The organism is Acinetobacter sp. S4397-1 (genome assembly GCF_024129285.1).
Taxonomy (GTDB): domain Bacteria; phylum Pseudomonadota; class Gammaproteobacteria; order Pseudomonadales; family Moraxellaceae; genus Acinetobacter; species Acinetobacter lwoffii_C.
The window spans coordinates 1-57,671 of sequence record NZ_JAMXXZ010000010.1 but is presented as its reverse complement, the minus strand read 5'-3'; the positions used below and the strand labels follow the sequence as shown (position 1 = coordinate 57,671).

The 57,671-nt window shown below is 43.0% G+C and carries 56 protein-coding genes and 3 pseudogenes (1 of these 59 running past the window's edge); 31 read left to right on the top strand and 28 right to left on the bottom strand.

The features are described 5' to 3' along the window. The 6 genes from NI467_RS07495 to NI467_RS07470 form a co-directional block, all read left to right on the top strand. On the top strand, window positions 1-954 hold the 3' portion of the coding sequence (locus tag NI467_RS07495; protein WP_151207171.1) for an efflux RND transporter permease subunit. It extends 2,184 nt beyond the left edge of the window; the window shows 954 of its 3,138 coding nt (coding positions 2,185-3,138); its start codon lies beyond the left edge, outside the window; it ends in the stop codon at window positions 952-954. Between the two features lie 130 nt (window positions 955-1,084). Further along, complete coding sequence (locus NI467_RS07490; RefSeq protein WP_151207173.1) at window positions 1,085-1,462, top strand: hypothetical protein; 378 nt, start codon at window positions 1,085-1,087, stop codon at window positions 1,460-1,462. A 102-nt stretch (window positions 1,463-1,564) separates the two neighbouring features. Continuing rightward, the gene (dnaJ, locus tag NI467_RS07485) at window positions 1,565-2,680 is read left to right on the top strand and encodes a molecular chaperone DnaJ (RefSeq protein ID WP_151207175.1); all 1,116 of its coding nucleotides are present in this window, start codon (window positions 1,565-1,567) and stop codon (window positions 2,678-2,680) included. Between the two features lie 456 nt (window positions 2,681-3,136). Then, a complete protein-coding gene (locus NI467_RS07480) occupies window positions 3,137-3,352 on the top strand; it encodes a cold-shock protein (RefSeq protein ID WP_151205465.1) in 216 nt (71 codons plus the stop codon). Between the two features lie 108 nt (window positions 3,353-3,460). Continuing rightward, window positions 3,461-3,694, top strand: a complete 234-nt coding sequence (locus tag NI467_RS07475) for a hypothetical protein (RefSeq protein ID WP_151205464.1) — start codon at window positions 3,461-3,463, stop codon at window positions 3,692-3,694. Between the two features lie 62 nt (window positions 3,695-3,756). After that, on the top strand, window positions 3,757-3,957 hold the full coding sequence (locus NI467_RS07470; protein ID WP_151207177.1) for a hypothetical protein: 201 nt from the start codon (window positions 3,757-3,759) through the stop codon (window positions 3,955-3,957). Between the two features lie 130 nt (window positions 3,958-4,087). On the opposite strand, the gene NI467_RS07465 is transcribed toward NI467_RS07470, so the two are convergent. The 3 genes from NI467_RS07465 to argS form a co-directional block, all read right to left on the bottom strand. After that, window positions 4,088-4,399 (bottom strand): IS30 family transposase, encoded by a 312-nt coding sequence (locus NI467_RS07465; protein WP_151207179.1) that lies wholly within the window; start codon window positions 4,397-4,399, stop codon window positions 4,088-4,090. A gap of 233 nt (window positions 4,400-4,632) precedes the next feature. Continuing rightward, the gene (locus tag NI467_RS07460; RefSeq protein ID WP_151207181.1) at window positions 4,633-5,247 is read right to left on the bottom strand and encodes an SPOR domain-containing protein; all 615 of its coding nucleotides are present in this window, start codon (window positions 5,245-5,247) and stop codon (window positions 4,633-4,635) included. A 311-nt stretch (window positions 5,248-5,558) separates the two neighbouring features. Further along, window positions 5,559-7,349 (bottom strand): arginine--tRNA ligase, encoded by a 1,791-nt coding sequence (gene argS, locus NI467_RS07455; protein ID WP_151207183.1) that lies wholly within the window; start codon window positions 7,347-7,349, stop codon window positions 5,559-5,561. Window positions 7,350-7,619: 270 nt separating this feature from the next. Between argS and NI467_RS07450 the strand changes: the two genes are divergently transcribed. After that, window positions 7,620-7,907, top strand: coding sequence for a DUF2798 domain-containing protein (locus tag NI467_RS07450; RefSeq protein ID WP_151205460.1), 288 nt, complete (start codon window positions 7,620-7,622; stop codon window positions 7,905-7,907). Window positions 7,908-8,003: 96 nt separating this feature from the next. Here the strand turns inward: NI467_RS07450 and NI467_RS07445 are convergent, their stop codons facing one another. From NI467_RS07445 to NI467_RS07435, 3 genes are read right to left on the bottom strand one after another with little or no spacing between them, the layout of a single operon-like run. Next, window positions 8,004-9,305, bottom strand: coding sequence for a DUF445 domain-containing protein (locus tag NI467_RS07445; protein WP_253152102.1), 1,302 nt, complete (start codon window positions 9,303-9,305; stop codon window positions 8,004-8,006). 11 nt (window positions 9,306-9,316) lie between these two features. Continuing rightward, the gene (locus NI467_RS07440) at window positions 9,317-9,868 is read right to left on the bottom strand and encodes a hypothetical protein (RefSeq protein ID WP_253152101.1); all 552 of its coding nucleotides are present in this window, start codon (window positions 9,866-9,868) and stop codon (window positions 9,317-9,319) included. 51 nt (window positions 9,869-9,919) lie between these two features. Continuing rightward, window positions 9,920-10,459 (bottom strand): DUF924 family protein, encoded by a 540-nt coding sequence (locus NI467_RS07435; RefSeq protein WP_151205615.1) that lies wholly within the window; start codon window positions 10,457-10,459, stop codon window positions 9,920-9,922. Window positions 10,460-10,672: 213 nt separating this feature from the next. Here NI467_RS07435 and gshA point away from each other — a divergent pair, with 213 nt between their 5' ends. Further along, window positions 10,673-12,250 carry a glutamate--cysteine ligase gene (gene gshA, locus NI467_RS07430; RefSeq protein WP_253152100.1) on the top strand — a complete coding sequence of 526 codons (1,578 nt, stop codon included), beginning with the start codon at window positions 10,673-10,675 and terminating at the stop codon, window positions 12,248-12,250. 21 nt (window positions 12,251-12,271) lie between these two features. Continuing rightward, window positions 12,272-12,799, top strand: a complete 528-nt coding sequence (locus NI467_RS07425) for a disulfide bond formation protein B (RefSeq protein WP_253152099.1) — start codon at window positions 12,272-12,274, stop codon at window positions 12,797-12,799. 33 nt (window positions 12,800-12,832) lie between these two features. On the opposite strand, the gene NI467_RS07420 is transcribed toward NI467_RS07425, so the two are convergent. Continuing rightward, window positions 12,833-14,164: an alpha/beta hydrolase gene (locus NI467_RS07420; RefSeq protein WP_253152098.1), complete on the bottom strand. Its 1,332-nt coding sequence runs from the start codon at window positions 14,162-14,164 to the stop codon at window positions 12,833-12,835. 239 nt (window positions 14,165-14,403) lie between these two features. Here NI467_RS07420 and NI467_RS07415 point away from each other — a divergent pair, with 239 nt between their 5' ends. Both NI467_RS07415 and parE read left to right on the top strand, forming a co-directional pair. Next, window positions 14,404-14,997, top strand: coding sequence for a YqiA/YcfP family alpha/beta fold hydrolase (locus NI467_RS07415; RefSeq protein WP_253152097.1), 594 nt, complete (start codon window positions 14,404-14,406; stop codon window positions 14,995-14,997). Window position 14,998: 1 nt separating this feature from the next. Further along, window positions 14,999-16,879 carry a DNA topoisomerase IV subunit B gene (parE, locus tag NI467_RS07410; protein ID WP_253152096.1) on the top strand — a complete coding sequence of 627 codons (1,881 nt, stop codon included), beginning with the start codon at window positions 14,999-15,001 and terminating at the stop codon, window positions 16,877-16,879. 119 nt (window positions 16,880-16,998) lie between these two features. Here parE and NI467_RS07405 read toward each other — a convergent pair whose 3' ends face one another. The 3 genes from NI467_RS07405 to NI467_RS07395 form a co-directional block, all read right to left on the bottom strand. Beyond that, complete coding sequence (locus NI467_RS07405; RefSeq protein WP_151207199.1) at window positions 16,999-17,709, bottom strand: phospholipase D family protein; 711 nt, start codon at window positions 17,707-17,709, stop codon at window positions 16,999-17,001. Between the two features lie 61 nt (window positions 17,710-17,770). Next, the gene (locus NI467_RS07400; protein ID WP_253152095.1) at window positions 17,771-18,496 is read right to left on the bottom strand and encodes a hypothetical protein; all 726 of its coding nucleotides are present in this window, start codon (window positions 18,494-18,496) and stop codon (window positions 17,771-17,773) included. 327 nt (window positions 18,497-18,823) lie between these two features. Next, window positions 18,824-19,549 carry an outer membrane protein OmpK gene (locus tag NI467_RS07395; protein ID WP_253152094.1) on the bottom strand — a complete coding sequence of 242 codons (726 nt, stop codon included), beginning with the start codon at window positions 19,547-19,549 and terminating at the stop codon, window positions 18,824-18,826. Window positions 19,550-20,660: 1,111 nt separating this feature from the next. Here NI467_RS07395 and NI467_RS07390 point away from each other — a divergent pair. The 4 genes from NI467_RS07390 to dsbD all read left to right on the top strand — a co-directional run bounded on the left by NI467_RS07390 (window position 20,661) and on the right by dsbD (window position 24,325). Continuing rightward, window positions 20,661-21,017 (top strand): HPF/RaiA family ribosome-associated protein, encoded by a 357-nt coding sequence (locus NI467_RS07390; protein ID WP_151204680.1) that lies wholly within the window; start codon window positions 20,661-20,663, stop codon window positions 21,015-21,017. Window positions 21,018-21,143: 126 nt separating this feature from the next. After that, a complete protein-coding gene (locus NI467_RS07385) occupies window positions 21,144-21,686 on the top strand; it encodes an ankyrin repeat domain-containing protein (RefSeq protein ID WP_174659082.1) in 543 nt (180 codons plus the stop codon). Window positions 21,687-21,709: 23 nt separating this feature from the next. Continuing rightward, the gene (locus tag NI467_RS07380) at window positions 21,710-22,477 is read left to right on the top strand and encodes a transporter (protein ID WP_253152093.1); all 768 of its coding nucleotides are present in this window, start codon (window positions 21,710-21,712) and stop codon (window positions 22,475-22,477) included. 18 nt (window positions 22,478-22,495) lie between these two features. Further along, window positions 22,496-24,325 carry a protein-disulfide reductase DsbD gene (gene dsbD, locus NI467_RS07375; protein ID WP_253152104.1) on the top strand — a complete coding sequence of 610 codons (1,830 nt, stop codon included), beginning with the start codon at window positions 22,496-22,498 and terminating at the stop codon, window positions 24,323-24,325. Window positions 24,326-24,342: 17 nt separating this feature from the next. Here the strand turns inward: dsbD and NI467_RS07370 are convergent, their stop codons facing one another. Then, on the bottom strand, window positions 24,343-25,542 hold the full coding sequence (locus NI467_RS07370; RefSeq protein WP_253152092.1) for a GGDEF domain-containing protein: 1,200 nt from the start codon (window positions 25,540-25,542) through the stop codon (window positions 24,343-24,345). A gap of 263 nt (window positions 25,543-25,805) precedes the next feature. Here NI467_RS07370 and NI467_RS07365 point away from each other — a divergent pair, with 263 nt between their 5' ends. Further along, complete coding sequence (locus tag NI467_RS07365; protein ID WP_253152091.1) at window positions 25,806-26,375, top strand: FMN-dependent NADH-azoreductase; 570 nt, start codon at window positions 25,806-25,808, stop codon at window positions 26,373-26,375. 58 nt (window positions 26,376-26,433) lie between these two features. On the opposite strand, the gene NI467_RS07360 is transcribed toward NI467_RS07365, so the two are convergent. Further along, window positions 26,434-27,345, bottom strand: a complete 912-nt coding sequence (locus NI467_RS07360; RefSeq protein ID WP_253152090.1) for an alpha/beta hydrolase — start codon at window positions 27,343-27,345, stop codon at window positions 26,434-26,436. Window positions 27,346-27,500: 155 nt separating this feature from the next. Here NI467_RS07360 and NI467_RS07355 point away from each other — a divergent pair, with 155 nt between their 5' ends. Further along, window positions 27,501-27,938: a DUF2147 domain-containing protein gene (locus tag NI467_RS07355; protein WP_151204686.1), complete on the top strand. Its 438-nt coding sequence runs from the start codon at window positions 27,501-27,503 to the stop codon at window positions 27,936-27,938. Window positions 27,939-27,994: 56 nt separating this feature from the next. Here NI467_RS07355 and NI467_RS07350 read toward each other — a convergent pair whose 3' ends face one another. Continuing rightward, window positions 27,995-28,357: a Spx/MgsR family RNA polymerase-binding regulatory protein gene (locus NI467_RS07350; protein WP_151207259.1), complete on the bottom strand. Its 363-nt coding sequence runs from the start codon at window positions 28,355-28,357 to the stop codon at window positions 27,995-27,997. A gap of 515 nt (window positions 28,358-28,872) precedes the next feature. After that, a complete protein-coding gene (locus NI467_RS07345; RefSeq protein ID WP_253152089.1) occupies window positions 28,873-29,691 on the bottom strand; it encodes an exodeoxyribonuclease III in 819 nt (272 codons plus the stop codon). Between the two features lie 40 nt (window positions 29,692-29,731). Here NI467_RS07345 and pyrE point away from each other — a divergent pair, with 40 nt between their 5' ends. After that, window positions 29,732-30,382, top strand: a complete 651-nt coding sequence (pyrE, locus tag NI467_RS07340; protein WP_151204688.1) for an orotate phosphoribosyltransferase — start codon at window positions 29,732-29,734, stop codon at window positions 30,380-30,382. 287 nt (window positions 30,383-30,669) lie between these two features. On the opposite strand, the pseudogene NI467_RS14910 reads toward pyrE, so the two are convergent. From NI467_RS14910 to NI467_RS07285, 11 genes and pseudogenes are all read right to left on the bottom strand, one after another. Continuing rightward, window positions 30,670-30,789 (bottom strand): annotated as a pseudogene (locus NI467_RS14910) (IS5/IS1182 family transposase); the annotation flags it as partial. A gap of 53 nt (window positions 30,790-30,842) precedes the next feature. Continuing rightward, window positions 30,843-31,055 (bottom strand): annotated as a pseudogene (locus NI467_RS14905) (heteromeric transposase endonuclease subunit TnsA); the annotation flags it as partial. Between the two features lie 132 nt (window positions 31,056-31,187). Next, a complete protein-coding gene (gene glmS, locus NI467_RS07325; RefSeq protein ID WP_253152088.1) occupies window positions 31,188-33,026 on the bottom strand; it encodes a glutamine--fructose-6-phosphate transaminase (isomerizing) in 1,839 nt (612 codons plus the stop codon). Between the two features lie 11 nt (window positions 33,027-33,037). Continuing rightward, window positions 33,038-34,402 (bottom strand): bifunctional UDP-N-acetylglucosamine diphosphorylase/glucosamine-1-phosphate N-acetyltransferase GlmU, encoded by a 1,365-nt coding sequence (glmU, locus tag NI467_RS07320; RefSeq protein WP_253152087.1) that lies wholly within the window; start codon window positions 34,400-34,402, stop codon window positions 33,038-33,040. Window positions 34,403-34,421: 19 nt separating this feature from the next. Further along, window positions 34,422-34,943 (bottom strand): phosphatidylglycerophosphatase A, encoded by a 522-nt coding sequence (locus NI467_RS07315; protein WP_253152086.1) that lies wholly within the window; start codon window positions 34,941-34,943, stop codon window positions 34,422-34,424. Beyond that, window positions 34,921-35,838, bottom strand: a complete 918-nt coding sequence (gene thiL, locus NI467_RS07310) for a thiamine-phosphate kinase (protein ID WP_253152085.1) — start codon at window positions 35,836-35,838, stop codon at window positions 34,921-34,923. The genes NI467_RS07315 and thiL overlap by 23 nt, the downstream gene beginning before the upstream one ends. A gap of 18 nt (window positions 35,839-35,856) precedes the next feature. Continuing rightward, window positions 35,857-36,306 (bottom strand): transcription antitermination factor NusB, encoded by a 450-nt coding sequence (gene nusB / locus NI467_RS07305; RefSeq protein ID WP_151205652.1) that lies wholly within the window; start codon window positions 36,304-36,306, stop codon window positions 35,857-35,859. 4 nt (window positions 36,307-36,310) lie between these two features. Continuing rightward, a complete protein-coding gene (gene ribE, locus NI467_RS07300) occupies window positions 36,311-36,781 on the bottom strand; it encodes a 6,7-dimethyl-8-ribityllumazine synthase (RefSeq protein WP_151205653.1) in 471 nt (156 codons plus the stop codon). An 18-nt stretch (window positions 36,782-36,799) separates the two neighbouring features. Further along, window positions 36,800-37,915 carry a bifunctional 3,4-dihydroxy-2-butanone-4-phosphate synthase/GTP cyclohydrolase II gene (gene ribBA / locus NI467_RS07295; protein WP_151207226.1) on the bottom strand — a complete coding sequence of 372 codons (1,116 nt, stop codon included), beginning with the start codon at window positions 37,913-37,915 and terminating at the stop codon, window positions 36,800-36,802. A gap of 367 nt (window positions 37,916-38,282) precedes the next feature. After that, the gene (locus NI467_RS07290) at window positions 38,283-39,257 is read right to left on the bottom strand and encodes an alpha/beta hydrolase (protein WP_253152084.1); all 975 of its coding nucleotides are present in this window, start codon (window positions 39,255-39,257) and stop codon (window positions 38,283-38,285) included. Between the two features lie 1,236 nt (window positions 39,258-40,493). Then, window positions 40,494-41,441 (bottom strand): IS30 family transposase, encoded by a 948-nt coding sequence (locus tag NI467_RS07285; RefSeq protein WP_253152083.1) that lies wholly within the window; start codon window positions 41,439-41,441, stop codon window positions 40,494-40,496. Between the two features lie 337 nt (window positions 41,442-41,778). Here NI467_RS07285 and iolG point away from each other — a divergent pair, with 337 nt between their 5' ends. The 5 genes from iolG to NI467_RS07260 all read left to right on the top strand — a co-directional run bounded on the left by iolG (window position 41,779) and on the right by NI467_RS07260 (window position 47,312). Beyond that, window positions 41,779-42,804 carry an inositol 2-dehydrogenase gene (gene iolG, locus NI467_RS07280; protein WP_253152082.1) on the top strand — a complete coding sequence of 342 codons (1,026 nt, stop codon included), beginning with the start codon at window positions 41,779-41,781 and terminating at the stop codon, window positions 42,802-42,804. 113 nt (window positions 42,805-42,917) lie between these two features. Continuing rightward, window positions 42,918-44,195: an MFS transporter gene (locus NI467_RS07275; RefSeq protein ID WP_253152081.1), complete on the top strand. Its 1,278-nt coding sequence runs from the start codon at window positions 42,918-42,920 to the stop codon at window positions 44,193-44,195. A gap of 21 nt (window positions 44,196-44,216) precedes the next feature. Then, window positions 44,217-45,080, top strand: a complete 864-nt coding sequence (locus NI467_RS07270; protein WP_253152080.1) for a sugar phosphate isomerase/epimerase — start codon at window positions 44,217-44,219, stop codon at window positions 45,078-45,080. A gap of 175 nt (window positions 45,081-45,255) precedes the next feature. Further along, a complete protein-coding gene (locus NI467_RS07265) occupies window positions 45,256-46,032 on the top strand; it encodes an SDR family NAD(P)-dependent oxidoreductase (RefSeq protein WP_253152079.1) in 777 nt (258 codons plus the stop codon). Between the two features lie 89 nt (window positions 46,033-46,121). Continuing rightward, on the top strand, window positions 46,122-47,312 hold the full coding sequence (locus NI467_RS07260; RefSeq protein ID WP_253152078.1) for an MFS transporter: 1,191 nt from the start codon (window positions 46,122-46,124) through the stop codon (window positions 47,310-47,312). A 60-nt stretch (window positions 47,313-47,372) separates the two neighbouring features. Here NI467_RS07260 and NI467_RS07255 read toward each other — a convergent pair whose 3' ends face one another. The 3 genes from NI467_RS07255 to NI467_RS07245 form a co-directional block, all read right to left on the bottom strand. Continuing rightward, the gene (locus NI467_RS07255; RefSeq protein WP_253152077.1) at window positions 47,373-48,446 is read right to left on the bottom strand and encodes a Gfo/Idh/MocA family protein; all 1,074 of its coding nucleotides are present in this window, start codon (window positions 48,444-48,446) and stop codon (window positions 47,373-47,375) included. A gap of 142 nt (window positions 48,447-48,588) precedes the next feature. Then, on the bottom strand, window positions 48,589-49,143 hold the full coding sequence (locus NI467_RS07250; protein ID WP_253152076.1) for a cytochrome b: 555 nt from the start codon (window positions 49,141-49,143) through the stop codon (window positions 48,589-48,591). Window positions 49,144-49,323: 180 nt separating this feature from the next. Beyond that, window positions 49,324-50,253: a LysR family transcriptional regulator gene (locus NI467_RS07245; protein ID WP_253152075.1), complete on the bottom strand. Its 930-nt coding sequence runs from the start codon at window positions 50,251-50,253 to the stop codon at window positions 49,324-49,326. Window positions 50,254-50,372: 119 nt separating this feature from the next. Here NI467_RS07245 and NI467_RS07240 point away from each other — a divergent pair, with 119 nt between their 5' ends. The 8 genes and pseudogenes from NI467_RS07240 to NI467_RS07205 form a co-directional block, all read left to right on the top strand. Then, entirely contained in the window at window positions 50,373-51,248 is an 876-nt protein-coding gene (locus NI467_RS07240) for an intradiol ring-cleavage dioxygenase (RefSeq protein WP_253152074.1), read from the top strand. Next, complete coding sequence (locus tag NI467_RS07235; protein WP_253152073.1) at window positions 51,248-51,928, top strand: 3-oxoacid CoA-transferase subunit A; 681 nt, start codon at window positions 51,248-51,250, stop codon at window positions 51,926-51,928. Before NI467_RS07240 ends, NI467_RS07235 begins: the two co-directional genes overlap by 1 nt. 13 nt (window positions 51,929-51,941) lie before the next feature. Beyond that, window positions 51,942-52,595, top strand: a complete 654-nt coding sequence (locus tag NI467_RS07230) for a 3-oxoacid CoA-transferase subunit B (protein WP_253152072.1) — start codon at window positions 51,942-51,944, stop codon at window positions 52,593-52,595. A gap of 89 nt (window positions 52,596-52,684) precedes the next feature. Continuing rightward, window positions 52,685-53,899 carry a 3-oxoadipyl-CoA thiolase gene (pcaF, locus tag NI467_RS07225; RefSeq protein WP_253152071.1) on the top strand — a complete coding sequence of 405 codons (1,215 nt, stop codon included), beginning with the start codon at window positions 52,685-52,687 and terminating at the stop codon, window positions 53,897-53,899. Between the two features lie 245 nt (window positions 53,900-54,144). Further along, a complete protein-coding gene (locus NI467_RS07220) occupies window positions 54,145-54,510 on the top strand; it encodes a nuclear transport factor 2 family protein (protein WP_253152070.1) in 366 nt (121 codons plus the stop codon). Between the two features lie 9 nt (window positions 54,511-54,519). Then, window positions 54,520-55,587 (top strand): maleylacetate reductase, encoded by a 1,068-nt coding sequence (locus tag NI467_RS07215; RefSeq protein ID WP_253152069.1) that lies wholly within the window; start codon window positions 54,520-54,522, stop codon window positions 55,585-55,587. 90 nt (window positions 55,588-55,677) lie between these two features. Beyond that, window positions 55,678-56,859, top strand: a complete 1,182-nt coding sequence (locus NI467_RS07210; RefSeq protein ID WP_253152068.1) for a carbohydrate porin — start codon at window positions 55,678-55,680, stop codon at window positions 56,857-56,859. Between the two features lie 161 nt (window positions 56,860-57,020). Next, window positions 57,021-57,592, top strand: a pseudogene (locus tag NI467_RS07205) (transposase); the annotation flags it as partial. Window positions 57,593-57,671 lie beyond the last annotated feature (79 nt).

Sequence of the window (57,671 nt, the reverse complement as noted above, 5' to 3'; positions counted from 1 at the left end):
GGTGAGCCGAGCAAAATGATTCAGCTGGAGATCGATCAGGACCGTGCCCGTCAGCTCGGAGTCAGCAGTACGGACCTGGCCAATTTCCTGAACAGCTCGATTTCAGGGGCAGTAATAGATCAGTTCCGGGAAAAACGCGAGCTGATTGAAATCCGGTTGCGGGGGGATGAAGCTGAACGGGTCGATGTCGGTTCACTCAGCAGTCTGGCGGTGCCGACTGCAACAGGTCATGCGGTGCCTCTGGCGCAAATTGCCAAGATTGAATATCGCTTTGAAGAAGGCCTGATCTGGCATCGTAACCGCTTGCCCACCATTACCGTACGTGCCGATATTCGCAGCCAGTTGCAACCTGCAACGGTGGTCAAGCAGCTGCAAGATGAGCTGGACCAAATCCGTACTGAGCTGCCGAGTGGTTATCTGCTGGAGGTAGGGGGGACTGTGGAAGAGTCTGCTCGTGGCCAGCGTTCGGTCAATGCCGGTATGCCATTATTTTTAGCTGTGGTTATGACCCTGCTGATGATTCAGCTCAAGAGTATTTCCCGGGCTGTGATTGTGTTTTTAACCGCACCACTGGGGCTGATTGGTGTGGTCCTATTCCTGTTAATTTTCAATAAACCTTTCGGCTTTGTTGCCATGCTCGGCACGATTGCGCTGTCGGGCATGATCATGCGGAACTCACTCATCCTGATTGACCAGATTGAACAGGATATTCGGGCCGGGGAATCGCAGTGGGATGCCATTATCAATGCCACGGTGCGCCGTTGCCGGCCTATTGTGCTGACTGCTTTGGCGGCAGTTCTCGCCATGATTCCCTTATCCCGGAGTATCTTTTTTGGACCGATGGCCGTTGCCATCATGGGAGGATTGATTGTAGCGACTTTATTGACGCTATTTTTCCTGCCTGCCTTATATGCGCAGTGGTTTAAAGTAAGAAAAAGTGTAGATTCTGTTTAAATTTGTCATAATTTTAGGTGCGAAATATTGAAAATTTCAATATAGTAGGGCCTGCTATTTTAATAATTCGAACAAGATACGCTGCTGTAAATTTGGCGCTGTGCTGAACAGCACACTAAGGTTGAAAAACATGAATTCAGACACTCTTACCAAGATGCGACGTTCCCTGGGGATAGCTTATGTGTTCATGTTTTTGGCCTTGTTTACGGTGGTCAGTGGTTTATTGGCCTACTGGCTGGCACGTAAAGTCAGCCAGCTGGATTATGCCGAAGTTTGGTTACAGGCACAGGCCTTGTGGATCATGCGCAATATCGTGATTTATATCGTTCTGGCAGCCTTTGCAGCACTGTGGTTTATTCCTCTGTTTTTCTTTGCCTGGGACAGTCAGCTTTGGGTAAAAGCTTGTACGGTAACTGGTGTCATCTTCAGCTTTATTGCCTTTATTTTCCTGATCAATGCTTGGTTTAAAGGCATTCATAAATTTACGCAAAGCAAAGCTGTTTTCTAAAATCTACATTTTTTTCAGTATTCCCCTTGTAAAACTTGGTTTGACCCCAATTTCAGACCACAGTTGAGTATGAAATAAATTCCGTGAGGAGCATCGCCAGACATGGCTAAACGTGATTATTATGAGGTTTTGGGTATCGCTAAAACCGCTAGTGATGATGAAATTAAAAAAGCCTACCGTAAGTTGGCGATGAAATATCATCCAGACCGTAACCCGGACAACCCTGAAGCTGAAGAGAAGTTTAAAGAAGCTGCGGAAGCCTATGAAGTGCTATCCGACAGTGAAAAACGCAGCATGTATGACCGTATGGGCCATCAGGCCTTTGAAGGTGGTATGGGGGGCGGCGCAGGCGGCTTTGGCGGATTCAGCGCAGAAGATATTTTCAGCCAGTTTGGTGATATTTTCGGGGGAGCGTTTGGCGGAGGTGGCCGTGGCCAGCAACGCCAGCGCCGTGGTTCAGACCTGCGCTATGTGATGGAGCTGACGCTGGAAGAAGCGGTCAAGGGCGTCAAAAAAACCATTACTTTTACTGCACCGGCACCTTGTGAGGCTTGTGATGGTAAAGGTTCTAAAAACCCACATGATGTAGAAACCTGTCCGACCTGTCATGGTGCCGGTCAGGTGCGTATGCAGCAAGGCTTCTTCTCGGTACAGCAAACCTGTAGCACCTGTCGTGGTCAGGGCAAGATCATCAAGAATCCATGTAATAAATGTCATGGCTCGGGTGTATCTGAACGTCAGCAAACGCTGGAAGTGACTATTCCTGCGGGCGTGGACAATGGCGACCGTGTACGTCTGACCGGTAAAGGTGAAGCGATCCGTGATGGTCAGTCAGGCGATCTATACGTTGAAGTAGTGGTGCGTGAGCATGAAATCTTCCAGCGTGATGGTGCCGACCTGTATATGGATGTGCCTGTTTCAATTGCGGATGCAGCTTTGGGTAAAGAAGTGCAGATTCCAACTCTGGATGGGCGTGTCAGTCTGAAAATTCCTGAAGGCACTCAAACCGGTAAACTGTTCCGTTTACGGGGTAAGGGCGTGAAGCCGGTACGTTCGACCATGCAAGGTGATTTGCTCTGTCGTATCGTGGTGGAAACACCTGTCAATCTGTCCGCACGTCAACGTGAATTATTGAAAGAATTGCAAGCGACTATGGAAGGTGAGGGAAGCAAGACCTCTCCAAAGAAAAAATCATTCTTTGACCGCTTATTTGACTGATCCAGCTTTCAGAGTTCTAAAAAGGACGCTTAGGCGTCCTTTTTATGGGCTATAAGAAATTTTCACCTTAGATAGGCTTCTATTTTAATTCTCAATCCTGCTTAGGCTCAGGTTTTATACACTTGAATAGTTGGCTTGTTTTTATAATCTCTCTGAGAGGCGTATCCAGTCGTGTAAATGTCTGCTTCAAGAAGCTGGATGACTTTATTCTTTTGCGTAGTGGCCTTTTTATAAAATAAATAAATATGTATATAAGAAAACTTGATTATTTTTATTTTTAGTGTATAGTGGGTTTAACTAGAAAAAAGTCTTGTTTCGGTAAATCTTCTTTAAGTATCGCAGTTTTATTTATAATCCTTCGTTTTTTCAGATTTTAAGTCTCATTCTTTATTATTTCAAAGTTATACTCAGTCAATAGCTTGGCTAAAAATTATTAAAAATTAATAGGATATATATATGTCAAACTCTAATGTCGTTAAAGGTACGGTAAAGTGGTTTAATGAAACTAAAGGTTTTGGTTTTATTCAACAAGAAGCTGGTCCAGACGTTTTTGCTCATTTTAGTGAAATTGCGAACTCAGGTTTTAAAACTTTATTTGAAGGCCAACAAGTTGAATTCAGCGTAGCACAAGGACAAAAAGGCCCGAATGCTGTAAATATTGTTGCTATCTAAGTAATTGTAAGTAGTACTATAAAAAAGCACTTATGAGTGCTTTTTTTATGATTTTTAAATTTAATAAGAGCTTTCCACATTGGGAAAATCTAACAACTAGGATATAAATTGTTAAAAAATAATAATTTAATTGCAAAATCTCAAAATGGTACTGAAATTTTAGTATCGTTAACCCCGTTAAATAAAATGCAAAATACACGTCAAGGTTTAAAAACAGTGGAAGTCGGTAAAAGAGTTCTTCTAGAGTCAGGTATTGAAGTTGACTTAAATCTAGATGGGCGTAGTTTTTATACTTCTTCAAATAATTTATTTAAGCTCAATCATAGAGTTTCTAAAATTTAAAATCCTTTAGTATTAAAACCTTAGATTGATATTTCCTTATTATAATATTTCCAGAGAAAAAAATGCTTAAACAAAATATCTGTGTTAAAGATCAGTTTGGGGTTAAATACTCCATACAAGCTACCTTTAATGATCATGCTTCTAATTTTCATTCTAATATAAAACATATCACGGTAGAGGGTGAAAATATCCGCCCCAGTCTTGAAATGCTGTTTAAAAGTGGGTTAAGTGGGAAAATTTTCAAAATTTTATCCTTAACTTAAATTTGCATGTGAAGTGTAATACCATGTTGTTGCCATCCTGCCTGACTCGAACTGTTAAAGCCGCGTCTTTTTCTTGAGCGATGATTCAAACGTAGCATGATTTTTGAGAGCTATTCATCTATACCGTTATTCAAATCGCTAACTTTGCTAATAATCTTCTGATTAAGCCATTGGTATATTCTTTCGAGTCTTGTTGCCAAGCGCTATAGACATCAGCAAAAGATTCATTTATCTCTCTTCCTTCAGCAGCAGGCTCATGCAGGCTGAACTCCTTACCATTGTCTGCGGTAATGGTTTTTAGCAGATCTTGGATAGGTTGGAACAGACGGATTGTGGTTCGGCAGATTTCCTCTGCCTGAGGTGAGCGGTACTTTTTCAACCAGAGATAGCCTGTCTGCCGATCTTCAATCGAAACCAGTGCTTGCGAATGGTTCTTGCCCACCCTCTACCTATTTCCAGATCAGCAAAGCCAGTGCACTGCTCAATTTTAATAAGCCCATCCTGAATACTTTTACGCTTACTGAACGGGTGACGGGTTCCAGAAAAGCCCTCCATCGGATAGGGCATAAATCTGATATTTTTCTTCCTTTCCCTATTTTAAGCTCTGTTGCATTGTATTTGAAAATGCAAGCAATAAAAAAAGCACCATTTGGCGCTTTTTTAAAGATCAAAATTTTAGCGTTTGACCACGATGGAATCGATACCACTATTTTGCAAGGTTTGCTGGGCAATAATGGCGGCGTCGGCTGAATCATAAGGGCCGGAAACAACACGGTACCAGATCTTGCCATTTTCCACACTACGTACCACATCTGCCGAGAGGCCATTTAAAATAATTTCAGCACGACGTGCATCTGCCTGATCCGGATCATCAAAACTGCGGACCTGCAGAATATAACTGGCGGGTGCGGGTTGTGGTGCTTCCGTCATTTCCTGACCGGGTTCTAGCGTGCTTTCAGGTTCAGTCACTTCAGGCTTAGGAGCTTCCACAATCACAATGGTATCTTGGGATTTGGCTTCAGGAACGGCCTGCTCTGGAATCGGAGTAACTTGTTGCTGTGGCAACAGGTCATAAAAACGGTAATCCTCATTGGTCTCTTCTTCCTGATAATGCTGGGAAGTGACCTGATTTTTAGGTTTGACGGGCTCCCAAGGTTTCCACAACAGGAGAGCCATTAAAAAACTTAACACGATTAAAATGATCACGAGTGTGCCAAGCCAAGCTGGAATCAGTGGCTTTTTAGGCTTATTCGGTCTTTGAGATACACCGCGCTGCGTTTTTCCAAACACTGGGGATTTCCTCTTCTTTATATTTTGATAGGAAAGGCATAACAGCAGTTATGCCCTTACTATAGCGCAATCCTGAGGCATCAGGATCTAAATATTCTTATTTAGATTGCAAACTTTCAAGATTTTATAATTTACTTGAACTTTCAAATAGATATAAAAGTCAGGAAAACCATGAGCAAGGCAGAGCAATGGCAAAAGGTCGCCTGCTGGCTCTGCACAGCTTTCATCTTCTGAGCATGCAAAGTAGTGCTTTGCTATATAGACTTATTTTGTGCCAAGCTCTCGTCTTGCGTCAATGTAAAAGCAGTGCTTTACATTGACTCGGGTGCAGAGACGCCCAGAAGTTCCAGACCATTACGCAGAACCTGACGTACGTTGACCGATAACAGCAAACGTGCCTGGGTTAATTCTGCATCATTACCCAATACCTTGTTTTCGTTATACCAGCCATGGAACAGGGCAGCCAGTTCTTTCAGGTAGTTCCCAATCTGATGCGGTTCATAGCTGTTGGCAGCGCGCAATACAATTTCAGGATAGGCAGCCAGTTTGGCCAGAATTTCAGTTTCGGCCTCCAGTTCCAGTTTTGCAGCCAGAGCCCGTGCACTCGCTGCATCAAAGTTCACCCCGGTAGTCACAGCTTTTTCTAACATACGGCAGATACGGGCATGTGCGTACTGGATGTAGTACACCGCATTGTCCTTGCTTTGCGATACTGCCAGATCCAGGTCAAAGTCGATGTGCTGTTCAGATTTACGCATGACATAATAGAAGCGGGCCGCATCGTTACCGACCTCTTTACGCAGGTCACGCAAGGTCACGAACTGGCCTGAACGGGATGACATTTGCACCATCTCGCCACCACGCCATAAGCTGACGAACTGTACCAAAAGTACGGTCAGTTTCTTTGAGTCATAACCCAGCGCATCAATGGCTGCTTTCACACGTGCAATATAGCCATGGTGGTCTGAACCCCAGATATCAATAATATCGGTATAGCCACGTTGTAATTTGTTCAGGTGGTAGGCGATGTCAGAAGCGAAATAAGTGGTCTGTCCGTTACGGCGTTTGACCACACGGTCTTTTTCATCGCCAAATTCAGTTGACTTGAACCAGATATTGCCTTCAGCTTCATACAGGAAACCACGCTGATCCAGCGTCTGTAATGCTTCTTCAATTTTTTCAGTCAAAGAGGCTTCACTGAACCATTGGTTAAAAGTAACTCCAAACTCGCCCAGGTCATCTTTAATGTCATCCAGAATGGCTTTGAGCGCAGCCTGATGGAAGACACGGTAGCCTTTACCGAGCAGGGTTTGTGAGTTAAAAATCAGGCCATCAATATGTTTTTCTTTATCGCCTGACATAACCACTTTATTGCCTTCAGCATCTAATTCAGCGGCGTATTGCACATCTTCAGGCACGTCTTTATACACGTCAGCCACAGGGCGTACATGTGCATCGCCCTCTTGGTCGATAATGCTTTGTGCGATTTCTTTAACGTAATTGCCTTGGTATGCATTTTTCGGGAACACCAGTTCCTGACCGTTTAATTGCAGATAACGTAAATAGGTTGACGTTGCCAGAATATCCATCTGACGGCCGGCATCATTGACATAGTATTCGCGGTCTACTTTGGCACCGGTGGCCTCAAGCAGATTGGCCACAGTCATGCCATAAGCTGCCCCACGGCCATGACCTACATGCAGGCTAGACGTCGGGTTAGCCGAAACAAATTCGACCTGAATGCGTTTTTCCGCATTGGCCTGAGTACGGCCATAAGTCGCTTGTTGGGCCTGAATCTGATCCAGTACGGCAAAGCGCTGATTGGCATTCAGAAAGAAGTTGATAAAGCCCGGTCCTGCAATTTCGGCCTTGCTGATATCTGCCACTTCAGGTAACGCAGTCAGGATTTTTTCTGCTAAATCACGTGGCTTCATACCGGCAGCTTTAGACGCGATCATGGCAATATTTGAGGCAAAGTCACCATGGCTTCGGTCCTTGGTACGCGTCAAACTACTTGTGTTGTTCCAGTCAGATGGGAGTACGCCTTGTGCCTGTAAAGTTTGCACTGCATGATCGAGAGCTGCTTGTATTGCCGTATTCATAATCAGTCGAAAATAGATATCGCAGAAAAACAGCAAATATAGCAAATTTCATGCTCTTTAGGTAAAACCATTTGGACGAAATACAATTTATGACAATGCAGAAAAAATCACTCATCCAGAAATTTTTTTATTTAAACTTGAAAAAATCAAAATAGGTATCATGTGAAAATCATGATAATTTCGAATGCTCTACTTTAAGGCCCAAACACTGCTTTCAAAGGAATGAATTTGGCTTAATATGAGTATTTTGCACACAGTCTAAGAGTCAGTATGAATTCGCAACAACGCCCGGTCCTGATCGGCAATATTCCTAAACTTCCGGCGAAATGGGCCTTAATTATAGTGCCTTTTATTTTATCCTGCCTGATGAGCGGCATTATTTCCATGATCAACATGCTGCGCAATTTAGGCTGGATCGAAGGCTTTATGGCACTCTGGTTTCACAACTGGATGATTTCCTGGGCCATTGCCTTTCCTATTGTGGTAACGCTATTGCCTTTTGTACGTAAATTCACAGGTTTATTTGTGGATATGTCGGGCAATCCACCCTCCAAATAAACATTGATCCGGCAACCCTCCTGCTACTGAATCCTGCTCAATAAAAAATAAGGTCAGGCTGTTTTAGGGCAGAGGCGTGTAGGAGGCGGAGTCAAGCTAAATCAGGTGCTCAACTACAGCACGGATAATGCCCAGCACTAAACCGATACAGGCACCTACCACAACGCCATTAACCCGGATCATATGCAGGTCGCCACCCACTTCATTTTCAATCTTGTCGATCATCTCGGTTGAATCCCATTCGTGAATGCGTTCGCTGATAAAACGAATCACTTTTTCACTATACTGGTCACTGAGCTCAACCGCGAGGCTACTCAGGCGTTGGTTGAGCAGCTCCCGTACAGCCGTATTGGAAACGATATTTTCCCCGACCTGCTGTATGGCCACCCGCAGGTTCTCTGCAATCCCCGAGTCCGGTTTTTGTAGATCGTCCTTGATCGCATCGCATAAAATCACCACCGCACCACTGATAAAGTTCAGTACCTGCGGACTGTCAAGCAGGGCATTTTTAGTGTCATTCAAACGCTGGCTGGCCAGACTGTCATGATCCGCCAGTTGCAGCATCAGCTCCTGAGCTGCGGCCTCAATGTGAAGGCGCCAAGGATGAGCCGGATCTGCCAGCATGGCCTCCACCCGCTGGATGACGGAGTCTATACTGCGCTGCTGCACATCAATACCGATCCAGCTGGCACCTTTGGCCAGTCGCCAGACTCCCATTTCCTTAAACAGGGTACGGGTCAGTTCGCGGGTCTGTTCCGGATGCGAGGTCATCCAGGCATGTACCACATCCAGGCCGCGTTGTAATACATCCTGATGGAAATCATTTTCTAAAACGGCACGCAGCATTTCACTGGCCAGGGTATTGATCTGGGTGTTTCTGACCCATTGCACACTGTTGCTGTGGACAAATCCGGCAATTTGCTGCTGTCCGACAAATTCAAACACTTTAGGAACGGTCTGCTGAATGACCTGGGTGACCTGAGTGCTGTTATGCGGGTTGGCCAGCCAGCGTCCCGCCGCTAGACTCAAATCGGTATCGGCTAGGCTGCGCTCGACAATTTGGGGTGAGAGAAAATTTTCTTGAACAAAGCGTCCCATCGACTCGGCAATCCGGGCCTTGTTGCGCGGAATAATTTCGGTATGATCCCGCAGGAATTTTGGAATGGGCAGCTGGCCAAAAGGATTGCGAAACAGCACCGTAATGGCATACCAGTCAGCCAGTCCACCCACCACGCCCGCTTCGGCTGAAAGCATCAAGATATGAATCAGCCAGACATATTCAGGCAGCAGCTTGGCAGCAACCATCAGGGCCAACCAGGCCAGTACCGCCACCACCAGAGCGATCGTGGCAAAACGTTTACTGCGTTGTAAGCTCGGTGATGGTTGTTCTTTCTGCATACATGATCCTGTTATTGAGGAGTTGCCGACTGGGGTTGCAGGACTGTACCGGATGGACCCACTCCATATTTAGCGCCAAGTGACTGTAAAATCAAGCGCGCATCAAAGGCATCCTGAGGTGCCTGGCCGGCCCGGAAGCACTCAATGGTATAGGCCACCTGGGCCGGGTCCAGAGTCACGGTATAAGGGCGGTCATAAAATGGATCTGGCCAGAACCCTGGATAACGGCGGTAGTAAGCAGAGGGATAGAAGCTCGGTGCAGGATAGACAATCGCCTGACGGGGAGGCTGCTGAGTCCGGTTGCTTGGATCATCCAGAACGCGAAAAAACTGGAAGCCATTCTGTACCGTTGTTTGGGCGGCTTTCAGCAGGGTAATTTCTTCTGCCGTAGCAAAACTCATATTGGGACGGGCCTGAAAGCTGATCCGGTAAGTCGTGGCATTTAAAGGCGTCGTGTTATAGCGCCCTAACTGATCAAAGGTCAAAGGTTTGGAGGGTGTGGTTGCGCAGCCACTCAGGCCAAGTGCAACAACCAGACCAAGTCCTAATAGGGTGTTTTTCATCTCCAATCTCCTGATAGATGATCCAGCAGTCGCAGAGCTTGAAAGGGAGAGTCAAAAACTGCTGTCTGGCTGGGTCAGGAAAGTTAACTCTTCAGCGGTCGATGGGCGACCTAAAATCCGGTTACGGTGAGGATAACGCCCAAAGCGGTCAATAATCACCTTATGCTTTTTTTCAAACTCCAGATTAACCGGATTGCCCAGATGCTGGAACAGCTCCAAGGCATATTCATGAATCAGTCTGGATTCGCTATGCATGAACGGCATGTACAGGAAACTGCATTGTTCCGGGCTGAGCTGTTTGTCCAGATCCAGGCTAATTGTCTCCTGAGCCAGAGCCAGAGCCAAGGGGTCCTGGGCAAAGGCTTGAGGAGAGTCACGAAACAGATTGCGGGAAAACTGATCCAACACAATAATTTCAGCCAGTCGGCCTGCTATGCTTTTGCGCCAGCACCAGAGTTCGCCACGAGCTGCCTGTTGATGGATACTCATGAATTGTTGTGCAATATGCTGATCAAATTCCAGACTTTTGCTAAACCAGAAGGGCTGATGGTCGGCGTGGAACCAAAAGTCTAAAACATCTTGATAATTCATAATATTTACAATTCTTTAGTCTGTATTGGTTAATAAATCACAAATTTCACATGTCTTATAGAGGAACTTTGTGTTAAAAAATTGCCCAGTTAAAAATCAATAGTTTGCCTGAAAACCCGGCAGGATGTAATGTGCCGACCAGAAATCACGTTATACTGCTATAAATTGATGATTCTACTTTATTAATAGTTACCCCCATGAAGCGAGATTGTAATGAGTCAACCTGAATCGACCGCCCACGATGTATTACCTGACTGGGTGGATTCATCACTCATCCAAGGAATGCTGCGCGGTATCGAGCGCGAAAGCTTGCGTATGCAAAGCAACGGTTTCTTGTCCCAAGCGCCGCATCCTCGTGCCCTAGGTTCAGCCCTGACTCATCCACATATCACCACTGATTATTCTGAAGCCTTAATGGAGTTTATCACTCCACCGCAAAGTAGCATTCAAAAAGCCTTGGACTATCTGACCGATATTCATGCCGTCGCGCATCGCCAGCTGGAGAATGATGAAAAGCTCTGGCCGCTGTCGATGCCGTGCATGCTGGACCACAGTGATGAAAATATTCCGCTGGCCCAATATGGGACGTCTAATATCGGGCTGTTTAAAACCCTGTACCGTCATGGCTTGGGGGCGCGTTATGGCCGCCGTATGCAGACCATTTCCGGGGTACATTATAATCTGTCTTTCCCGGATCATTTCTTTGAAGCCCTGCAACAGCAAGAAAGCGATGAAAATTTACGGGCACTCAGCTTGCAGGACTATCGCAGTCACCGTTATATGGGGCTGATCCGTAACTTTATCCGCCTGACGCCACTGGTGATTTTTCTGGTCGGGGCCAGCCCGGCGGTCTGCCAGTGCTTTATGAGTGGCCGAGATCATCATTTACTGCCGCTGGTTAAAGGCACCCTGTATACCCCGTATGCGACTGCTTTGCGCATGGGACGTTTTGGCTATCAGAACTCTGCACAGAAGCAACTGGGCATTCACTACAATGACCTGCAAGGCTATCTGGAAGGGCTGCAAAAAGCCGTCAAAACCCCTTATAAGCCCTTTAGTCGTCTGGGCCTGAATGACCCGCAGGGACAGCCAATCCAGATCAATGATCATGTACTGCAAATTGAAAATGAATATTACAGTCTGGTGCGTCCCAAACAGGTCCCCGAAGCTGGTGAGACCCCGTCACAGGCCTTGCAAAACCGCGGGATTGGCTATGTCGAGCTACGGGCGGTAGACGTCAACCCGTATAGCCCGATTGGTATTAATGAAGATACTGCCGGTTTCTTGGAAGTGGTGGCATTGTACTGTCTGCTGCAAGACAGCCCGGCGTTGTTGGCTGCAGAGCAGGAAATTATTGAACGAAATCAGACTGAAGTGGTCAATCGTGGCCGTGCCTTCAATGCCGCTATTGTCGAAGATGGCCAGCATTATCCGATTGAAGACTGGTGTGCCCGGCTGCTGACACGTATGAAGCCCTTGGCTGAGCTGCTTGACCAGACTTATGACACAGGACTTTATCAGCATGCCATGCAGATCATGCAAGGTCGGGTCGATGAAGTCGATGCCACTTTATCTGCCTTAATTGTCGGAGATATCCGTGCTGCAAGCAGCATGTGGCATTTTGGACAGCATCTGGCCCAGCAGCATAGTCAAGTCTATGAATCGCATCCGCTCAGTGCCGAAACAGCAGCTTATTTTGATGAAATATCACAAAGCTCATTGCAACAACAACAGCAGCTCGAGCAAGCGTGCAGTATCAACTTCAGTGATTATTTAGCGCAATATCGATAAAACAAGAAAAGAGGATTGACCATGCAATGGAGTTATCGCGGGGTAAGCGGCATGCTGTTTTTGGCTGCCGTGGTCGGGATGGTATTTGCACTTTATCTTGAACATGTCCAGGGACTGGCCCCTTGTCCGCTCTGCGTGTTTCAACGCATCGGGCTTATTGGCTTGGGACTCATCTCCCTGATCGCTTTTTTGCACAATCCAGCCTCCAGTCTGGGCAAGCGTCTGTATGCCTTGTTAGGTGCTTTGAGCATGTTATGGTCAGCCGGGGTGGCTGCACGGCATGTCTGGCTACAGAGTCTGCCACCGGATAAGCTGCCGAGCTGTGGTCCCGGTCTGGAGTACTGGCTGGATACCCTGCCGATGAAGGCAGTATTGCAGCAGGTACTGAATGGTTCAGGGGAGTGTGCAGTGGTTGACTGGAGCTTTCTGGGGCAGTCCTTGCCGGTATGGTCACTGGTATTTTTCAGTGTATTATTACTGATTAGCCTGTGGCAGCTCTTGCGTAAATATCCGGCCAAGCCGCTAAAACGCCTGCGAGATCAATACTAAGCAATCTAAAAAGCTCTCATCAGAGGGCTTTTTTCAGGTTAAGGCAATGCCTTCAATACTGTTCAGGTCGACCAGGTGCTGATAAATCTGGGTGCAATTCTCATCTTCCACACTTGGGTAAAACCAGCGTGCAATCTGTTCAGCCACCAAGGGATGGTATTGAATTTCAAAATGGTTCAGGCCATAGAAAATTGCCTTATGGGCATCTGGCACTTTCAGATCGTAGCGTGGATTTGGATGTTCTCCCAGCGCACTTTTGACGCTGACCAGATAGTCTCCAATCACATTACGGGTCTTGTTCTTGCGCTTTTCCAGTTCGATCGTTCCGGCCACCAGATAGGCATCGATATGTGAAGGAATCGGTGCCGGTTTGCGGTTGTCATCCATAAAGCCAATCCGTACCGGATTATGCTCCCAGTCATCATCGCGTACGCTGCCATAGCGCAAGTCCAGAATACCGTTGCTGCGAATATTGACGAGATGCCCGACAATTTTCACCAAAGGAAAATGTCCGAGTTTGTCTTGGAGGTTAAAACCGAAACGTTCTAGTACGGCCCCATGATGAGGTGAACCCAGACAGACCAGATTCTCGACCATGGGAATCCAGTCATGAACATTCTGCTTGCCATAAAACAGGGCACTTCGGGAGACCAGTCCCCCCATACTGTGGCCGATCAGGTCAATGCTGGTAATCCCCGGATTACACTGGACAAGTTCCTGCAAGGTGTTGGCCAGACTGTGACCATTGGCAGAAATCCGTCGTCCGGTATTGTAGTGCAGATAGAGCATGGTATTGCGGTCACGTTGCGCCAGCAGTTTTTCACCAATTCCTTCATATTTGTGGTTGGACCAGTCCAGATGATTCATACAGAGTCCATGCACAAACAGGCTAATCCGTCCAGTCAGCTCACCTTGCTGTAAAGAACCATAATGATCATAAATGAGCATTGGCAGGGCCAGCGGATTCTGATGTTTTATCAAATAGTCACCGATAATGCCGTTCAAGGCACTGACTAAAAAATGCAGGGTCGGAGTTAAAGGCCTATGATGCAATTTGGGAAAGTGTTCAATAATTTGACGCAAACCGGGTGCAATCAGAGTATTGCCATAATGAAAAATCATGTCATACGACGACTGGTACAGTCGGGCAATATAAGGGATATTTTGCAGGCTTTTGGCGTTCTGGTCACTAAGGCCAAACATGCTGAGTAAAATTTCACGCTGAATAGTTTTAATCAGTTCCTGGGCCACATCGTTCAGGCGCATGGTCACCAGCTGGGCCAGACCTTCCAGTACATCTGCCTGGCTGGGTGGCGTTCGATCCCATCGGCAGTAAGTTTCATGCAATGGTGTTAAACTTGGCATTTGCTTCTGTCCTTTTAATCAACCGTGTAGAGATCTCTTTCTTTTTAAAGTACTTCACGGTATAAATTCTTTTTCTGTAAAGAGTCTGAATCCTTTGCAATACTTTTAACATAGCGAGAATTACACAACATTCAGGGCTTTTTTGTCTGACAATTTAAGCAATTTCAGCTGAGAAAAATGCGAGGTATTTCACATTTTCCAGAGAAATTTCAATCATTGATCAATATGAATAAATACTGATGAATATTATTTATTTACATGGATTTCAGAGTGGAAGCCATTCCATTAAAGGACAGTTATTACTGCAATTTTGTAAAAAATATCCTGAAATCACCATACATTTACCAGATTTAAATATGCCGCCTCAGGCTGCAGTTGAAAAGGTTTCGGAACTGATCCGCAGTTTGCCTCAGGTGGCACTGGTCGGCAGCAGTCTGGGCGGATTCTATGCGACATATCTAGTCGCAAAACATGCGGTTCCGGCTGTACTGATTAACCCGGCAATGCGACCATGGCAGCTGTTTCGTGAACTGTTTCAGGCGGAGTTGCCCTATCCTGTGCATCCGAATTGGAGTCTGGATGTGGCAGATCTGGCACAGCTGGAGCAACTGGCGCTAAATCCTGCTCAAGATGCAGACAAAATACTGGTGCTGCTGCAACAAGGCGATGAAGTTTTGGATTATCGTGAAGCACATCGTTATTATAGTGCTGCCCGTCCTCCGGCCATGTTAATGACAGAAGCCCATGGCAATCACGGGATGGATGATTTTGCGGAGAAAATTCCGCTGCTTTTACAGTTTTTATCCGACTGCGTCAAAAAGGAAACCGAATAACGTGTCTCAATATACGGCTCAATCTCTTGAAGTTTTATCTGGTCTGGATCCGGTGCGCCGTCGCCCGGGCATGTATACCGATACCTCGCGTCCGAACCATCTGGCGCAGGAAGTGATTGACAATGCGGTAGATGAGGCATTGGCCGGATATGCCAACAAGGTCACGGTGACGGTATATAAGGATGGCTCGCTGTCTGTAGAAGATAATGGTCGCGGCATGCCCGTGGATATTCATCCGGAATATGGCCAAAGCGGGATTGAAATCATTATGACCAAACTGCATGCCGGCGGTAAATTCAGCACCGATAATTATCAGTTCTCTGGCGGCCTGCATGGCGTGGGTATCTCTGTCGTCAATGCCTTGTCCAGCCGGATTGAAGTGTCAGTTCAGCGTCAGGGCAACCTGTATAAAATGGCCTTTGAAAAGGGTGAACCGACCGGCCCGCTGGAAGTGCTGAAAGGCAAAGCGCCCAAACGTGCATCGGGTACTACGGTACAATTCTGGCCAGAAGAAAAATATTTCGATTCTCCTAAATTTGCCCTGAAAGCCTTAAAACATAATCTAAAGGCCAAGGCAGTGTTGGCCGCTGGTCTGCAAATTAACTATATTGACCAGATTAATAACGAAAAAATCACCTGGCAGTTTGAAAACGGTCTGGTGGACTACTTGATGGATGAGCTGGAAGACCGTGAAATTATTCCGGCACCGGCCTTTGTTGCAATGGGGGAGGCAGAACGTGCCAGTGCCGAATTTGCAATTTGCTGGAATGTCGAAGGGGGAGATAGCATTCAGGAATCATACGTTAACCTGATTCCAACCGCGCAAGGCGGTACGCATGTGAATGGTTTGCGTTCCGGAGTGACCGATGCCATGCGTGAGTTCTGTGAGCTGCGTAATTTGCTGCCGCGTAATATGAAACTGTCGGCGGAAGATGTCTGGGACGGCGTAAACTATATCTTGTCCTTAAAATTCCAGGAGCCCCAGTTTTCAGGTCAGACCAAAGAGCGTCTGTCCAGCCGTGAAGCTGCCGGCATTGTGCAGAATATTGCCAAAGATGCCTTTGCCTTGTGGTTGCACCAAAACTCGGATATTGCCCTGCAATTGGCAGAAATAGCAATTTCCAAAGCCGGGCGTCGTTTAAAAGCGGCAAAGAAAGTAGAGCGTAAAAAGATTGTTGCTGGTCCGACCTTGCCAGGCAAATTGTCGGATTGTGTCGGCCATGAGCTGGATCAGTCGGAACTGTTTATTGTGGAAGGGGATTCGGCGGGTGGTTCAGCCAAACAGGCACGTGACAAGAATTTCCAGGCCATCATGCCCATTCGCGGAAAAATTCTGAACACTTGGGAAGTATCCTCAGATGAAGTTCTGGCATCGCAGGAAGTGCACAATATTGCTATCGCAATTGGGGTAGATCCTGGCTCTGATGACTTGTCTGAGCTGCGTTATGGCAAAATCTGTATTCTGGCGGATGCCGACTCGGATGGTCTGCACATTGCCACTTTGCTGTGTGCATTGTTCGTGAAACATTTCCCGGTACTGGTCGAAGAGGGGCATCTATATGTGGCGATGCCGCCACTGTTCCGGATTGATGATGGTAAAGAGGTGCACTATGCTCTGGATGAAGAAGAGCTGGAGGGCATCTTGAAAAAGTGTAAAACCAAGAATCCGCAGATTACCCGATTTAAAGGTCTGGGCGAGATGAACGCCAGCCAGCTACGGGAAACGACTTTAGATCCAAATACCCGCCGTCTGGTACAGCTGGATCTGGATGATGTGCATGTCACCGCAAGTTTACTGGATAAACTGCTGGCCAAAAAACGTTCGGGTGACCGTAAAGACTGGTTAGAGCAAAAAGGTAATCTGGCAGATATTGTGGTTTAGAATGCTGGCTTGAAAGCAAAAAAACCTCATCCGGAGAGTTTCAGTCGATTAGTTGACTGAACTTCTCCAGTTAGGGGGATTTTTATTGTACCCCAATATATTTTTTAAAAACTCGTCAGTTAAATTTTGGTATGTTCATCCCATAAAAAATAAATACCAAATTGTCCTGTTCTAAACTCTCCACCCATCGCTTTGCCTGCATCGGTGAGGAAATGTTTTCCATTTTCTGTCAGATTTAAATATCCTTTATTGACTAAATTTTCAAACAGATCAGGTGTTTTTAAACCAAGTTTTGCGGCCAGTTTTGCAGTGGTCAGTTTGGAATAGCCGCTGCTTTCCTCAGTTGTGACTTCGCTCTCAGCAAGTGGTACTGGTTCCGTCTTAATTTCATCCAGAGTAATCCGTACTTCATCACTAATACGAATAATACGTTGAGCTTCCTCATAAGCATCTTTAAAGACCTCTTGATCTTCATCTTTACGTACCAGAATCCCCATTTCATTATTATTGACCTGACTAAACTCATAGAGGTTTAAACTTGAAATAATACATTCTGATTCATTGATATAGCATTTCGCATGGAGATTTTTACAAAAGCTTAAACGTACATAATCCAGTTTTTGCAGCCATTTAATTTCATCGGGATGCAAATCACTTTTACCATAGATAATGCGAATATCAATTTTCAGCCGATCTTTATCCTCTAAGAGTTCTTTAATACGATCATTTAAACGCAAATAAGGGCTGATTAAAATTAAACGCTCTTTGGCATTTTTAATTAATTCTTCTAAAAAGAAATTCGTTGCACTGGTATTTAAAAACTTGGCCATGGACTCCCCTGATCATGCTCAAATATTTATTTTGTATATTAAAATACAAATAAAAGAAAAATTATTCTACCTTCAAATATACACCGCTGGCAGAGACATTATGCCCAAAGCCACACGCTGAATCTCCACTGTCTTGTTCTAAAATAAGCTGTTGCCCAGAGCGAGGATTAAAAGCAAAACTAAGCTCAATTTTACAGCCATCTTGCTGATAACGGGTCTGGGTGTGATGCCCTGGCATCATTGTTTCAAATTCACCTATATTGGGGCCATAAATCAGGCTGCCTAAACCCATATATAGACCATTAAATTGAATTTGATAAGATTGCTGATGGGGCTTTACCTCAATACTACTCCAGGCGCCAAAACCGGCATGGCGAACATATTTGCCTGCCAGATTGGAGTTTTTTTGAGGTGCAGGCAGCTGCTGCAGATTAAACTGGCTACTCTTGGCTTGAGGATAAATCGAAAACCAGGCTCGTGCCCACTGCGGCTTGGCCAGTTTGGCATAACTGAGTCCGACATTATTAAACGCCGTTGCAATACTGCTTTCTGAAAAAGAAACACCACTTTCTTCGCTATGCATGTCACAAAATGCAGACCATGCCGCCTGTTGCTCAAATTGTTCAACGGCTTTGCTATATTGTTTCTGGTCATACAATCTCTTGCCCTTCGCTGCATAGTTTTTAACCTGGGCACATTCTGATCTGAGTTGAGTTTCAAAGCTGGAATCGGCAAAACTCAGGCCACTGAGAGAAAAAATACTCATGCAGATAAGCCATTTATTCATTGTTCTACTCAACTTGGTATTTATTTCAAATAAAACATAGCAGAAGTATCAAGTAAAGGCGGATTTTAAAATTTAGATTTTATACAGGCTTATTGAGTCTGAGCAGAAGAGATGTTTAAGTAATTCTAATCAGAAATGGTTGATCTCTGAATTTTTAATTGAATAGATTCAAGTTTACCAGGAAACATTAGGTAGGGTAGCGCCGGTCTAACCGGATTTGGATCAAGTCAAAGCAGTAGCAGAGACCAACACTTTAAAAAAACAGTTGATTTTTGCCATAAAAAAGCAGAACCCGGGTTCTGCTTTTTATGAGCTGCTTTTTGGGGCTTAGAAGTGATATTTCACCAGCGCACTAACATTGTTTTCGTCTTGATCTTTACGACCAAACTTATTGTTCCAAACAGAGTGTTCAATACCTACATATAAGCGTGTCTCTGGAGAAATGTGTTTGCCCGCATTCCATTTCCACTGTGTGGTCCAGTTGAGTTCACTCGCTTGAGCATCTTTTTCAGCAGTAGACCAGTCCAGGAAGCCATCCACCAGGAAGTCTTCTGCTCCCAAGCTAAACGGTACGCCATAAGTGAAAGTCATTTGATAATCGTCTTTATTACCAAACACCTTTTCATTATTGGCACGATAAAAGTTTAAGCTTGCATATTGAAAATATGGAAGGTCAAGATCAAAACCTAAACCATACAGGAAGTTATCTGCATTGTCTGAGCCTTCCCACGTTGTGGAAATTAATATATCTTTCACAGGACCAAAGGCAAGTTTCTGGCCACTTACTTCACTTAAACTTAAGCGTGGCGATAATTCAAAATAAGTGCTTTTAGCATCATCGCCCCCACGCATACGGTCCATGAAGAAAAACACATCTGCATATTTTACTTTAGCAGCGTATTCAACGGTTAGAGTGCTTTGCTGTTCGTCTACCACTTCATAGTTTTCACCATAAAGACCGGTTACGCTAAAATCTTGCCAAACTGGTTTTGCTTGTGCCAAAGCAGCAGTTGAAGCCAAAGCACACAATGCCGCGATTTGTGTAAGTTTCATTTAAAATCTCTTCCCCCAAGAAAGCAGGTAAAGGATACAGATTAATAAGTAAAAATAAAGTTAAAATTGATCGATGATAGAAATATATTAAAAATCTTGCTTGGTCTCCTTGTGTGTTTTCTTATTACGGGTTCTTCAATACTATTCAAAAATAGGGACTAAATAGCTATGCTTAAAGAAATTTAAATGATTAGAAAATAGTAAGAGTCGGTTGAGCTGCTGCCAAAATTAAAGAAAATTTATGTCCGTTATTCTAGTTAAAGCATACTCAATAGTGAGTAATTGGCGGAGTGCAATAGAAGTGGGCACAGTCAGAAGCCATTTACCACCTATTTTCTATAATAAAAATCGGGATTTTCCCCCTGAGTTTGCCAAAAAATCTGGCTGATCGCAAAGGCAAGCATGTACCCTGATCAGATTAAACGGCGATGCTCTTGAGGCGGGGGATGAGAGGCGTTGTGGTCAGTATTTCATCGGTTGAAGAGTAGGTGTCATCATTTTAGATGGCATGTAGCGGTGAAGAAAAACCTGTTTCCACTCTCAAAATGGGCGGTGCTCCTCCCTCGTACTGAACTCGAAACCGAAGGGGGGGTAAACCAGTAATTAAAGCATACATGTTTATTACTTCTATAGCGGAAGCCATCGTCACAACCCTATACGCTCACAGACTTAGAGAAAAAATATTTAAAGCTAGCAGCGGGGATCTACCGGATAATTCTCTGCATTCTCATTATCATTCGGAAGAAAATTTAGGCTGATTCTAAGTGGTCGGGATAAGCAATTTTCTCATTGGCCGAATCCAATCACGTGAATAAGATGGTGATGAACGAACTGGAAAGCGGCTTTATTTTACTAAGTAAGGACCTGTCACAATTAGTTATTCTTTTGCTAAAAAAACCAAAATAGCACTTGCATATTTTCTGGATAGAGCCGATATTCAAGGTATAAGGACATGATTCTGCAGATTCATAAAGGTGTTCATCCATTCAAAATGGAGGAGATATTCCAATCATTTGAAGAAGTGAAATGCGTTGCGATACAGCAAACCAGAAACGTGCCAAGATAAAAATTTTGCACTAAGAAAAGTTAAAAAGATTGAGGATGGTAATTTATGAATATCGAACTTCGTACAGATAAACACATTCAGAGTAGCGATCGTTTAATTAGTTATGTACGTGCAGAATTAAGTCAGGAATTCCAGCGCCACAGTGAGCGTATTACCCATTTTTCAGTCCATTTGAGTGATGAAAACGGTGCCAAAGGTGGTGATGACGATATCCGCTGCATGATCGAGGCACGTCCGGCAGGTCTAAAACCGGTGGTGGTGAATCATCGTGGTCATAATATTGATACCGCCATTCGTGGTGCCATTGACCGTTTAAAACGCAGTCTAGAGCATGTTATTGAGAAAAAAGATACCATACGTCCGGGTGCCCTGGAAATTAAAGAGATGGAAGACGAAGTCTGATCTGGAATCCTGAAAAAAAGCCCTGCGGGGCTTTTTTTATATAAAATGAAAAATAGTTGTGGGAAAGACAACAAATTTTGCTTTCTTCGGCATAATAGGGAAAAACGAATTGAAGCGAGCTCCATCATGTTAACTGCGCAACAACAGCTTTTTGTGCAAGCCATCGAAGATTTAGATCTGGAACAGGTAACAAAACTCCTGGCGGATGGACTCAATCCGAATTTTATTGACCTTGAAAAAGGTCCAGTCATTTCGGTCTGGTCGGATGGATTGTTCAAATGGTGGGAAGACGTCTGTGAGGCTTATGAAGCAAATAGCCCGCTTTCAGATGAAGAGAAACAGGCACGTCTGGATATTCATTTGCAGATTCTGGAAGCATTGATTCAGGCCAAAGTCAATTTACATCTGTGGGATGCTGAAGAAATTTATGGACCGCTCTGGGACGCAGCGAGTGCCGCCTGTGTTCCTGCAGTACAGCGCCTGCTGGATGAACAGGTCAATCCAAACACCAAAGATGAAGATGGGCAGACCATTTTGTCCTCTATTAGCGATTTATTCTTTGATTGTGATTTCGATGAAATTAACTGGTCAGAGGCCCTTGAAGAAGAAAAACAGACTCTGCAACTGTTGCGTGACCACGGCGCAAAAATGACCAAAGAACTGAATTAAATTTGAATAAAGAGCCTAACCAGATGAAGACAACATTAACAACCTTGGGTTTTATTGCGCTGACCAGTGTCAGTGCCCAACTTTTTGCTGAAGTCGAATTTGATCGTCCGGGTGAAGGTATGGGAACCGGCACTATCCCTGTGGGGCAGCTGGCATGGGAGCAGGGTTTGCCAACGCTGAACTATCGCGAGTCAATGGTAGAAGGAAGCAAGCTTAAAGAAACCACTTTAAATGCCGATATATTATTGCGCACAGGTTTAACCGATAGCCTGGAATTACGTTTGGGCTGGGATGGACCGGCATGGAGCCAGCAGAAATGGAACGGACACACTGAAGAAAATGATGGGCTGGGAGATGTCAGTATTGGCCTGAAAAAAGCCATTGATCTGGACGATGACAAACTGAGCATGGCCGTGATGGCTGAAGCGCTTATTGCAACCGGTAATAAGGGGTTTAGCAATGAAGAAGATATATATAGCCTGAGCTCGGCGGTGGCCTATCAATATAGTGATCTGGTCTCGACCTCTATCACCATGCGTTATGAATGGCAGGACTCAAACTGGGCTATTAGCGCAATTCCATCTGTAGACTATCAGTTTACGGATCGCTGGTCGGGCTATTCGGAATTGATTTATCGTAAGGCCGAAAGCCAAGCCAATGAATATGCACTCGGCACGGGCGTAATGTATGCCCTCAACGATCGGATCCAGCTGGATGCCAGTATGGGGGTAGATCTGGACGGGCAGGAAAACAGTTACTTCTCCGGTCTGGGTGTATCCTTTCTCTTTTGATCTATCGCACTCGGTATGATGCAACTTTTAGTAGTTCAGAAATGGAGCGCTTTATGTGCGCCTTTCCTGTTAGGCAGTGTACTGTTCAGTATAGCAGCTCAGGCCGAAACGGCGTTACTGTCACCTGAGCAGGCCTTTCCTCTGAGTGTAGTCTCGGACAGTGCTGAGCAGGCGGAACTCAGCTGGGATATTCCTGAACACTACTATCTGTATCAGCACAAGATTGAAGTCCGACAGGGCAATCAGCCGCTAACATTGGAACTGCCGCCCGCTGAAGAGATCTATGATGACAACTATGGGCATACCCAGGTTTATTATCAGCAGTTAAAATTTCAGATCCCGACTCAGCCCGGACAGTCTTATCAGGTCAGCTGGCAAGGCTGTGCCCAGGATCGGCTGTGTTATCCACCGCAAACCGTGCAGTTTAAAACCAATCTTTCCGGTCTGGTGCAATATGACACCGCAGCTTCCGGGAACACACGTCTATTAGATTTAAACAGCTCTACAACTGCCCAGAATCGTCTGCTTGATACTCTGGCTGATACTCAGCTACAACGCTCAGACCAATCTGATCCAGATATCGAAGAAGCTGTAACCGCCCAAGACCAGAAGTGGTCAGTGCGTCTGGCAGAAAGCTCCTGGGCCTATGGTTTGCTGCTGTTCTTCGGTTTAGGGCTTTTGCTGGCCTTTACCCCGTGTTCGTTGCCTATGCTTCCGATCCTGACCTCGTTGTTGGTCCGTGATAGCAAAGGCTTAAAAGCCTGGATGATCGCCTTAACCTTTGTGGTTAGTATGGCCACCGTCTATGCTGTATTAGGTTTAATCGCCTCATCGGCCGGGCTGAACTTCCAACGCTGGCTACAGCAGCCGGGTACCCTGATTGCTTTTAGTGCTCTATTTGTGCTGTTTGCCCTAAACCTGTTTGGCCTGTTTGAAATTAAACTTCCGCAGCGCCTGATTCAGCGTCTGGATCAGGTTCAGGCCATGCAGCAGGGAGGGAACCTGATCAGTGCCGCAGTCATGGGCATTATCTCCGCCTTGCTGGTGGGGCCGTGTATGACAGCACCCCTGGCAGGAGCATTGCTGTTCATTTCCCAGACCCAGAGTCAATGGCAGGGTGCCTTGCTACTCTTTGGTCTCGGATTCGGTATGGGGACACCCTTACTGCTGGCCAGTATTCTGGGGGCCCGGATATTACCGCGTGCCGGACACTGGATGAATCAGATCAAGGTGCTATTTGCCTTTATCATGCTGGGGCTGGCGCTGTATTTTATACGCCCGCTGATTTCTGAAGCTATGTTGCAGGGGGTGTCGCTGGGCTTAGGCATGGCCTTTATTGTCTATGTGCTGTGCCGTATTTTCTGGCAGCGTACTGGCCTGAGATGGTTATATATCCTGTGTCTAGTCGTCGTGCTGCCTTATCTGGCATATAGCCAATATCAACAGAGCCAGCGTTTTTTTATTAAGCAAAGTCACAGCACTGCCACATGGCAGGTGGCCAAAACAGCTGCCGAATTTGAATCCTTGTTAAAACAGATACCGCATGGCCAAAAGGTCATTATTGATGTCTATGCCGACTGGTGTGTGGCCTGTCAGCCGATCGAGCAGCGTGTTTTAAAATCAGCCACGGTACAGCAGGCACTGGCACCGTACGTGCTGATCAAACTCGATTTAAGCCAATATGATGCAGCCCATCAGTCGTTGCTTAATCAGTGGGAAATTCTGGGGCCGCCAACCTATTTGTTTCTGGATGGCCAGCAGCAGGAAATCCGCGGTTTGCGTTTAACCGGGGCATTTAATGAAGCAGAATTATTGGCTCAGTTGAAACGTCTGGCACAATTCCATTAACCTGCTGGATTACCGTGTTAAGAATATAGCTCAAGTTCGGGTTGGGTCGATGTAATATAGGCTATGACCTGATTCCGGCCTCTGGCTTTGGCCTGATACAGTGCCCGATCAGCCTGGCTGAGTAGCTGCTGCGGGCGCAATTCTGCTTGGGAAATCGCAATACCAAAACTGGCCGTGACAGAAATTTTGGTACCCTCATCACTTTGAATCTCAAGCTGCTGAATGGCAAGACGGCAGCGTTCTGCAATCTGTTGCGCCATTTCAATATTGGTATCTTTAAGTACCAAAATAAACTCTTCACCGCCAAAACGGCCTCCGATATCACTTGCACGTAATTGCTGGCTCAGTACGGCACTGACCTTTATCAGGGTTTCATCACCTTTGTGGTGACCATATTGATCATTAATTTTTTTAAAATGGTCCAGGTCCAGCAGGACCAAGGCATAGCTTAAACAGGCGCTATGATTTAATTTTTCCAGACATTGATTGATACTGCGCCGGTTAAACAGGCTGGTTAAGGGATCAAGTTGGCTCAGGTGCTGAATCAGCCGTTCACGGTGCCGCCATTGGCTAAGCAGGATTTCAAACAGCATGGTGCAGATGGCCAGAATGGGTAACATAAAATACAGCATGCAGCCCAGCCAAAAGCCATTATCAAAAAACTTGCCCTGTATATTGAACAGGGGCGAATAGGGAATTTGATGACGAAAGCTCAGATAGGTGCAAACCGTCAGAAACAGGAATGCCGGTATCAATATGCTATAGATCAGGGCGCGATGAAACAGCACCAGACCCACTGTCATCAGGCACACACAGGCTAGGGTCGAGACCGGACTCATGACCCCCACCACATAAGCATCCCGGCAGAGGGAGATGACAAAAACACCGACCGTCAAATAAGGCAGATAGCGTTCAGCGCGCGCATGGCCTTGCCACTTATAACAAGGATAGATCAGGGCGAGCAAAATCAGTAAAAAACTGCTGTCGAGGATGAGCTGTAAACGAATTAGTTTAATCTGTACATATTGCCAATATTCAGGATGAAACAGCACAAACAGGTCCCAACTAAGCCAGCTCAGATGGACAATGCAGCCCAGTACCAGCATCAAGATACATTTTTTTAAAATCCCCCAATTGATGACGACTTCATCTTCGATCAGATATTTTTTGATTTTCAGCCGCAGGATTTTTGCTAATAATCCTCTTATCTGCTTCATCTATTTCGCCTTAAACTTTATCGTTATTATGAAAGCGCTTTACTTTTTAGCATGGATATCTTTATAAAACTGACTATAACATAACTTAAAATTGATTAAAAAATTCCTGTTTTACCACAGAAAAGATAAAGCCACATTTGTCTGTATAGGCTTTTTGTTCCGTATTTGGAATGTTCTGTTTTATGGGTTGGGATTATCTCATTGTTGAAAAATCATTAAACTATGCCTATTTCTAGACAGACCAATTCATACAGGCAAAATAGATGCAAGTTTTACATATTGATTCAAGTATTTTAGGTGATGCTTCAATTTCCCGTCAGTTGAGTCAGGCCATTGTGAGCCAGTTGCAACAAAAGCATAAAGACACCTTACAGGTAGAGTATCTAGATCTGGCGACACAACCGATTCCTCATCTGACTGCCGAGATTCTGATGGGACAGGATGCAGAACAGGCGGCTCTGGGGGAAGCGATTTTGCAGCAGTATTTGCGTGCGGATATTATCGTGGTGGGAGCGGCAATGTATAACTTTGGCCTGCCTTCTACTTTAAAAGCCTGGATCGACCGTATCAGTGTGGCTGGGCGTAGCTTTAAATATACTGAAAATGGCCCGATTGGTTTGGCGGGTGACAAGAAAGTCTATATTGCCAGCAGCCGTGGTGGTGTCTATGGTGAACAGAGCCCGGTTGACTTTCAGGAGGCATTCCTGAAAACCGTGTTTAATTTTACCGGGGTGAGTGATATTCAGGTGATTCGTGCCGAAGGCGTGAATATGGGCGATGCAAGCAAGCAGCAAGCTCTGGAGACCGCACATCAGATGATCAGCGCGCTCTAAGGCGGAAAATTAAAAAGGTCAGCCTTGGCTGACCTTTTTTATATCAGGACTTGAGAGCCTAGTCCTGATCCAGACGATGTGCAAAGTCTGCCAAGTCAGCCAGAGATTGTCGGGCTTCATCAAACCAGGCGCTAAACATCTGGAAGTTATGCCACATGCCCGTATAGATTTTAAACTCAACCTCGACATGGGCCTGCTCGGCCTTTTCTTTGAAACGGGTGGCGTCATCCAGCAAAATTTCCTTAGAACCGACCTGAATATGGATAGGAGGTAATCCGCTCAGCTCGGCAAAGTAAGGAGAAACGCCGGGATCACCTCGATCTATGGCGCTGGGCACATAATATTCGATCCCGGTTTTAAGCGTTTTGATTGACAGCAAGGCATCATGTTTCTGGTTATACCGTAAAGATTCACTGCTCAGAGTCAAATCCAGCAGTGGAGAAAGCAGAATCAGTCCACTAACTTGCGGGCGACCTTCCTGTTTGATTTTTAAAGCGAGGGCCAAGGCCAGATTGGCGCCACACGAGTCACCGGACAGAATAATATCTTTGGGCTGAATTCCCTGATCAAGCAACAGGTTGTAAACATCATATAGCGCCTCAAGCGGCTCCGGATAAGCCGACTCCGGTGCAAGCGGATAGTTCACATGCAAGACCTGCATCTGGGTACGGGCTGCAATCTGGGTCATAAAGGCCCGGTGGGTATTGAGTGAACCTAAATAAAATGCTCCTCCATGAATATGAAAAATCATCTGGGTCGATTGCTGCTGGGGTTTGATCTCTTCAGCACGTAAACCGGCCAGACGCAAGGAACGAATTTGTACAGACGGGTCTTGCGGGAACAGTTTGCATAGCTGTTCCAAGGCGATACGCAGCGAGCTAGGAGGAAGGTTCAGACGACTTGGCGCACGAATGGCGGCTTTTAAAAAACTTTCTGTAATGAGTTGTTTCGTGAGGGGACTCATCTTCATTATCCTTCCATATTTTTATGCTTTTATTCAAAATGAGATTATTTACCAACCTGATTTACAAGGTTACACTAAATAGTCACACGTAAAAATTGCAAAATTGTTGTGACTTTTTAATACTAAATTGGTCTATCAACAGACTAGGGAAATGAAAAAAAATGAAAAAAATCGCGCTAACCTTAGGATTACTTGGCTTATCGGTATTAGCAAATGCCGCAGATCCTCTGAATGGTACCGTTTGGAAAACGATTGATGACAAAACTAAACAGCCAAAAGCCATGGTGAAGTTTACTGAACAGAAGAATGGTACTTTATCTGCCAGTATTCAATCGGTATTGACTCCGGGTGAAGAGAATGCCTGTACAAAATGTGAAGGGCCTTATCATAACAAGTCATTAAAAGGCTTGACCATTGTGAAAGGTCTGAAAAATGTGGGTGGCACCAGCTATGAAGGTGGTTCTATTCTGGACCCACAATCTGGCAAAACCTATAAGCTAAAAGGCAATCTGGCAGAGGGTGGCAAGAAGCTGGAACTGCGTGGTTTTATGGGGATTTCTGCTTTGGGTCGTAACCAGACCTGGATTCGTGCAAACTAATCGATCCTGTATATGCAAAAAGCCTGACATCTGTCAGGCTTTTTTTTATATGCTGATTAATCCTGTTTTTCTTCAACTAGAGCGCGATAAGCAGCTTCGTCAAATCCGGCAATAAAGCCATCAGCAGTCTGTAAAATCGGTCTTTTAATTAAGCTGGTATGCGTGGTTAAGGCTTGCACCAGATGATCTTCACTGGCCAGTGCGGTTTGCTGCTCTTCTGCACTGAGTTTACGCCAGGTGGTGCCTTTTTTATTCAGAACCACGTCCTGACCGAGTGCATCCAACCAGCTTTTTACACATTCTGCATCAATGCCCTGTTTTTTATAATCATGGAATTCATAACTCAACCCCAGTTCATTGAGCAGATCAAAGGCTTTTTTCATTGAATTGCAGTTTTTAATACCATAAATTCTTAACATCATCATCACTCATTTAAAGTCTTGGACTAGCTTAACCAAATTTAGTCAAGCCGACCACGGGGGACTGCAAACAGGAGCGTCCGTCTGGCTAGGAAAATTTCGAATCGGGCCAAGCTGTCATGAAACTGACATAAGGACGGGATAAAATTCTAGGCAGAACAACAAGCAATAAAATTTTAAATAAGAGAACAATCAGCGCATATATAAAAAAATCAAAACAACAATCAAGAATAAGAGTCACTATAATATGAGAAAACCCGCATCAATCATCCTGATTATGCGGGTCTCAGTATAACGTCCAATGTCACATCCATGAAAAACAAACTAAATTTGATGGTCTGTTTTATTTTCTTCCTACGGCTTCCTGTCCTTTATGTGTCATCCTGACATATCCCTGTGCCGTGCAGCTATCATGCTATGTTCTTAAACTCAAAGAAATCCAAGAAATACGTCATGGCATGTAAGCAATTCACCTTAATTGAGTAAACAATTGTTTACTCAACTCTCAAGCCTTTTTACAATTTGTAATCAATAATGACCGGTGCATGGTCACTAAACCATTCATCTTTATAGACCCAGGCATTCACCGTACGGGTTTTCCAGTCTGGAGAACAGGCGTGGTAGTCAATCCGCCAGCCGACATTCTTGGCGCGGGCCTGACCACGATTCGACCACCAGGAATATAGCTCGGCTTCCTGGCGTACTTCACGGAAGGTATCTACATAGCCCAGTTCATCATAAATATGGTCCAGCCAGGCGCGTTCATGCGGTAAACAACCGGAAGATTTCTGGTTGCCCGACCAGTTTTTAATATCAATCCGTTTATGCACAATATTGTAATCCCCACAGACAATGACCGATTTATTTTCATCGCGCCATTGTTTCAGAATCTTTTGATATTCTTCTAAAAAGTGGTCTTTACGGGCCTGAGCTTCTTCACCCGATGAACCGGATGGCAGATAAAGCGAACAGATATATACAGTTTGTTCTAGGCCCAGATCGAATTCAGCGGCAATAAAACGGCCCTGTGAGTCTGCCAGTTCAAAACCCAGACCATCGGTGAGGGAGACAAAAGGCAGACGGCTATAAATGGCGGTGCCGGCATAGCCTGGACGTTCGGCTGGAAAGAGATGGGTGTACCAGCCTTCAGGCTTAAATTTATCGGTCCACTGAGCATGGGTAATGCGGCTTTCCTGCATGCAAATCACATCGGCATCGGACTTTTCCATCCATTCCAGCAAACCCTTGCTTACAGAGGAACGTAAGCCGTTGACGTTAATTGAAACGACACGAAGAATTTTTTGATCACTTGGATAGCTACTCTTTGGTATCATGCGCAAGTCTTACCTTAATTAATGGATTCAGGAGCACCTCATGTCAACGCCAGCTCAGTTTAACCCGCAAGCTTTTATCGAACTCGCATTATCACGTGGTGTGCTTAAATTTGGTGAGTTTACTTTAAAATCGGGTCGTGTGAGCCCTTATTTTTTTAATGCCGGCTTGTTAAATGATGGCGAAGCCTTGTCTCTCTTGGCATCGGGCTATGCAGCCAAGCTGATGCAGTGTGAACAGGTCGAAGTGGTTTTTGGTCCGGCATATAAAGGTATTCCATTTGTTGCTGCAACTGCGGTCGCACTGTCGCAAAATCATGGTGTGAGTATACCTTGGGGCTTTAACCGTAAAGAAGCTAAAGATCACGGTGAAGGTGGCGTATTGGTCGGAGCTTCGGTTGAAGGTAAAAAAGTCTGGATTATTGATGATGTGATTACTGCCGGAACTGCGATCCGTGAAGTGGTCACTATTCTGAAAAATGCCGGTGCACAAATTGCCGGGGTACTGGTTGCGTTAGATCGTCAGGAAAAAGGTCAGGGCGAACTTTCTGCAATCCAAGAAGTCCAAAAAGAACTTGAAATTCCAGTACATGCACTGATCACCATGAAAGACTTGATGGATTATCTGGATGGCAAAGGCGAGCAGGAAGCACTGGCAAAAATGGAAGCCTATCGCGTTAAATACGGTATTTAAACCGGTATAGCTAACAGTGGATAAGGAAGCTCAGGCTTCCTTTTTTATGACTTTAAAGCAGCCAGAACGCCTGATTGTCTCATTATCCATGAAAACCTAGACAGTTTTGCTGGCCAAAAAAATCGTATCTGTCGACTTGATTGGCATACTCTGAGCAAAAAAGAGTTAAGTAGAATTATCATTTTAAATGGGGGCATCGGATAAAAACATGGACTATTTATAGCTTTTTATTGGTTTAACTGTTGAGACCCTCTTTCTTTTAATTTCTTTAGTCAACCCAAAAGCTGAACCGCTTCAACAAATAGTCGGTTATCGCTGGCCGTTACTCCCACAGTACCCGTTCGTCCAGGGAACAGATCTTTAATTTGTTCCCACTGATTATCTCTTAAGGCATAGCGTTTACTCATAAAAGTATAGTGGGCGCATGGTGGTTTTTCTCAAGTTAATTGATGACACGCCTTAGTAATAGAAAAGTGGACAGTTCTAGATCAGAGAGCAAGTGATGAGTTCTTTGGCTTTTATGACCAAAAACTCGGTGAGATCGACCCTCTGAACTCACATCTCGAATTGTGAGCCAAGGTTTATAGCTATTTCCAAAACCCTGTCCTCGTCCTTCTTTAATCCATTTTTGAATTTTGAGTTCATGATTTTGTGTGTTCTTAAAGTTAGGCATAAAAAAACCCACACATCATGCTGTTTAGAGCATAGCTTGTGTGGATTTTTTGAGCAATTCAGTATTACACTTTATTACTCAGTATGAGACTTTATTGTCTGACTACAATAACCAGCCTTGCTTCAATTCTGATTATTCTACAGTCACTGATTTTGCCAGGTTACGTGGTTGATCTACATCCGTACCTCGCAGGACGGCTACATGATAAGACAGCAACTGAACCGGAATGCTATAGACGATAGGGGCTAAAAGTGGATCTATTTCAGGAATATGCACCACATGCTGGCGTTCTTTGGCCTTGATGCCGCTATGCTCATCAGCAAAGACAAATAACTCGCCACCACGTGCCTGAACTTCTTCCATATTGGATTTTAATTTGTCCAGCATGTCGTCCTGCGGTGCCAGAATGACCACAGGCATATCATTATCCACCAGTGCCAGTGGGCCATGTTTCAGTTCACCTGCTGCATAGCCTTCTGCATGGATATAGGAAATTTCTTTCAGTTTCAACGCACCTTCAAGCGCGATCGGGAAATGCGTCCCACGGCCGAGGAACAGACAATGGTTTTTTTCTACAAACAGTTCAGACAGGCGCAGAATTTCATCATCATAACGCAGGGTGTCCAGAATCACTTTAGGAGTATGCCAGAGCCCGGTCGTAATCGCGGTAACCTGTTCCGTTGAAATCGTGTTTTTGACAGTACCGATTTTCAGTACCAGCAACATCAATGCAGTCAACTGGGTGGTAAAAGCTTTGGTCGATGCGACCCCAATTTCAGGTCCTGCCAAGGTCAGCAAGCTGTGCTCAGTTTCACGTACCATCGACGATGTAGCCACGTTACAAATGGTCATTGTGCTGATGTCTAAACCTTTGGCCTGAGCGCGTTTTTGCGTATCACGTAAGGCCGCCAGGGTATCTGCGGTTTCACCGGACTGAGAAATACAGACATACAGGGTGTGGTTTACAATCACTGGCGTGCGGTAACGGAATTCACTGGCAATTTCAACCTGACAAGGCAGGCCGATCAGCTGCTCAAACCAGTATTTGGCAATCATACCGGCATGGTAGCTGGTCCCGCAAGCAATGATCTGGATCTGCTGGATCTTGGAAAAATCCTGCTCTGCACTAACCAGAAAGTCTTCACGCAGGGCATTTCCATTGAGTGCTTGGGAAATGGTTTGCTGGATGGCTTCAGGCTGCTCATAAATTTCTTTGAGCATATAGTGCTTGTATTCGCCTTTAGAGGCATTACTCACCGCAGCATCCAGTTCCTTCACCGGACGCTCAACCAGTCGACCATCCACAAACACTTCAATCGTGCTACGAGTCAAACGGGCAATATCCCCTTCTTCCAGGTAGATAAAGCGGTTGGTAATTGGCAGCAGGGCCAACTGGTCAGAACTGATAAAGTTTTCACCAATTCCAACCCCAATCACCAGTGGTGAGCCTTCACGCACCGTGATTAACTCATCCGGATGATCGGTATGAACAATACCCAGTGCATACGCGCCTTTTAGTTGTGGCACCACCTGTTTTACCGCTTCCAGTAAAATCGGGGTCGATTTCAGTGCATCATTGACCAGATGGGCAACGACTTCAGTGTCGGTTTGTGAAGTGAATACATAACCTAAAGCTTCAAGGTCATCTTTCAGCTCTTGATAGTTCTCGATAATGCCGTTATGTACCACAGCCACATTGCCGGAGATATGCGGATGGGCATTATTCTCAGTCGGCTTGCCATGTGTGGCCCAGCGGGTATGGGCAATCCCGAGCGAACCAATAATCTGTGATTCATTGACTGCATTTTCAAGGTTGGCAACCTTGCCGACACGACGTTCACGTAGAACCTGATTCTGGTTAATCAGGGCTAAGCCGGCTGAGTCATAGCCACGGTATTCAAGACGTTTCAGGCCTTCAATTAAAATATTGGTAATGCTGCGTTCCGCAATGCCACCGACGATACCACACATAATATTTCCCCTTATTTCTTGATCTTTTGCGGACGTGGATAATTTTCTTTGGCAAATTGCTTGGAACGTTCCACCGCTAAACTGTTCTCTGCCACATCACGGGTAATGGTTGAGCCTGCACCGACAGTGGCACCGTTGCCAATCTGTACCGGAGCAACCAAGGAGCTGTTGGAACCAATAAAGGCATTATCTCCAATGATGGTTTTAAATTTATTGGCGCCGTCGTAGTTGCAGGTAATGGTACCGGCACCAATATTAGAACCACTGCCGATTTCGGCATCACCTAAGTAGGTGAAATGATTGGCCTTGGAACCTAGGCCAATACTTGAATTTTTGACTTCGACAAAGTTGCCAATATGTACGTCATTGGCCAGTTTCGCCCCTGGACGTAAACGTGCAAAGGGACCAATCTGCGCATCTTTACCGACAACAGCCTGATCGAATACGCTATATGGCTGTACTTTGGTGCCCGCAGCAATTTTGGTATTTTTAATCACACAGCCTGCGCCAATTTCAACCTGGTCACCAAGTTCGCAATCACCTTCGATAATCACGTTGATATCAATTTTCACATCCTTGCCGACCGTCAAATGGCCGCGTAGGTCAAAACGGTTGGGATCAATCAGATGAACACCTTGCTGCATCAGCTGCTTGGCTTGAAAAGCCTGGAACTGGCGCTCCAGGGCAGCCAGTTGTACGCGGTCATTGACGCCTTCGACTTCAAAAGCCAGCTCAGGCTCTACCGAGGCCACCTGCATGCCATCGGCCAGCGCCATCGCCACGATATCCGTCAGGTAATATTCGCCTTGTGCATTATCATTGCTTAAACGTGGCAGCCATTCATGTAATTTGGCATTGCTAACAGCATAAATCCCGGTATTGATTTCCTTAATTTGGCGCTGTGCGTCAGTCGCGTCTTTATGTTCAACAATCGCTTGAATCTGGCCATCTTTACGGACAATACGACCATAACCTGTTGCATCTGGCAAGGTTAAGGTTACCAGGCCAATGCCTGTCTCTTGGGTAGCATTCAGCAGGTTTTGCAAGGTAGCTGGCCTAATACAAGGCACATCACCAGAGAGAATCAGCGAGATGCCATCTTGTGGCAAGACCGGTAACGTCATTTGTACCGCATGACCGGTACCCAGCTGTTCCGCCTGTTCCACCCATTGGATAATTTGATCTGCAAATGCAGTTTGGACACGATCACCGCCATGTCCATAAATGGTAATAATATTATTAGCATTCAGCTTTTTCGCCGTTTCGATCACATGACCAAGTAAGGGGCGTCCTGCAAGAGGTTGTAATACTTTGGGTAAATGAGAGCGCATACGCGTTCCTTTACCTGCAGCAAGAATAATGACAGTCGTTGACATGTTCTCATCCTAAATGTAGCTAGGCCATGGTAAAATAAAGATAAATCAGAATACAGAGAGCTGCCCAAAGGCCGGCAATAATATCATCCAGCATGATGCCGAATCCCCCGCCGACTTGGCGGTCAATGACCCGGATTGGCCAAGGTTTCCAGACATCAAACAAACGGAACAGGACAAAGCCAACCAGAAGCCACAGCCAGTTCATCTGCCCCATATAGAGAACGGGTAGAAAAGTGATGGATTGCCCAGCAAATTCGTCCCAGACAATCCGGCCATCATCATGTACACCCATCAGCTCAGCGGTTTTGCCACAGATATAGATGCCAATCAGTGACATGATCACCATGGCAAAAAGGCTATTTAAAAAACCCAGAGAGAGCCAGAACGGTACAAATAACAGCGCAAAAGCTGAGCCAAACGTCCCCGGCGCTTTCGGTGCCAGGCCAGAACCAAAGCCCACTCCACTCAATACAATCAATCGGTCCTTCCAGGACATCGCTTTAAAATTTATTGCAGGTTTATGCAAAATGTTGATACCCATTAAATTGAAGCAAATGATCTATGCCATTTTTTTCAAAAGTTAAACCGAGTGAAGAATGAACAGTGCCGATTATACTAATCGAAACATCAATTTGTTTTTGCAATAATTTTTCATAATTTTGCGGACTTATTGTAAAGCATAATTCATAATCATCGCCACCGGCGAGCGCATATTGCCATTTTTGCTCATCACGCAAGGCGTGCAGGGCAGGGCTGAGCGGGAGCTTATCCAGTGCCAGGGTTGCACCCACTTGAGAAGCTTGAAGAATATGTCCCAGATCTTGAGCCAGGCCATCCGAAACATCAATCATGCTATGTGCCAGGCCTTTTAAGGCAGCACCGAGCTGGCAGCGTGGGCTCGGATAATCTAGCCGCTGCTGTAAGGGGTGGCCGGGATGATTCAGGGCAAAAGCTGCATCGCCGACGGTACCGCTGACACAGATCAGGTCACCCGGTTGGGCACCTGAGCGCGGAATAGCCTGTCCGCTATCGACCCAGCCAAGTGCAGTGATGCTTATGGTCAGGTGAGGGCTTTGTGTGGTATCTCCACCAATTAAGCTCACCCCAAATTGATCGCAGCAATCATACAGACCCTGACTAAAGGCTTTGAGCCAGGCATGATCAATTTGGGGTAGGCTCAAGGCCAGCAAAATACTGTGCGGAGTGGCACCCATGGCAGCAATATCGGACAGATTAACAGCAACCGATTTCCAGCCAATCGCATGCGGGTCGGTCTCTAGGGGAAAATGTCGTCCAGCCACTGAAGTATCGGTACAGATCACCAGTTGTTGCTGTGGAGGAGGGGTGAGCACGGCTGAGTCGTCACCGACGCCTAAATCGACAGAATTGAGATTCTGCCGATTAAAATAGCTATCAATAATCGAGAACTCAGCCATACAACAATGCGACTTAAACTAGTGGGCTTGCTGTTTTTCTGCTGTACGTAGCGTCGTGGCTAAACGATCCAATACACCATTGATGTATTTATGGCTGTCTGCACCGCCAAAATGTTTAGCCAGTTCGATTGCTTCGTCCAAAACCACGCGATACGGAATTTCCAGATGTTCTTTCAATTCGTAGGCGCCCAAACGCAGTGTAGCCAGCTCAACGCCGTCCAGTACGGTAATTTCACGATCCAGTACCGGAATTAAGAGCGCATCCAGTGCTTCATGATTGGCAACCACTTGAGTCAACAATTCATGATAATAGCTCAGATCCACTTTATGCATGGCATTTTCCACACGCGTACGTGCTTCAATCTCATGCACCGGATTGTGGCTCATCTGCCATTCATAAATTCCTTGCACAGCAAAACGACGTGCTTTACGTTTTGCTGCATAAGTTGCTTGAAGTGTTTGCGACATAGCGTTAGATAGCCTTTAACAAGTTAACCATTTCAATCGCAGTTAAAGCAGCTTCACTGCCTTTATTTCCTGCTTTTGTACCCGAGCGTTCAATCGCTTGTTCGATACTGTCCGTAGTGAGTACACCGTTAATGACCGGTAAGCCAGTGTCCAGGCCAACCACGCCCAAACCTTTGGCACATTCACCCGCCACAAAATCGAAATGAGGGGTGCTACCACGAATCACTGCGCCAAGTGCAATGATGGCATCGAAACGTTCCGAAACAGCCAGTTTTTTTGCAACTACCGGCAGTTCCCAGGCACCCGGTGCATGAACAACCGTAATATTATCCTCTGATACGCCATGACGTTTCAACGTATCAATAGCACCTTCTAACAGATGTTCAACAACAAAGCTATTAAAACGACCAACTAAAATCGCGAAACGGCCTTCGCTCGCGAGATGTAACATACCTTCAATACGGCGAATAGCCATAGGAACCTCGATTATTTCTTAAGATGTTTGTTGTGCAGTGATGTATTCCACCACTTCTAAGTTAAAGCCGGACAGGGCATTGAAACGTAATGGAGAGCTGAGCAGCTTCATTTTTTCCACGCCCAGATCACGTAAAATTTGTGCGCCCACCCCAATGGTTTGATATTGCTGAGACAGTGCAGCATTGGATTTGACATTTTTCGGCGCTTTCAGGGTCTCTAAAGCCGGGCCTAAGTCCTGTAAATGGCGCTGGCCGATCCAGACCAGCACACCGCGGTCGCTGGTAGAAATCTCTTTGAGTGCTCGGTCCAGATTCCAGGTACTTTCACTGTCCGGCTTTTTGACTTTTAAAAGATCGCGGGTCGGGTTGAAACCATGTACGCGTACCGTCGTGACACCTTGTTTAGGCTCGCCTTTTACTAAGGCTAAATGAATATCCGGATTGCCGAGCTCACGGTAACGATACAAGTCAAAGCTGCCATATTCAGTCTCGATGGCTTGATGATCAATACGCTCAACCGTCTGCTCATTGGTCATACGGTAATGAATCAGGTCGGCAATGGTGCCAATTTTCAGACCATGCTTTTCGGCAAATACTTCCAGATCCGGACGGCGCGCCATGGTGCCATCTTCTTTAATAATTTCACAAATCACCGACGCGGGTTCCAGACCGGCAAGGCGGGCCAGATCACATCCTGCTTCGGTATGACCTGCGCGGTGCAATACCCCACCTGGCTGTGCCATTAAAGGGAAAATATGGCCGGGCTGTACAATATCTGTTGGCTTGGCATGTGCCGCCACTGCAGTCTGAATCGTGTGAGCACGTTCAGCGGCTGAAATACCGGTGGTAATCCCTTCTGCTGCTTCAATAGACAGCGTGAAGTTGGTGCCGTGCTGGGCACCGTTCGCATCGACCATCAACGGCAAGTTCAGCTGCTGGCAACGCTCTTTACTCAACGTCAGGCAGACCAAGCCACGCGCATGGGTGATCATAAAGTTGATGTCCTCCGGGCGGACATGCGTGGCAGCAATAACCAGGTCACCTTCATTTTCACGGTCTTCATCATCCATCAGGATGACCATTTTTCCTGCACGGATATCTGCGACAAGCTCTTCAACTGTATTGAGCGGCATCAATCTTCACCTTCTTCTTTGATCTTTATCAGACCGAATCATGACATTATTGCTGCATAGTCTAACGCTTTTTAAGCAATTTTGCCTATGCCTATTACTTTGCCTGTAGCGTTCATTGTTATACACAGTCTTGCAGATGATGGAAAGTCGACTTTAAAGTAAAGCACAGCTTTGTGCTGTATTTTTGCACAGTCACAAAGCAAGAAAAAATAAAAAATCTGGATAAAATGCCAGCAGCTAAAAATAAATTGGTTTTTATAGAATTTCCGCAGTGTTACTGTTTTAGGGTTGTTAAGGATAACCTTTAAAAGTGGTCATAAAACCAGGCAGCCTGACCTGCTGTTAGGAGTGGTCTGACCTATTCTGGTCAGGTCAAAAGAGATTTTTGTTCCAGCCATTGAAACAGTTGCTGATATACCTGCTCTCTGGCCGGTTTTTCTGACAGTACCAGATCATGGACAGCATTTTGAATGGAACACAGCTGTACATCGCCCTGTAGCTTTTGAGCATGATCAATTATGTCCTGTACCTGAAGAATTACGTCACTGCTTTGAGCAGCGTAATTAAAGCGTAAAAGATAGCGGGTTTGATGGGCATGCATGATTAAAGTAGGCACTGTAAGATGAACTCCCTGATGAAGGTGTTTTTGGGCCTCATAAATGGCATGCACAAAACTTAAACGTACCAAGGGGTAGCTTGGTTTTTTCCATTCCAGATTGAAATTCCATTCTCCTTGATAACTGATATGCAAGCTGGGTACATACCAGCGATTGAGACGGCTTGGAAACTGCAGGTCTGGAAAGCGTTTTCCTAAACGGCTCAGTTGGGGCAATAAAATCTTTTTCTCTAGATAGCGCATGTTGAAGTCATAAAATGGACTGTTGAGCCAGAGTCCCTTGATTAGAGGGTGATTGGGATGCCGGGCGGTATAAAGGGTGGTAATTAATCCACCGGTTGAATGCCCGCATAGAAGTATCTGGTCATGGCCTTCTTGGCCAATCAGCTCGAGTGCCTGATTAATTTCAGCATCATATTCAGAGAGACTGTAGACATTGTAGGGCTTCTGGTGACATAAATGGGAGCGCCCATATTTTCTTAAATCCAGAGCATAAAAATCAAAACCTTGCTGATTAAAGCGTTCTGCCATTTCAGTTTGAAAAAAGTAATCAATAAAACCGTGGATATAAAGCACGGCCTTAGAGGTGGTTTGGGCTGCTTTTTTACGCACCAGCGTGGCAATGACCGGGCCTTCATAATCTTCAGGAAAATTGAAAGTGGTCTGCTCATAACCTTCACCTAAAATATCAGCCTGATAGACTGGCGCCAGAGCACTATTTTTCATCTTGTTATACTCATGATTTTTTAGATTATCCTTAAGGATAAGTGTGAGTTTGTCAAACTCTGCTGAAAGTTTTTTAATATAAAATCAACAACAAAAAAAAGCCCCAATCTTTCGATCAGGGCTTTTAAAATTTGGAGGGCTTTGTTGCATACTATCTATTTTGAGGTAATGCTTCTGGGTTTCGGCCAAACTGTGTCGATGATAGTCAGAGCACTTTTTCCAAATTATTCTTTTTTGCTCCTTGGACATCTGACCGTTTTCAACCATTGATTTCTGGCTCAAGATTCCGACTTTTTTTATTTTTACCTGGATGGTGCATTTTTTCTGGTGGAATTACTGCAGGTACGTGACACTCTGAAATCACTTGTCTGCAATGTTTGTATTATAGGCTTCATCGCTATCAATAGAATCTATGCGCTCGTTAGGTCGAATTTGATCAAGTGAATTCCCCAGTGCCTATGAATCGCTAATATTGTTCGGAGCAAGCTTGAACTGCAAGTGTTTTTAGGGTTTTGGTATCTATACCAATGTGGGGCTTAGGCCATCGGCGACGCTATTCAGGCGGATGTTTCTTCTTTTTCCATTTCTATCTCAAAATTTCCAGCCCGTAGAGTCAAGGAGGAGTATACTGCGCCGGGGAGACTGTGCCTGCTTTTTTGGAAGCTAACCCAAGAGAGGCTGGCCCTATTAATTAAAACTTAGTGAAAGGAAAGCCGATTGGTTGTTTCTTGGGTTTTGCATATAGGCTTTTCATTTAAAAGTTATATTGCTGAACAGCCTTGGAGAATAGGGTTGTGCAACAAAGCCGTTTGAAGTTGAATCAAAAATAGCTTACGAAATAGGTTTAATAAACTACTATTCTCAACTTTTAGTCAAGAAGCTGCTCATAGAGCGCAATCGCCGTATTATCAAAAAATAAAATCAGTCTATTTTTAGAGTAAATAGCGTAATTAGAAAATCTTTTTGTTCCTTTAAACTCTAATATCAACAGTGAGTAAGAATATAATCATTTTTATTATATAAATTTATATATTATTTTTAACAATAATAAAATTTTTCACAGCTAGGAATAGGGAGTTTTCTTTCATTAAATATAGCGCTACTACTTTTCTTGATAAGATGAATTTATTTAACTTATTGTTTTATTGATATAAATTTTTTTTTTTGGAGAGGGTCTTCGTTGGTCTAATTTATAAGCCTCACTTTTAAGACTTCTAGCTATTTTTTTTTAAAATCTTAGATTAGCATTTGAAGTGCAACACCATGTTGTTGCCATAATACCTGACTCGGACTTTTAAAGCCGAGTCTTTTTCTTGGACGATGATTCAAGCGTTGAGTAATTTCTGCAATATATGCATCCGTATAGTCATTCAAGTCACTGCCTTTCCTAATATATTGTCTGATCAATCCATTCGTATTTTCATTTGTTCCACGCTGCCAGGCGCTATAGGGATCAGCGAAATACCAATCTATATCTAATTCCTGAGCAGCATACTCATGGAGGCTGAACTCTTTACCATTGTCTGCGGTAATTGTTTTTAGATGTGCTTTGATGGGTTTCAATAATCTGATCGTAGCTTGGCAAACTTCCTCAGCCTTGCGCGTGCTGCACTTTTTCAGCCAAAGATAACCTGTCTTCCGATCTACAATTGAAACCAGGGATTGTTGGTGATTCTTGCCAACAATCGTATCTATTTCCAAATCACCGAAGCGGGAGCGCTGCTCAATCTCAGCAGGTCGATCGTGAATACTTTTGCGGTTTGTCAGTTGGCCACGAGTCTCGATAGAGCCATATTTCCTCTTTCTTTGATTTCTGAAACGTAAGTTGTGGAAGAGCGCACCACCTCTGCTTTTATCCTGCTGTATAAACCTGTATATGGAATGCAGACTGACTGAAACATGAGAAGCAATCTGTTCGGGACTCCATTGGAGATCAAGATAAGCAATGACCTGTGCCCAAGTATCATAAGGGATTCTTTTGGGATTAGGGCAATGCCGTCTGCGAGCTAATTTATTGGCATGTTGAGCGAAGTAACCATTCCTTGCCCGATTGCGTGCTATTTCTCTGGAAATGGTTGAAGGTGAGCGATTTAGCCTCCAGGCGATATAACGTTTAGAAAAACCTTCACGTAACAATGTAGAAATCTGATATCTTTCTTCTTGAGTAAGATGAGTATAGTTCATGATGCAACTTTGACTTTGGTCGGTCGGAAGCAAAATGCTAGCTCATCTTGCTTCCTTCCAATAATTTAATCTCTGTTGCACTTCATTTGAGAATCCAAGGAATATAGAAGCGTAAAGCTTGGAAAAAATATCAAATATTAAAATTTTTTTCAAATTAGGCGAAATAAAGGAGTTTTAATTCAAGTTTAAAAGTGATAAATCCAGTGCAAGATTAATTTCAAAAATGAAAAAGTGTTTTTAAAAATCGTTATTTTCTTTCAAAACTGGTTTGTATAATCTAAGAATCAGCAAGAATAATTAATTTTTGAAGTTATCGTTATTAAAAGGAAGTAGCTGTATGTTAAAAGTAGCAATTTTAGGTGCGGGACGCATCGCTCAAATCCATTCTAAAAGTGCATTTTTAAATACACAATGTGAACTTAAAGTTATTGCTGACCCTTGGAAAGAAGGCGTAGATAAATTAGCAAATGAGTTAAATTGCGAAGCTGGTTATGACTATTATGAAGCAATCAATCGCGATGATATTGATGCAGTTGTAATCGCTACGGCAACTGATCTACACGTTGACTTAATGCTGCATGCATCTAAATATAAAAAGCCTGTTTTATGCGAAAAGCCAATCGATTTAGATTTTCAACGTTCAATTGATGCTGTAGAAAAAATTCAACAAAATGGTGGTCAAGTCATGTTGGCGTTTAACCGACGTTTTGATGAAGACACTATTGCATTGAAAGCAGCCCTAGAAAATAATGAAATTGGAAGTGTTCGACAAGTAATCATTACAAGCCGTGATCCAGGCATGCAGCCAGTGGAGTATATGAAAACTTCTGGTGGTATTTTCAAAGACATGACAATTCATGATTTTGATACAGCTCGATATATTCTTGGTGAAGAGCCAGTAGAAATTTTTGCCACAGCCAGTCGTTTGGTCGATGAAGGATTAGAGACAATTAACGACTACGATACCTGCAGTATTACTTTGAAAACCAAATCTGGTAAGCAATGTATTATTAATAACTGTCGTGAAGCAGTGTACGGTTATGACCAACGCATCGAAGTACTAGGTTCCTTAGGCCTATTAAAAACGCAAAATCATCGTCCCTCAACTCTGAAAAAATATACTAAAGAGTTTACTGGCTCCCAGCAGCCATTATTGAACTTCTTTTTAGAACGTTATACCAGTTCATATAGAAATGAGTTTGATACATTCATTTCTAGCTTAGTATCACAAGAAGAATTTCCAACAAGCCTATTTGATGGCTTACAAGCACTTTATCTCGCGGTTTGTGCTATGGAATCAGTAGAAAGTGGTAAAGCTATTGCTATTAATCCAGAAGGTCCAGCAAAAAGCCTAGCTGCGTAAATTATCCATACTTATCTCAAAGAAGAGATACTTTAAGTTATTTAATAGTTTAAGCAGTGTGTCCAACTACATGCTGCTTAGGAAACTATTATTCAAATATAAGGAAACTAGCAATGGATGCGAGTTTAAATAACACTGTGGATAACTCATCCACTCAAAAGAAAATGATCTCACTTAAAACAGCTATGCTTTTTGTAATTGCTTGTAACTTTATTTGGGCATTTTCTCATACACTACTAGATGTCCTAAATAAGCACTTTCAGGATAAATTTAATATTTCTCATGGTGAATCTGCCTTTATTCAAACTGCCTATTTAAGTGCATATTTTATTTCTGCTATTCCAGTCGGTTTTTTAATGAAAAAATGCGGCTACAGAAACTCAATTATTGTAGGTTTAATATTATTTGCAGTAGGTTGTATGGGGTTCGTTCCAGCAACTCAAATTGGAACTTTTTCGGCCTTTTTAACAGCAATTTTTATCTTAGCAACTGGTCTAGCTTGTTTAGAAATAGTATGTCTTTTATATGCAGCTAAATTAGGTGATTCAGCAGGTGCTGCCCGGCGTTTGACCCTCACTCAAGCATTTGGTGGTCTAGGTGGAATGTGTGGCCCAATCGTTGGTGGTGCAGTGTTCTTCATACCTGTTATGAACATGTCTGGTTTTTCTGTTGAACCAGCAACGCTAACTTATGCTGTTATTTCACTCCTAATTTTTGCGTTAGTTAGCTATATCATTAATTTGAAATTCCCAGAACAGTTTCATAATGACTCATCTACAGCTGTAAATAGTGATAATGTCTTTGAACATTTGCCATTTTCAAAAAATAAAAATCTACATAAAGGCATGATAGGCAAATTCTGTTATACGGGAGCTCACTTCGGAATTGGTGCGTTCTTCATCAACTTTGTACTTGAACATTGGCATGGCATTACCCCAAGTAAAGCAGCCTATTTCCTATCTATTGCCATGTTCTGCTACATGATGGGACGTTTCGCTGGCATCGTTGTAATGAAGTACGTTGATTCTCGTAAACTGCAAATCTTTAACAGTCTAGTCTGTGCTGCTGGATGTGCATATGTTGCTCTAGGTTATGACTATTCTTCTGTAATCGTGCTTATTGTTTTATTCTTTTTTAAATCAACGCTTTATCCAACTGTTTTTGCAATGGGTGTACGGGGTATGGGGAAAAAGTCACAAATGGCTGCATCATTGATGATTACTATGTTTGTAGGTGGTGCTGTTCTACCATTAGTAATGGGCTATATCTCAGATATGTCAAATATGGCAACAGCCTTTACTGTTCCTATGATTTGTTACCTCCTAATTTGCTACTGTGCAATGACCCAAGATTTAACTGGTTATGACTCTAAACAGGCAATTTCTCACTAAGTTTTTATTAAGGAAAATATCATGAATAGACCGAACTTACTTGCAGCGTATTGGACACTAGCTGGCAATGTTTATCCTGGTGCTCCAACAGAAATTAGCCCATTTACATTACAGCAGCGTGTTGAAGCAGCGTCCAAAGCGGGTTGGAAAGGAATAGGCCTTGTACTTAGCGATTTGGAAGCAACACTTAAGCAAAACAGTTTAGCTACAATTCGTCAATTATTTAAAGATAACGATATTAAATATTTCGAACTAGAGATTTTACTAGATTGGTATTTAACCGGTGATGCTCGCAAAGTATCTGATTATGAGCGTTCTAAAATGATTGAGCTCGGTGCAGAACTTGGAATGTGTAATTTGAAAATTGGTGCTAAGCCTTTTGAAAATTCTCTAAATAGTTTGGAAAACATGGCTGAGGAATTCTCTAAGTTGTGTAAGGAAGTAGCTCAGGTAAATGCAAATGTTGCCCTAGAAATTATGCCATTTTCGCGTTTAGCTACTTTAGAAGATGGCTTGAAAGTTGTTGATACTGGTGATGCTAATGGTGGATTGTGTTTAGATATTTGGCATTTAGTACGTGGTAATATCGATTTTGAAAAAATCAGAAAAGTTCCAGCTCATCTTATTAAATCTGTTGAATTAAATGATGCTAATGATGAAGTTCAAGGGGACTTATTTAACGATTCTACTCATCATCGTAGGCTCTGTGGACAAGGTTCTTTTGATATTCCTTTATTTTTGAATGAAATCAAAAGGGCCGGATTCAATCAACCTTATTATGGTGTTGAACTTATTTCACAAGATCATCGTATTTTAAGTCTTGATGAAATGGCAAAAAAATCATATGAAACTACAATTAATGCATTTAATATTGTAACTGCTTAATATAATTAATCCTCATTAACTGTTATTTATTGGGGTAAAAAATTTATATCATTATTTTAGAAAAACTGTTTTTAATTAATGATGTTTTAAATGAGTTTTCCCGCATTTAATATAAAAAATAGGAAATAAGAAAATATTTCTATTTCTATATTTGATTTAACATGGAGTTTCATAAATGAGTTTATCTCAACAAATTACATTTGATCTGCCAGAAGCAGTAATTCTTACTGGAACATCCTCAGGCCTTGGTGAAGCAATGGCAATCGCGTTGGCTGAAGCTAATGTAAAGGTTTTTGGTCTTGATATTGCAGAAAAAACAGCAGCTTTAGATGCATTAGATCATTATGAACATTTCCAAGGGGATATTACTAACCCTGAATCTTGGACTGCCCTTACCGAAGCTGTAAAAGTAGGTAATTTTAAACATGTGGGTTTAGTACCTTGTGCGGCAATTACAGATGTTGATCGTATTCTTGATGTCACACCAGATCGTATCAAAAAAGTTTTTGATGTAAATATTTTAGGCACAATTCAGGCACTTCAAGCAGCATTACCTTTAATGCTCCCAAATAAACAAGGTAGTATCGTTTTAATCGGTAGTATCTGTGCAACATTTGGAGAGCAAGGTTTACCAATTTATTCTGCATCAAAAGCAGCTGTACGTGAACTGGCACGTACAACCTCTTTGGACTATGCTCGTGATGGTATAAAGATAAATATCGTGAGCCCAGGTCCAATGATGGCTGGTTTATTTAAACGACATGTTGACTCCGTAAATGATCCAACTTTCCATCCTAAACGAGCCAATCGCCAACCGTATGGTCAAATTTTAGAAGTTGATGATGTTGCAAAAACCATTTTATTCTTACTATCTTCAGGTTCAAGCGCATTATTAGGGGCTGATCTTATGGCAGATGCTGGTTTAACAACCGGTTTTGACTTCTATAGTTAATTAATTTTGAGTTTTTTTAAAGATCTAGGATTTTTCTCTTAGATCTTTTTTTTATCTTTAAAATATAACATACTTTGTATTTTTTAATTATGACATCTAATCCTCTCTTATCTCATTCTTATTCACTTTCTAGTGTTATCTTGGCGCTAGCAATTGGTGGATTTTGTATTGGCACAACTGAATTTGTGGCAATGGGGCTGATTCAGGAAATTGCTAAAGATCTACAGGTGTCTATTCCGGATGCTGGTTATTTTATCAGTGCTTATGCATTGGGAGTCGTAATTGGAGCACCAATTATTGCGATTACATGTGCCCAGATTCCTCGCAAAAAATTGCTACTAGTGCTCATGTTATTCTATGGAATTGCTAATACTTTAACAGCTTTGGCGGATACCCCTGAAACTGTATTATTATCCCGATTTATTGCTGGACTTCCTCATGGGGCCTATTTTGGTATTGGAGCTTTAGTTGCTGCAGAACTTGCTAATCCTAATCGGCGTTCCACGGCTATAGCATTAATGATGATGGGGCTTACCATAGCTACAGTCATTGGTGTTCCTTTAGCGACATGGATTGGACAACAATTTGGTTGGCGTTCAGGTTTTATATTCTCTGCCCTTATAGCTTTTTTAACTTTAATAGCAATTATAGCTTTTGTACCCCATATCCCTGTTCACAAAACAGCGAGTATAAAAAATGAATTAGCAGGACTTAAAAATATAAATATCTGGTTAACACTAGCAGTAGGTGCGATTGGCTTTGGTGGTATGTTTTCAGTTTATAGCTATATTTCTCCAATTCTAACTGAATATACTCAAACTGATATTATCGTTGTACCTTTCGCTCTTGCTATATGGGGAATTGGAATGGTAGTAGGAGGGCTCTTAGCTGGGCACTTTGCTGATAAAAATCTCAATAAAACTATTGTGGGAGTTCTAATTAGTTCAGCAATAACTTTTTTACTTGTTAGTTTTATGATGGATTATATATTTACAGCTCTCATAGGCTTATTTTTGATTGGTATGACTGTAATTGGCTTAGCAAGCACACTTCAAATACGTTTAATGGAAGTTGCCGGTAATGCCCAAAGTCTAGCAGCATCGCTCAATCATTCTGCTTTCAATTTAGCCAATGCTTTAGGTGCTTATTTGGGAGGGGTGGTATTAACTCAAAATATGGGATGGCTTGCACCTATTCAAATCGGTTCTGCTCTAAGTTTAAGTGGATTAATTATTTTTATTATTGCTTTATTAGTTGAAAAAAATGGTCAAAAAAATTAATTCTTTATTAGTGAAATAGAAAAGCAGCTATAAATAGCTGCTTTTCTATTATATTTTACTTTAAAGAAATACTTCAACACCTTTTTTTTCAGCAGAATCAAATAATGCTGCAAGTAAAATTGAAATATTATGGGCCTGAGTGGCCGGTACTTGAGATGGCTTATCATTTTGATATGAATCTAAGAATGCGTTTAATTCACGATCGAAATAGACTGGGTTGCCAATTTCAGCAATATCTGGAGAATATTCAGTTTTCTTCGTAGCCCAAATCTCAGGGAAACTTGTCTCATGCCATTCTGTCCAACCTTCTGTAGTACCTTCGATATTACCGGTCTGATAGAGTTTGTAAGATGAGGGTAATGAGCGAGAAGACATAATACCTTCAGTACCATAAGCTGTCATATCCCAGCTTTCAGTCCAAGGAAGAACGTCCCAAGACATAAAGTCTACAACCACAATCTTATCATCGTAGTTGAGAATCGCACCTGCCGCATCTTCCCGAGACTCTTCACCTTTGAAATCTTTGAATTTGGTAATACGTGCATTTACAGATTTTGGCATGCCAAAATGATGAAGTACGCGATCAAATAAATGACAACCAATAACAAAGAATGCGCCACCAAGATCACCAGGTTGTCTCATATGCGCTGTTTCGGCTTCATTATGCGAACAACCTGCATGAGCACGAATTTGTAAAACTTTACCGATTTTACCTTGCTGAATAACATCATGCATGACGTTGATAGAAGGGGCAAAACGCCAGCAGTAACCAACCTGAACAAAGCCATTATATTCATTAACAGCCTCAACGATGCGTTGTGTATCTGCTACACCCCGGCCAGCTGGTTTTTCAACTAAAACAGCTTTTCCTGCTTGTAATGCTGCGATCGTTAGATCGGCCATTTCATAGCTTTTTGAATGAACCAGAACGATATCAATATCTGGATTACTTAAAATATCTTCTCTAGTACGTTCAGTAAGATTCAAAGCCTCACAAAAAGGTTTTAAAAGTTCGCTATGATCTGCTGCACCATAAATTTCAATATCTTGACGACGTTGTAGTGCTTTTACTCGTCCTGAGGTATGTGGGTGGGTAATACCTAAAAGTGCAACTTTTAATTTATCTTTTTGCATAGCAGAACTCCTGTAAAATCATTCCAATTTTCTATTTCGCCTAAAATTAACCTTTTATTTTATGACGTTAAAGAGCTTTTGAGGAAAAGATTATTTCATATTAGAAATAATCTTTCTTTTTAAATAGAATCAATCGCCTTTCTCATTTAGACTTAATCATGCTTCGAAGCACATTATCTTTATCAATAATATGATGCTTTAATGCAGCTACTGTATGTCCAACTATTAAAATTCCTGCAAACCATGAAAAATAAATATGTAATGGTTTAACCACTGCTAAAAGTTCAGGGTTATTCTGTATTAACCTTGGAATTTCAAAAAGATATATTACAGGAACAGGGTGTCCTGCACTCCAGCTAAATAAACAGCCTGTAAGAGGTAAGGCAATTAACATAAGGTACAGCGTAAGGTGCCCGAAATGGGCAAACTTTTTCATTATCGGTGACATGGTAATTGGCAATTCTGGTGCGGGATGGGTATAACGCCAAAGGATACGAATAACTAATAAAAAGATCAGAATAGTGGCAATATTCTTATGTAATGTTATAACATTGCCTTTGAGGGGGCCATCTATCTCATAGCTTAAAAAATTGCCACTATAAAAACCTATCAACCAAACAATAATAAAAATTACTGCCATGATCCAATGTAGAAGTTGGGCTGTACGTGTATAGTATTTAGACTTCAACGTAGACATGTTTTCTCTCTTTTAGCGGTATTATTCACTTAAAATTTTGGTTATAAAAGAATAATTGAATTAACCTGTTATAGAGGCGGAGAAAACTAGCTTGTTCAGCAGTATCTGTAAAGTCTTTCATAGAAAAACAAAATTTCTCATATGAAATTTTATTTATAAAACTACTTAAGCAGAAGGGGATTACCCAATAGACTGGATACTATTCCAATAACGTTGATATTCCTTTTTAGAAAAATCGTCAATTAGAAAGTCTATAAATAAACGGTTCTTTATAGGCATGAATTGCCTACTTTGGAAGGCAATATTGATTGTAAGTTCTGGAAGCTTCCAATCCGTTAAAATGGGAATAAGTCTTCCTTCCACAATATCTTGATAAATAATGTAAAGAGGTTGAATTAAAATGCCAGCACCGTTCAAAGCAGCAGATCTTACAATTTGACCATCATTAGTTTCCATAATGGGATGTAAGGCGAAATTTTTAACCTCATCATCTTTGTTAAAACTTAATATTCTTGGGTTATTCGCATGACTGTAGAGCAAAATGTCATGATCTTGGAGCTCTTCAATCGTTGTAGGTTTTCCTCTACGTTTTATATAATCATATGAGGCAGCTAAAATCCGGTGTGTAGTTGCTAATTTTCGAATAGTAAGATTGGAATCAGGTTCAAATTCACGAGTTCTGATAGCAATATCGATGTTGGTATCAATAATATCGTGATAACGATTTGCACCAATTAAATTGATTTTAATTTTGGGATATAGCTTATTAAATTGAAGGATTAACGGTGTGATATGCATAATTGCAAATGAAATTGATGATGTAATCGTGACCGTTCCCTCAGGTTCAACTGCAGCCGAAGTGATTAAGGACTCAGCTTGGTCAATTTCGGAAAGCAAATCTTTACATTTTTTGTAGTATTCGATTCCTAATGTGGTCAAGGATAAGCGACGAGTACTGCGTTCAATTAAGCGGACATTGAGCCTGCTTTCTAGTGCCGCGATATGCCGAGTTGCAGCAGCATTAGATATATCTAATTTTTCAGCAGCTTTATTGAGGGTTCCTAACTCTGCAACAGCAACGAATAATTCCATGCCCGTTAATCTGTCCATTTCATTCCTTCCTATTATTTCCAATATGAAATAAAGATTTTCTCAACCAATATTTTATTTCAATAATTAACAGCTTAGCATGAGAAATATAGGAGTTAGATTCATTTTATGGAAAAATTATGAAAAATTTAGATGAAAGAACAATCACTCAAGCTGTTATAGAGAGAAACTCTTCTACGTCGAATGAACGGTTAAAAGACATCATGCATTCCTTGGTGCAGCATCTACATTCATTTGCTCGCGAAGTTCAATTGACTGAAGAAGAGTGGGAAATTGGCGTGAGGTTCCTAACTGATGTTGGGCAAATTTGTAGTCCAACACGTCAAGAATTTATTCTTTTATCTGACACACTTGGTCTATCCACTTTAGTAATTGCTCAAAACCATAAAAAGCCGATTGGCTGTACTGAAGCAACAGTATTTGGTCCATTTCATGTTCAAGATGCACCTCACTTAGAGCTGGGAAGCAATATGAGTGAGGGTGTTAAAGGTACATCTTGGTTTGTAAATGGCGTCATCAAAGGAATAGATGGTCAAATTATTCCTAATGCTGAGATTGAAGTCTGGCAAGCAGATGATGAAGGTTTTTATGATGTACAGAAAGAACATCTTGAAAAATACCAAGGTCGCGCTGTGTTTCATGCTGATAAAGATGGTAAATATCATTTTCAAACTATTGTTCCCGAAGCATATCCAATTCCACATGATGGTCCGGTAGGAAAAATGCTTGAAGCATTAAATCGTCATCCTTGGAGACCTGCTCACTTACATTTCATGATTTCCGCTCCCGGCTATGAGCGATTGGTAACTCATGTATTTAAAGATGCTGGCGAATATTTGGATTCAGATACCGTATTTGGAGTACGAACTTCACTTATTGCGGAATGGGTAAAACATGAGAGTGGAACCGCTCCGAATGGTAAATACCAAAATGCACCTTTCTATACTTTAGATTTTGATTTTATCTTAAATAAGGAAAAGACAGAGGCAGTATAATGATTAATAAAACTGTGGCTTCTATTGAGAAAGTACTTTCCCAAATCAGCGACGGCTCAACCATCATGATTGGTGGTTTTGGTACAGCAGGACAACCTGCAGAATTGATTGATAGCTTAATTCAACTCGGGATTAAAGACCTCACTATCGTCAGCAATAATGCTGGTAATGGCGACTATGGTTTAGCCAAGCTACTCAAAGCGGGTGCCGTCAAAAAAGTTATTTGTTCATTCCCGCGTCAGTCCGACTCTTGGGTCTTCGATGAACTCTATCGTGCAGGAAAAATTGAGTTAGAACTGGTGCCTCAAGGCAATTTGGCCTGTCGTATTCAAGCGGGAGGTATGGGACTCGGCGCAGTGTTCACCCCAACTGGGTACGGTACCCTATTGGCCGAAGGCAAAGAAACCCGTCACATTGACGGTAAAGATTATGTGCTGGAATACCCAATCAAAGCAGACTTTGCTTTGATTAAAGCCCAACAAGGCGACCGTTGGGGTAACTTGGTCTACCGTAAATCGGCACGTAACTTTGGCCCGATTATGGCGATGGCAGCAAATGTAACCATTGCACAAGTCTCTGAAGTGGTGGACTTAGGGGCTTTAGACCCTGAACACATCATTACCCCGGGCATCTTCGTTCAACATGTGGTGCAGGTACAACCTGAACCTGTTGCTGTGTAATCAGGAGACTTTCATGAGCTATCAAAAACTCAGCCGCAACCAGATTGCTGAACGTGTGGCACAAGATATTCCGGATGGGGCTTATGTCAATCTCGGTATTGGCTTACCGACTAAAATTGCCAGTTATCTCCCATCTGGCAAAGACGTGTTCTTACATTCTGAAAATGGTTTATTGGCTTTTGGTCCACCACCTGAAAAAGATCAAGAAGATCCTGAACTGATCAATGCAGGTAAAGAATATGTAACCATGCTGCAAGGCGGTAGCTTTTTCCATCACGGTGACTCTTTTGCCATGATGCGTGGTGGTCACTTAGATATTGCCGTCCTAGGTGCCTTTCAAGTGGCAGTTAATGGCGACTTAGCCAACTGGCATACGGGTGCACCCGATGCAATTCCAGCGGTAGGTGGTGCTATGGATTTGGCTGTCGGTGCTAAAAAAGTCTTTATTACCACTGACCATGTCACCAAACAAGGTGAACCGAAGATCGTGGCTGAACTGAGCTATCCCGCGACAGGTTTGAAGTGTGTAGACCGTATTTACACAGATCTGTGTGTTATTGATGTTACGCCTGAAGGCTTAAAAGTGATTGAAAAAGTAGAAGGTTTAAGCTTTGCAGAGTTGCAGGCGGTAACGGGTGCGCCATTGATTGATGCGACCCAGGGATAATTAATCTCCCCTAAACCCTCTTTCAGAAAGAGGGAAAAATTCCCTTCTTTCAAGAGAGATATAGGGAGGTAGAAAATGGAAATTTTAAAATGAAAAACGCTTATATCGTAGATGCTATTCGTACACCATTTGGTCGCTATGCTGGTGGTTTAGCTCCAGTTCGTGCAGATGATTTGGGTGCACTGCCTATTCAAGCCTTAATACAGCGTAATCCTACTGTGGACTGGAAACAGGTCGATGACGTGATCTACGGTTGTGCCAACCAAGCGGGCGAAGATAACCGTAATGTCGGTCGTATGTCAGCATTGTTGGCGGGTTTACCGGTTGAAGTGCCTGCGACCACTATCAACCGTTTATGTGGTTCATCATTGGATGCGATTGCAATTGCTGCACGTGCCATTAAAGCCGGTGAAGCGAACTTAATCATTGCGGGCGGCGTAGAAAGCATGACCCGTGCACCCTTTGTGATGGGCAAATCAGAAAGTGCATATGGTCGTAGTCAAAAGATTGAAGACACTACTATGGGGTGGCGGTTTATCAATCCGAAGCTGAAAGCTTTGCATGGTGTAGACACCATGCCACAAACTGCAGAAAACGTAGCGTCACAATTTAACATTAACCGTGCCGATCAAGACCAGTTTGCCTTAGCAAGCCAACAGCGCACAGCAGCCGCGCAAGCCCGAGGCTTTTTTAAACATGAGGTCATCCCGGTGATCATTGGGCAACGTAAGGATGATCCGATTGTGGTCGATAGCGATGAACATCCACGCGCATTGACCACACTAGAAGGTTTGGCGAAACTCAAGCCTGTTGTCACAGTAGACGGCACTATCACAGCGGGAAACGCATCAGGTATAAATGATGGTGCTGCGGCTTTGCTGATTGCATCGGAAGATGCAATTCAACAGTACAACTTAAAACCACGTGCCAAGATCATTGCCTCTACGGCTGTCGGTGTAGAACCGCGCATCATGGGTTTTGCCCCAGCGCCAGCGATCAAGAAATTACTAAAACAAACCAATCTCACGATCGAACAGCTGGATGTGATTGAGCTTAATGAAGCCTTTGCCGCACAGGCGCTTGCCGTCACGCGTGATCTGGGTTTAGCGGACAATACAACCCAAGTGAATCCAAATGGTGGTGCGATTGCAATTGGTCATCCACTCGGTGCATCGGGTGCGCGTTTGGTGACCACGGCCCTTAACCAATTAGAACAAACGGGAGGGACGTATGCCTTGTGTTCTATGTGTATTGGGGTCGGTCAAGGAATTGCAATGATTATTAAAAGAGTAGTGAGTACTTAATCAAGAGATACTGAACTAGATAGAAGGGCTCTTATTAATTAAGAGCCTTTTTAATAATATAGAAAAATCATTTATAAAATAGAGATAGTATTATGTCTGATAAGCAATTGATTTTTAATAAATAAATTAATTTGAAGGGATTCTTTCATTTATGAAAATATTATTTCCTAAATCGTTGTTTTTTAAATTTTTTATAAAAGATACGATGAATTATAACTTGAATTATCTAGAGTATGATTAATCGAATGGAAGATATTTTAATTAAAAATCTGGAAGAAGAGCGCTTCAAAGCAATTGTTGAGCGGCGCTATGAAGATTTTGCAAAACTAGCTCATCCAGAAATGACATACACACATACAAGTGGAGTTACAGATTCTAAGGAATCATATTTGGATAAGTTGTTTGGTGGTTTCTATGATTATAAATGGATCAAACATCCAATTTCTAAAATTCAAATTATTGGTGAAGTTGCACTTGTATTTGGTGAAATGCACTCTGAGTTAGTCGCTGGAAATATTCAGAAAAGTTTAAGAAATAAGTCATTAGCAATTTGGCGTAAGGAAAACAACGCATGGCTTTTTTATGCGTACCAACCTACACCATTACCATAAGGAAAATTTATGAAAAATGAGTTTATTTATGATATTCCACAAAGCCGAGTTATTTTTGGAGCGGGATCTCTTAAAAACTTAAAAGCAGAGATTGAAGCTTTGGGAGCACAAAAGGCTTTAATTTTATCTACACCTGAGCAAGTTGAATTAGCTGAGAAAATATCAGAATTGCTCGGTAGTTCATCAGTTGGTGTTTTTCCAAAAGCAGTCATGCATGTACCAGTAGAAACTGCGAAAGAGGCAGTGGCTGTAGCAAGAGCGTTGGGTGCTGACTGTGCAATTGCAGTGGGTGGCGGTTCAACTACAGGTTTAGGTAAAGCAATTGCACTTGAGTATGATTTACCAATACTTGCTATACCGACGACTTATGCTGGTTCAGAAATGACACCTGTATATGGAATAACTGAAAATGGGATCAAGAAGACAGGTAAGGACCAGAGAGTTCTACCTAAAACAGTGATTTATGATCCTGAGTTAACTTTAAGCTTGCCTCTTGATATGTCCATCACTAGTGGGATAAATGCAATCGCTCATGCAGCTGAGGGTTTGTATGCTCAAAATGGTAATCCTATTATGTCTTTACTAGCTGAAGAAGGGATTCGTGCATTAGCTGATGGACTAAGGCTTCTCAAGAAAAATGATCAAGATATTGAAGCACGTACCTTGTGTTTATATGGTGCTTGGTTGTGTGGATATGTCTTAGGTAATGTAGGTATGGCTATTCATCATAAACTTTGCCATACGTTGGGTGGAAGCTTCAACTTGCCACATGCACCAACACATACTGTTGTACTTCCTCATGCAATTGCGTACAACGAAAAAGCAGTACCTGAGGCAATGGAGCGAATTAAACGTGCATTAGGAGCAACTGAGAGTACAGCTGCAAATGCACTATTCGATCTCGTTTCTGAGTTAGAAGGACCTACTTCTTTATCTGAACTAGGTTTAACCGAGGTAGGTCTAGATAAAGCAACGGAGATTGCATTATCTAACCCGTACTGGAATCCAAAACCTATCGAAAAAAATGCCATTCGTCATTTATTACAGAATGCATTTGAAGGGATTCGCCCTAACTAAATTTGTCAATTCTTAATTAACAAGCGTGCTTCCACTGATCTATTTATTTAGGTCAGTTGGATGTTTTTGTCTAAAAAATGGAATTTTAAAATGAAAAAGCCGCTATGGGTGTATAGTGCCGCACTACTTATGTCTTCACAATTTGTATCTGCAATAGAAGTAAATGGTTACTTCCGAACGGGTATGGGGGGGACAGATCATGGTGACATGCAAGAGTGTTTTAAGCTGACAGGTGCTCCATCAAAATACCGTTTAGGCAACGAATGTGAGCAATATGGTGAGGTATTTGCATCACAACAGTTAGCCGAGCTTTCAGATCATTCAAAAATTAATATTAATGGTATGGTTCAATTCTACAATGATTATGGTAAATCTTTGAAATTCAGTGGGGGTAGTGGATACACTCGGATGAACCAGATTTATCTGGATTGGACCAATATTTCATTTTTAAATGGGGGTAACTTTTGGGCGGGGCGACGATACTACAATCGAAATGATATCAACATGTCTGATTTCTTTTATTGGAATGAAAGTGGAACTGGTTTCGGGATAGATCACTATAAACTAGATAATTTTGCCCTTAGTTATGTTTTTTCAAGAAAAGATAATTTATTTCAGGATAAATACATCAGTAAACATGATTTCACAGTGAGTGATGTCAAGTTAAGTGAAAGAAATAAATTGAATTTTGGCGTGTCTTATATTGATCACGATAATGATGGGTGGGCTTTCACTATTCAGAATATTACGTCAAATGTTTTTAATGGTAAAAATACTGTTGTATTTCAATATGGTGAAGGATCAGGAGTAGGGTTGGGTTATACTGGGGATGTAAGTCTAAGTCGTGATAATACTGCTATCCGTATGCTTGATGTATTGGATTGGCAAAGTCCAAATAAAGTACTGAATGGGCAAGCTCAGCTCCTTTATCAAATTAATGATTACGAACAGCAAGAAGATGCAAAGTGGCTATCAGTGGGTACTCGAACATCATATGTAGTAAGCGATAATTTCAAGTTAACTGGTGAGATCGGTTATGATCAGATCAAACAAGGTAATGAAACACGTGATTTGACAAAGATCACATTTGCTCCAACATTTACTCTCCATGGGAATGGATATAATGATCGGCCAGAGCTGAGACTATACTATACATATGCATTTTGGAATGCGGCTGAACAACGGATGAGAGATTTTGTTAACCCAGGTAGTAGCTTCTATAGTACCTCCAATGGTTCAAATATTGGTATCCAATTAGAACATTCGTGGTAATTTTACCTTTAGATTGAAGTTAAGTCTTTAAAAAAGGGAATAGCTGAATAACTTCCCGCAGTTACTGTAACCCGAATCACGGATAAGAAATTGACTAAAGAAAATAAGAGGACTAGAGCCATCAGTTGAGTTGCCACACTAAACCTAACGCTCTAGTCCTGATATTTAGTAGTACCGAATTATTCTGTGAAATTGATTATTTCTTAAATTTGAAGAAATATATTGGGAATTTATCAAACAAAACTGCCATTCTTTAAGAATCAGAACTGCTCAACTGATGATCTCGGAAATCTGTTTTATCGCCATTTGGTAGAGGTATTCTCATTTTAATAATTTTTAAAGCATTCTTCATAGGGTTAAAGGAAGATAAAAACCACTTATTTAGAAGTCTACCTTATTACCAATGATTTAATGTCATAAATCATTGGTCAAAATTGCATCTAGTAGTAAAAGCACGATGGGTTGATTTTATGGTTATAAGTTACATCTTGCGATGAATCAATTTGGTGAAGTCGCTTGTTCTGCTTTATCGAATGGACATATCGCTGGCATAAAAAATGATTGGGTAATTAGTTGAAGTTTAGGTGCAAAGCTTTATGAGTAGCGTGGCTATATCAACCAAGAAATAAAAAGTAGGTTAAAAGATCAAGGGATTGATTTGATTACTTACCACAGAAAAAATATGCAGGCTGTTCAACTCAGTTCATCATATGAATATCACCTCTGTACACGACAAATTTCACAGAACCCTTATCCTATCAGGGTTCTGCCTTCTTAAAATTGCCAAAATTTCCTTAAACTCTTCTTTTTTC

Bases quoted from the DNA above. Each gene is read 5' to 3' on its own strand.
- NI467_RS07490 (WP_151207173.1), top strand. From the start codon at position 1,085: ATGAATTCAGACACTCTTACCAAGATGCGACGTTCCCTGGGGATAGCT.
- dnaJ (WP_151207175.1), top strand. From the start codon at position 1,565: ATGGCTAAACGTGATTATTATGAGGTTTTGGGTATCGCTAAAACCGCT.
- NI467_RS07480 (WP_151205465.1), top strand. From the start codon at position 3,137: ATGTCAAACTCTAATGTCGTTAAAGGTACGGTAAAGTGGTTTAATGAA.
- NI467_RS07470 (WP_151207177.1), top strand. From the start codon at position 3,757: ATGCTTAAACAAAATATCTGTGTTAAAGATCAGTTTGGGGTTAAATAC.
- argS (WP_151207183.1), bottom strand. From the start codon at position 7,349: ATGAATACGGCAATACAAGCAGCTCTCGATCATGCAGTGCAAACTTTA.
- NI467_RS07450 (WP_151205460.1), top strand. From the start codon at position 7,620: ATGAATTCGCAACAACGCCCGGTCCTGATCGGCAATATTCCTAAACTT.
- NI467_RS07445 (WP_253152102.1), bottom strand. From the start codon at position 9,305: ATGCAGAAAGAACAACCATCACCGAGCTTACAACGCAGTAAACGTTTT.
- NI467_RS07440 (WP_253152101.1), bottom strand. From the start codon at position 9,868: ATGAAAAACACCCTATTAGGACTTGGTCTGGTTGTTGCACTTGGCCTG.
- NI467_RS07435 (WP_151205615.1), bottom strand. From the start codon at position 10,459: ATGAATTATCAAGATGTTTTAGACTTTTGGTTCCACGCCGACCATCAG.
- gshA (WP_253152100.1), top strand. From the start codon at position 10,673: ATGAGTCAACCTGAATCGACCGCCCACGATGTATTACCTGACTGGGTG.
- NI467_RS07425 (WP_253152099.1), top strand. From the start codon at position 12,272: ATGCAATGGAGTTATCGCGGGGTAAGCGGCATGCTGTTTTTGGCTGCC.
- NI467_RS07420 (WP_253152098.1), bottom strand. From the start codon at position 14,164: ATGCCAAGTTTAACACCATTGCATGAAACTTACTGCCGATGGGATCGA.
- NI467_RS07415 (WP_253152097.1), top strand. From the start codon at position 14,404: ATGAATATTATTTATTTACATGGATTTCAGAGTGGAAGCCATTCCATT.
- NI467_RS07405 (WP_151207199.1), bottom strand. From the start codon at position 17,709: ATGGCCAAGTTTTTAAATACCAGTGCAACGAATTTCTTTTTAGAAGAA.
- NI467_RS07400 (WP_253152095.1), bottom strand. From the start codon at position 18,496: ATGAATAAATGGCTTATCTGCATGAGTATTTTTTCTCTCAGTGGCCTG.
- NI467_RS07395 (WP_253152094.1), bottom strand. From the start codon at position 19,549: ATGAAACTTACACAAATCGCGGCATTGTGTGCTTTGGCTTCAACTGCT.
- NI467_RS07390 (WP_151204680.1), top strand. From the start codon at position 20,661: ATGAATATCGAACTTCGTACAGATAAACACATTCAGAGTAGCGATCGT.
- NI467_RS07385 (WP_174659082.1), top strand. From the start codon at position 21,144: ATGTTAACTGCGCAACAACAGCTTTTTGTGCAAGCCATCGAAGATTTA.
- NI467_RS07380 (WP_253152093.1), top strand. From the start codon at position 21,710: ATGAAGACAACATTAACAACCTTGGGTTTTATTGCGCTGACCAGTGTC.
- dsbD (WP_253152104.1), top strand. From the start codon at position 22,496: ATGCAACTTTTAGTAGTTCAGAAATGGAGCGCTTTATGTGCGCCTTTC.
- NI467_RS07370 (WP_253152092.1), bottom strand. From the start codon at position 25,542: ATGAAGCAGATAAGAGGATTATTAGCAAAAATCCTGCGGCTGAAAATC.
- NI467_RS07365 (WP_253152091.1), top strand. From the start codon at position 25,806: ATGCAAGTTTTACATATTGATTCAAGTATTTTAGGTGATGCTTCAATT.
- NI467_RS07360 (WP_253152090.1), bottom strand. From the start codon at position 27,345: ATGAAGATGAGTCCCCTCACGAAACAACTCATTACAGAAAGTTTTTTA.
- NI467_RS07355 (WP_151204686.1), top strand. From the start codon at position 27,501: ATGAAAAAAATCGCGCTAACCTTAGGATTACTTGGCTTATCGGTATTA.
- NI467_RS07350 (WP_151207259.1), bottom strand. From the start codon at position 28,357: ATGTTAAGAATTTATGGTATTAAAAACTGCAATTCAATGAAAAAAGCC.
- NI467_RS07345 (WP_253152089.1), bottom strand. From the start codon at position 29,691: ATGATACCAAAGAGTAGCTATCCAAGTGATCAAAAAATTCTTCGTGTC.
- pyrE (WP_151204688.1), top strand. From the start codon at position 29,732: ATGTCAACGCCAGCTCAGTTTAACCCGCAAGCTTTTATCGAACTCGCA.
- glmS (WP_253152088.1), bottom strand. From the start codon at position 33,026: ATGTGTGGTATCGTCGGTGGCATTGCGGAACGCAGCATTACCAATATT.
- glmU (WP_253152087.1), bottom strand. From the start codon at position 34,402: ATGTCAACGACTGTCATTATTCTTGCTGCAGGTAAAGGAACGCGTATG.
- NI467_RS07315 (WP_253152086.1), bottom strand. From the start codon at position 34,943: ATGGGTATCAACATTTTGCATAAACCTGCAATAAATTTTAAAGCGATG.
- thiL (WP_253152085.1), bottom strand. From the start codon at position 35,838: ATGGCTGAGTTCTCGATTATTGATAGCTATTTTAATCGGCAGAATCTC.
- nusB (WP_151205652.1), bottom strand. From the start codon at position 36,306: ATGTCGCAAACACTTCAAGCAACTTATGCAGCAAAACGTAAAGCACGT.
- ribE (WP_151205653.1), bottom strand. From the start codon at position 36,781: ATGGCTATTCGCCGTATTGAAGGTATGTTACATCTCGCGAGCGAAGGC.
- ribBA (WP_151207226.1), bottom strand. From the start codon at position 37,915: ATGCCGCTCAATACAGTTGAAGAGCTTGTCGCAGATATCCGTGCAGGA.
- NI467_RS07290 (WP_253152084.1), bottom strand. From the start codon at position 39,257: ATGAAAAATAGTGCTCTGGCGCCAGTCTATCAGGCTGATATTTTAGGT.
- NI467_RS07285 (WP_253152083.1), bottom strand. From the start codon at position 41,441: ATGAACTATACTCATCTTACTCAAGAAGAAAGATATCAGATTTCTACA.
- iolG (WP_253152082.1), top strand. From the start codon at position 41,779: ATGTTAAAAGTAGCAATTTTAGGTGCGGGACGCATCGCTCAAATCCAT.
- NI467_RS07275 (WP_253152081.1), top strand. From the start codon at position 42,918: ATGGATGCGAGTTTAAATAACACTGTGGATAACTCATCCACTCAAAAG.
- NI467_RS07270 (WP_253152080.1), top strand. From the start codon at position 44,217: ATGAATAGACCGAACTTACTTGCAGCGTATTGGACACTAGCTGGCAAT.
- NI467_RS07265 (WP_253152079.1), top strand. From the start codon at position 45,256: ATGAGTTTATCTCAACAAATTACATTTGATCTGCCAGAAGCAGTAATT.
- NI467_RS07260 (WP_253152078.1), top strand. From the start codon at position 46,122: ATGACATCTAATCCTCTCTTATCTCATTCTTATTCACTTTCTAGTGTT.
- NI467_RS07255 (WP_253152077.1), bottom strand. From the start codon at position 48,446: ATGCAAAAAGATAAATTAAAAGTTGCACTTTTAGGTATTACCCACCCA.
- NI467_RS07250 (WP_253152076.1), bottom strand. From the start codon at position 49,143: ATGTCTACGTTGAAGTCTAAATACTATACACGTACAGCCCAACTTCTA.
- NI467_RS07245 (WP_253152075.1), bottom strand. From the start codon at position 50,253: ATGGACAGATTAACGGGCATGGAATTATTCGTTGCTGTTGCAGAGTTA.
- NI467_RS07240 (WP_253152074.1), top strand. From the start codon at position 50,373: ATGAAAAATTTAGATGAAAGAACAATCACTCAAGCTGTTATAGAGAGA.
- NI467_RS07235 (WP_253152073.1), top strand. From the start codon at position 51,248: ATGATTAATAAAACTGTGGCTTCTATTGAGAAAGTACTTTCCCAAATC.
- NI467_RS07230 (WP_253152072.1), top strand. From the start codon at position 51,942: ATGAGCTATCAAAAACTCAGCCGCAACCAGATTGCTGAACGTGTGGCA.
- pcaF (WP_253152071.1), top strand. From the start codon at position 52,685: ATGAAAAACGCTTATATCGTAGATGCTATTCGTACACCATTTGGTCGC.
- NI467_RS07220 (WP_253152070.1), top strand. From the start codon at position 54,145: ATGGAAGATATTTTAATTAAAAATCTGGAAGAAGAGCGCTTCAAAGCA.
- NI467_RS07215 (WP_253152069.1), top strand. From the start codon at position 54,520: ATGAAAAATGAGTTTATTTATGATATTCCACAAAGCCGAGTTATTTTT.
- NI467_RS07210 (WP_253152068.1), top strand. From the start codon at position 55,678: ATGAAAAAGCCGCTATGGGTGTATAGTGCCGCACTACTTATGTCTTCA.